Raw genomic sequence first — 50,911 nt, 5'->3', positions numbered from 1 at the left:
GNGNNNNTGATCCAGCGCCGCGAGCCGCCGCGGGAGTTGCGCTCGTCGCCCATGGGGCTGAAGCACTTCGTGGCAAGGACGACGTCGTCGCGGCGGGTCTTGATGGCCCGGCCGACGATCTCCTCGCTCTCACCCTGAGAGTAGATGTCGGCGGNGTCGANNNAGTTGATGCCGGCGTCGAGGGCCCGATGGATGATGCGTTCGCATTCGTCGTGGTCGGTGTTGCCGAACGCGCCGAACATCATGGCGCCGAGACACTGGGTGCTGACCTCGACGCCGGTCCGGGCGAGTTTGCGGTACTTCATGGTATGCGCGGCGTGGAAACCTCCGCGTCCACGCGGAGGAGGAAACGCCGCTCNCCCCCTTTCGCATCAGACCGGATAGAAGACGAGCCGTACTCGCCGGTGAAGATCCTGTGGAGATGGAGGGAGACCGAACCGACGGTAGTCGGTGACGCATCCGTCGGGACCTCCCGTCGGGAAAAGAAGCAGGAACCCGGCCCGCGAGGTCCGGGAATCCCCCACCTGCGGACGAGGGAGGAAGCCAGCCTCGCGCCGACCATAGCGGTGGGAGCGCACTCGAAGTCAACCGGTCGGCCGGCATGGCCCGACATCAGCGGATGAGANCGGTGGCTATTTGGTCGGCGCGGGTGAGGTGATCCTCCACGGCGGTCAGCCAGGCGATCGGGCGGCTCGCGTGTGGATTGTGGTCGGCACCGGCGATCACCGCGAGATGGGCGTCCGGCACGGATCGGGCGAGCGTCTCGGCGGCGTCACGAAGACTGAAGTCCCGTTCACCGACGATGACGGTGGTCGGGGCGCGGATCTCGCCCAACCGGTCCGTGAGGGACGGATAGCTGCTCAGGTCCCGCCAGAGCGCGACGATCGCGTTCGGATCCATCCGGCCGAGCCCCGCCACCGCGCGGTTCCGGCCGGCGTGGACGGCCGTCGCGATCGCCGCCGCCCCTGCCAGCAGGACGGACACGACCCGCTTCGTGATCCCGCCCGTGCCCGTGGCGGGAGCGGCCGCGGNGTCAGCGAGAANCAGGGACCGCACCCGTCCCGGATGGTTGAGCGTGTAGCGCAGCGCCACCACCCCGCCCATCGAGTGGCCGATCAGGTGGACGGCGGGCAGCCCGAGCACGTCGACCACCGTCGCGAGGTCCGCCACCAGCTGATCAAAGCTGTAACCCGCTCGGCCCGTCGTGGCCCAGCCACTCGCGCCATGCCCTCGCTGGTCGTAGGCGATCACACGGCGGGACGTGGCGAGCTCCGGAACCACCGCGGCCCAGTCCGCCGTGCTGCCGGCGATCCCGTGGAGCAGCAGGACCGGGATGTCGCCACCCCCGCCGCGGATCGTCGCCGGCCTGTCGTCCGACGTCATGGTCCGTGTCTCGTCCGCGATCTGTGTCCTGTCCGCGATCTGTGTCCTGTCCGTGATCCGCGTCTCGTTCGGGGCCCGTGCCTCGTTCGGGGGACGGCCGTCCGCCCGAAGGTGGCCCGGGGGCGGGGGAGCCGGTGACCAGGGAATCTCCGGCGGGGGATCGTCGAGTGGGAAACCCTCTGGCCGTAGCTCTTCGACGTGCAGTTCCAGATGTTCCGGACCCGCCGCCACCGCTACCCGCCGCTCCACCGAGATCACCATATCTCCATGGTCGCGTCTCGCGGGGTCGGCGAGCCCCCGATCGGGTGATCGGGGGCTCGCCGAGCAGGAGACAAATCTTCGGCTCATGCGATGCGCCCGGGAAATCTTGACAACGCCGAGTGGAGCCGAGGCGTCCGACGAGGAATATCCGGATCGGTAGTGACGAGTCATACGGGCGCGTCGATCGGCGGAGCACGTGGATCGGGAGAAAGCGCGGACGGGAAGAACACCGGCGTAGAGGCGCAGGCGTAGAGAGTTAGGACGCGGGCGAGGGGGAACGACCCGGCGGGGTGCGCGTTCGTCCGGCGCCGTCCCCGGGTCCGTCTGGCTCGGGTCTGTCTGACTCGGGTTCGCTCGATCGGCCAGCCGCCGTTCGATGATCGGGACGGTTAGCCGATTCCCGCGTGCATCTCGAAGTCCAGCGCACCGATGCCGACGAGCCAGTACACCCAGTCGGCGTCGCGGGTCGGGGCGACCTGCCCGCCCGGTGGTTGGTAGCCGACCCGTCTCGCCTTCTCCAGCGCGCCCGCCAACCGGTCGTTGAGCGAGGTCTGCTTGATCCCCAGCCGGTCGGCGGCGGATTTCTTGGGACGTGGATCCGGGTTACGCAGGGGCGGCCACCGTAGATGCTGTTCGAAGACCACGCGGATCGCCTCGGTCTCCTTCTCGGAGAGGCGATCGACCTCGTTGCTCTCCGTCACTCGACGATCGCGGGCAATCCGGCGGACGCCGGTCGGCTCCGGCTCGCATAACAGCAGGTAGCTGCGCTGCGGAGTGCCGCGCAGCCAGACCGCGGTCGGCCGGTCGGTCACCGACACCAGCCCGCCCTGCTCGACGGGATACGTCGGCTGTCCCCAGTTCCGGACATCGGCCTGGTTCAGGTTCGCGATTTCCACATTCCAGCCGCCGCCCGGCGCGGCGGACAGGCGGGCGGCCCGGCGGGAGAGTTTCCGGTCCGGCGGGCTGGCGGACAGATGCCGGTGCGACGCGGCATCGTCGCAGACGTCGTCCGGGGCGGCACCGACGCACAGCTGGTCGGAACGGCGCAGCCGCTGGTCGAATTCGACCCGATCGTCGACGAGGAACCGCAGCCGCATGGCGAGCGAGTGTAACGGTATCCTTCCGCAGGGTCGTTCCGGCCCCTCCGGTCGTTGCTTCCCCGGCGATCTCGTCCGTGCCCGGATACCGGCGTGGGTCAGGCGTCGCTGCCGTCGACCCCGCGCACCGCCCGTGCGTGAATCTGAAACTCTTCGAGGTCGGAGCCGATGAGACGACCGAGAACCCGGATCACATCGGAGCGTTCGATTGCCACCGGGCGCCACAGGATCGCGGATTGGGCTTCGCGCAGACCGGCCTCCCGTGGGAAGGCGAGCAGGCGTCCGCAAACCCAGCTGAGCCGACGTACCTGAGTGGTAATCGGGAAGGCCAGGATGACGCCGTTCTCCGCCCGCACCGCGACCACCGGGCGCCGCTTGTAGCCGGCACAGTCCGAGAAGTCGACGCGGGCATCGAGGACCGTCGCGGGTCCCAGCGACGTCCACGGAACCGGCCGCAGGTGCTTGAGGGAATTCCCGCTCGGTCGCGGCTTGCCCATCGTAGTCGATGCCGATCGGGGATGTCCGTCCGGTCCGGACGCGTAGCGGGCGAGGTAATCCGGCAGCGGCTGATCGCGCCGAGTGCGTCGGCGGGCCTGCCGGGCCCGGTCACGGGCAAGTTTCTGCAGTGGGTTGCTCCGCCTGGCCGGGACCTGACGCTGAGCGCGGCGGGAGTTGAACTCGGACACGGTGCCTCCGGAAGGTAGTGGGCCGTTGCCACCGACCGTCGCAGATGCCGCCGATGACGACCAGACCGATAGATGTCGGTTATGGCTGTCCTTTACCTGACGAGGCCGAGCGATACCGTCATATCGCGCGGACAGGCATACTGCAGATCTTTCGCGATCTTGCGGGAGGAAGGGGGGACCGTCGTGCACGTCGCCGTTGCCACGACCATGGACGCTGATCATCTGGATGATTCGGACGGTAGCGTCGGGATGTCCGCATCCCACGCCCCGGCAGATGTGATCGGGAAGCACCGTTGACCGGCCCGGACGGACCTGTGGTTTCGCCAGGCGACCCGGTTCCGGCGGTGATCACAGGGGTCGTGGGCGGGGACTCCTCCGATGTCCCGGGCGGTGTCCTGGACGGCCCGCGCGCCAGCGATGGTGGCGTCGCCGGGATCGATCCTTTCGGGGCGGTGACCGGTTCACCCGGAGCGCAGGAGGCGAACGAGCTCGGAGGCCCGGACGCGCCGGCGGCCGGGCAGGACGACAGCGACGAGCTGGAAGACCCCACCGGACCCGACGACCCGGGCGGATCCGGTGGTCTGGCCGGGTCGTCGGGTCCGGATGCACTTGAGGGTGCCGAGCTGCTCGGCGAAGCCGAAGAGTTGGACGTGCCAGACGTGCCAGACGTGCCAGACGCGCCAGACGCGCTGGACGCGCTGGACGCGCTGGACGAGGCGGAGGACCCGGGTCCGTTCGACGTGACCGCCGAGTCGGTGGAGCCCGGTGACTCGGATCAGCCGTTCCCGTTCGACGACGCACGTCCTGACGACGCCGTTCCTGACGACGCCGTTCCTGACGACGCGGTTCCCGAGGACGTCGGTCTCGACGACCCTGCCGGTCTTGACGACCCTGCCGGTCTCGACGACACACGTCCTGAAGACGCCGTTCCCGACCCTGCCGGTCTTGACGACCCTGCCGGTCTCGACGAGGTCGACTTCGACGAGTTCGACGCCGCCGCGGACGCGGGGGCCGGCGCGGTCTCCTTACGCCATGCCCCACCCCGCGTCGCCCTGCCCACGGCGAGCGCCGGACTGATCATGCCGGTGCGGGTCGAGCTGAGCTGGCCGGAACTTCCGGGACTGCCGCTGGTTGATCTGCTCGACAGCCATTCCGCCGATGCTCCCGCGATCTCCGCGGCCGCACTGCTGCGCGCCTTCGTCGAGATCGGCCGCAGCCTCGAACCGTTCCATCNGCAGGGCGTGGGGCTTCTCGCGCCGTGGAGCTTCAGGTGGACCGGGCAGAGCCTCACTCTGGCCGTCTGCGATCTGCTGGACGCGGGCAGGCACGACCCCGTCGACCCCTGGTTCGTCACTCCGGCGGGGGAGCGTGGTCCCGCCCGTGACCTTCGCCTGTTCGCCGTGGTGCTGTTCAAGGCGCTGACCGGCGAGTGGAGCAACCGGGACGCCTCGATGCTGGCGATGGCCGGGCTTGCCGCCGGCGAGTGGCCGCCCGGCGCCGACGCCGCGCTGCGGGCCTGCCTACATCCCGAGCATGGTCGCCGGGCGACCGGAGCCGGTGCGCTGGCGTCGAGGATCGCACCCTTCGTCTTCCCCGCGCGCAACGAGCGGCTGACGACCGTCGTCGCGTGCGAGAGCGTGACGGGCTGGCGCAAGGCGGGCGGCAACCCGGAAGGCGACAACGAGGACGCGGTCGGCTGGGCGAAGGTCGAGGACCCGTCGGACGGCACGACCACCGCCTGCGCGGTGCTCGACGGCATTACCGGTCCCGGTGACGGTTCGGGACGGTGGGCGGCGCGGGCGCTGCTCGCGGCATTCCGTCGGCGGTGGAAGGACGGCGAGACCGAACCGGAGCGGCTGCTGCTGGACGTCGCGCTGCCGCCGCCGCCCGCGCCGCTGAGCCGCCGGGCCGCCGCGGTGGCGGTGCTCGCCTCGATCTCCCGCGGTCGCGCCGACATCGCGACCGTCGGGGACTGCCGTGCCTACCTGCTGCGCCGCTGCGGCGACGGCTTCGTGGCCACCCGGCTGTCCAGCGAGCACAGCGTGGTCGCCGAGGCGATCGTCGCCGGCCAGGCTCCCACACCCGAGGAGCGCGGCATCGTGACCGAGAGCGTCCGGACGGCGCAGCGCGGCGCGACCGCGGTGGCGACCAGAAGGGTGCAGCTCGCCGACGGCGACCTGCTGATCCTCGCCACCGACGGGGCGTGCGAGGCGGGCGTCGACACCGCCGAGGACATTCCGGGCGTGGCCGACTGGAGGTTCTGCGACGTGCTGGAGGACCTCGCCTCGGTCGCCCGCACCCCCGCCGAACTGGCCTCGTTGCTCTGCCGTCGGGCGGAGGACCTCGGTGGGCACGACAACGCCACCGTCGCGGTGATCGCGATCCGCTCCGCCCGGGAGAAGGTGGTCGCCACCCGGACCAGACCGCGCCAGCGGGCGATGCTCACCGGCGTCGGCGAGTCCCGCGGCACCGGCACGCGCATTCACGGGGAGCCGCGCATTCACGGGGAGCCGCGCATTCACGGGGAGCCGCGCATTCACGGGGAGAAAGGAAACTGATGAACGACAGGGACCGGCTCGGCGTCGAGGGCCGGATGGACCGGGGTGTCACGAAGCCGGGTGGGGTGCTCCGGCTGACGATCAGCGTGGCCGATCCGCCGCGGGGCCGGCGGGAGGTGGCGGTCGCCGTCGCGGTCGACGCATCCCTGTCGATGCTGCATCCGGCGGCGCCGGACGCGGTCAGCAAGTGGGAGCTCGCGCAGCGGGTTCTGGAACGCGTGCACGGCCTGCTGCCCGACGGCTGCCCGCTCGTGCTGGTGCGCTTCGCCCGCGAGGCGCGAGTGATCAGCGCCGGACGTCGGCCCGACCGCCTGCCGGCCGTTGACGGCCCCACGAACAGCGACGCGGACTCCTACACCAACATCGGCGACGCGCTCGCCGTCGCCGGGCGGGAGCTGCTCGCGCAGGCGCCGGACGCGGACGTCTACCGGGTCCTGCTCATCACCGACGGTGAGGCCAACATCGGCCGCTGGCAGCCCGAGCAGCTCGCCCACATCGTCGCCGGGCTCGGCGACCAGGGCATCGGGACGGACGCGCTGGGCATCGGCGTCGACGCCCGGGACGAGGTGCTCGCCGAGATGGTCGGGGTGTGCGGCCAGACGCAGCACGTCTGGGCGGCGGCCGAGGACGTCGACCGGATCGACGCGATCGTCTCGTCGCTGATCGAACCGGTGGTCGGCGCGGCCGCGGGGCGCGGTGAGCTGCGGGTCCTGATCCGACCCGGCTGGACGGTGGAGGCGCTGCGGCGGATCAAACCGCAGCGTCACCTCATGAAGGTGCCGCCACCGACCTCGCGCGGCACCGAGCTGCGGCTGCCGCTACCCGCCGTGAGCACCGGCGAGGACCGTCCGGTCTTCCTGCTCCGGTTGCGCGCTCCGGACACACCGCTCGGCGCGCACACGATTCTTCAGGCCCGCGGCGGGGTGGTCGCCGGTGGACGGCGGCTGGCTGTGGACAGCCGGGCCGACCCGCACGCCGCGCAGCGCTTCCGGGCCACCGTCGAGGCGGATGTCTTCCCGGACGCGGAATCCTCCCTCGAACACGAGGAGAGCATCGCGGAGTTCGACGAGGAGATTGCGAAGCGGGCCAGCTTCGCCCATTCCCGGGAGAGCGTCACCGAGCTGTTCCGGAACGCGGCGCTGTGGGCGGCGGACCGCGGATTCGACGATCTGGCCGACCACTACAACGCGACGCTACGGGCCCTCGGCCAGGGTGTCGCGCCGGCCGACGCGGTGTCGGGAGCCCGGGTCCGGGCGACCCGCACCAGGACCCGGACCCGTGATCTCGTCGAGGCGGACCCCGTGTCCGGCCGGCAACACGGCGGGGCGGCGTCCCGTCGGCGTCTCGACGACGTCCTCGGCAACAGCTGACAATCGGTAGGAGTCCCATGTCCTCGACGACGGTGCTGTTCGACGTCAGTAACATCACCCGGGACGGTTCGCCGGGCAGCTTCGCGCAGATCGGTCTCGGCTGCGCGCACGGCGCACGCTGCCCGCGCCGGTGCGGCGTGNCCGCGCGGNTGTTCGCCGNGGAGGCCGCCGCCCGCCGTGCCTTCGGCGCCGACGCGACCTTTCGCTATGTGGCCGACAACAGCCTGCGCGGCCTGCTTGACGACCTCGCTCCGCTGCAGCGGTACTACCGTGACGGCGCTCTGGCCTGGGCGGCCGAGGCCGACGACATCCTGCTGGAGGAGGCGAGGGCCGTCGGGGGGAAGGTCGTCAGCAAGGACAACTTCTACGGCAAACGCAACATCGACGCCCACGCGTGGATCCAGGGCGACGCCTCGACCTTCTTCGGATGGAAGGTGCTACCCGCCGCCCCGGCGGGCGAGAACGTGAAACTGGTCCGCCGGGCGATGAACCGGATCGACACCGTCACCTGGGAGCGGGCCGCGCGGCAGGACGAGGTGAAGGCGTCGGGCCTGCGGGGGCGACCGGAGGTCGTCGCCGCTGCCCGCGCCAACGCCTATCGCTGCGTGACCCCCGACTGCGTGAACGCCCGGCTGGGGCCGCTCGTGTCGCCACCGATGCGCGTGGCGGGGCGCGGCCAGGGCGCCCGGCTGGTCTGTCCGCTGTGTCGACGCCCGGTCCAGGAGATCGAGACGGATACTGGGCAGGCGGTCGGGGACGCCTCGGGCGCGGCGTCGCCTGTGCCCTCGGCGTCGCCCATGCCCCCCGCGCCGCGGGACGCGCCGGCCCCCCGGGGAGCGACCGAGCCCCTGGACCTGGATGCCCCGGACCGGCAGGCGGGCCATGGCGAACCCGGGGAGGGAAGTCGCAGGACCCTGGCGGACGCGCTCGGGGACGCGCTCGCGGACGACGCCACGATCTTCGANGCTCCCGCCTACATCCCGCCCTCGGGCACCGTGGGGGCGCCGACCATCGTCGGCCTGCCCGTGCCGTCCGGCGCCGGGTGGGATGCCAGGGTGGTGGCGGGTCCGGTCGTGCTGAGGATCGAGGGNGGCGGCACCCATCGTCTCGTGACGTTGGAGGTGGGCACCACGGTCGTCCTTGGGCGCCATCCCGACCACAACCTCGGCTCGGAGCAGCTCGTCGACGTCACGGCCGGGCTCGGTAGCAGTTACGACTACATCAGCACCCGGCACGTGGAGATCACCCTCACGGCTGCCGGCACGGCGATGGTGGTCGACCGCTCCCACAACGGCACCAGTCTGGGCGACGACCGGCTGGTGCGTGACCTGCCCCGGGAGTGGCGTTTCGACGTCCCGCTCCACCTGGCCGGGTCGCTCGTGCGGGTCGGCCGGGTCAACGCGGCTGGGACGGCTGGGGCGGCCGAGGCAACCAGGGCGGCCGAGGCAACCAGGGCGGCCGGGCGGCCGGGCGGAACAGGCTGGCGGCTGACCGTCCGGCGCGGCGACGGCTCGTCGTTCGACACCCCGAACGTGGGACCCGGTGAACGCATTGTGCTGGGACGGCAACCGAACGCCGTGCAGCGGACGGCGGACGACCTGATCGTCGTCGACGTCTGCGACCGGCTGCAGATCGACGCCGCCGGCCGGGTCTCGCGGCGCCATCTGATGGTCGGCAACGAGCGCGACGGGACGGTGACGCTCACCGACCTGTCGACGAACGGCTCGTGGGTGGGTGCCCGGCGGCTGACGCCGGGCGTCGCCGAGAGGTGGGACGGCGAGGAGCCGGTCTGGCTGGTCCGCGACGTCGTGGGTCTGGAAGTGCATGTGACGGGACCCTGGCCGGCCGGCGGGGTGCTCGGGAACGGCGGACCTGGCGGCGGTGGGGTACCCGGAGGNGGCCGGTGAGTACGGTCGCCTCTGATTTGGAGATCGTCGAACGGTTGCGTTACGGGGCGTCCTTCGCGTCGGTGCCGCGCACCTGGGGCCGTGGCCGGTACCGCTGCGTGCGTCATCTCGCCGAGGGCGGCCAAGGTTACGTCGAGCTCGCCCGGGACGAGTGGAGCAACGCCCTGGTCGTCGTCAAGGGCGCATGGTGGGGCGGCCGCGACCACGACATCAATCCCGAGTACGCCAGGACCCAGTACGAGAAGCGCTCGATCGACGTCGAGGACGCGGTCGCCGTGCAGGCGGCGCTCGGCGAGATCACCCACGGGGTGCCGGCCCTGGTGGACGTCGTCTACGGGCCCTCGCCGACCCGGCACGACCATAACGCGCTCGTGACCGGGGGCAACGAGCGGGAGGTCGAGCGGTACAACCGTGAGGCGTTCATCGTCATGCAGTTCATCGGTGACATCGGGCAGATGGTGCCCACCACGCTTGACTCCCGGGTCACCGAGTCCGGCCCGCTCAGCGCCCGCCAGGTCGTTGAGCTGGCCGACCAGATCAGCGCCACGCTGGAGGCGATGCACACGATCCGACCGCAGCGGCTCTACCAGCACGAGGAACGGATCAGGGGGTACTGGGTCCACGGCGACGTCAAGCCGGAGAACATCCTCGTCGCTGGTGACCCACCCCGGTACTCGCTCGTCGACCTGTCGACGGCGGCGATCGTCGAGCCGTCGGCCAAGGTCATGCCCACCACCGCGACCCCGGGCTACGCCCNGCCGGGAGCCGAGCCGCTCAGCCCGCAGTACGACCTGCACTGCCTGGCGGCCACCCTGCTGTTCGCGCTGACCGGTGACCGCCCGGATGACTGGCTCGGCGGGGCGACCGAGGCCAGGTCGGCCGCGGACGCCGCCGGTTCCCGGGCTGATGCCGAGGCGCGGGACGAGAAGCTGCGGCAGCTGCGGGGTGAGCTCGCGGCCCGTCGCGTGCACCCCATGCTGATCCGCTTGATCNCCGACTGCCTGCCCGCCGATCCGCGTTTCCGGCTCGGCACCGCCACCGTGCTACGCGCGGAGATCGCCGCGGTGCGTACCGCGCTGGTCGCCCGCGAGGTCCTGTCGGATGAGGAGCCGCAACCGTGAGCTGGTGGAACCGGAGCGCGTGGGGGAGCCAGCCCGACGGCGAATCGAAGTCGAACCCGGGGGCGGCCCCGGACCGCGGAGCGGGCTCGAACGGCAGGGCCTTCCAGGGCGGTCGGACGGGATCGACCGGCGCGGCGTCTTCGGGTGGTGGCGGGTATTCGGGGAGCGCGGCGTCTTCGGGTGGTGGCGGGTACCCGGGCGGCACCGCGGGCCCCGCCGGCGCGGACGACTTCGACGACTTCGACGACTTCGCGGACCCCGAGCCGCTCCCCGCCGGACCCGCCGGCGCGGACGACTTCGACGACTTCGACGACTTCGCGGACCCCGAGCCGCTCCCCGCCGGACCCGCCGACGGTGCCGCGCAGGCGCAGCGGGGACACCGCCCGGCGCGGACCGCAGGCGCGCGGTCCGCGCCGGGCGCGCCGCCGGCGGAAGTGGCGGAAGTGGCGGAAGTGGCGGACCAGCGTCCGGCGGTCGTGGGCCGCAGCGGCCGGACCTGGCGGGAGATGCCCCGGCGGATCCGCGGCGCCGGGGCCGACTGCCGGGTACGCCTGGTCAGCCTCGCCGGGCTGGGCTTCGGCGCCCTGCGTACGGCCGGCGCGGGCGGCCCGTCGACGCTACGGGTCGGCATGGAGCTGCTCTCGCTCGGCAACCCGCTGACCCCCCTGCTGCTCGACATCGTCGACGGCCCCGACGGGGTGCCCACGGGCTACGAGGCGCCCACGGGTTACATCACGAGCTGGGCGGCCGGCCCGCTCACCGACCCGCTCGAGCGGCAACGCGGCGACGACAGCATGGCCGCGCAGCTCGCGAACGGCGAGTTCGTTGCCCCCGCGGACGTCATGGACATGCTCGCCCCGCTCGGCGCGCTGCTCGACGACGCCGCGACCCAGCTCGGCGTCGTTCCCGTCGAACTCAGCCCGGATCATCTCGTGCACTGCCGGGGATCGCTGCGGCTGGTCGGGTATGGCCGCCACGGGTACGCGCCGGCCCGGGGGGTGATCCCGCCCGCGTCCGAACGTAGCCAGGACACGGTGGAACTGCTCGGCGACGACGTCCCGGCACCGGACGCCCCGCTGGAGGAGTGGCGGGCGGCGCAGGCCCGATCGCTGGCCCGGCTGATCGGGTGGTTGTCCACCGGCCGCCGACCGACCGCCTACGGCGCGGTGACGGGCGGGTCGCGGGCGACGCGCGAGCAGGCGGTGGACCGGTACCTGCGGGGCTGCGGGATCGACGCCCGGGTTGCCGACCTGCAGCCCGGCCGGCTCCGGGAGGAGCTCACGACGCTGGCCGCCGCGGCGCGGCGCGCGAAGATCACCGAAGATCTCGCCGCCTCCGACGTCATCATCGCCTACCATCACGACACCGCGGCCCGTGGCGGGTTCGGCGACCGCAACCCCCNCTTCGAGCGGGGCCTGGTCGGCGGGACGTACCTGGGCACGGTCGACCGGGTCGACCCCCGGTTCGTCGTGATGAAGCTCAGGTACGGCGTCCGGGTGTTCGTGCCGCGCTCCGGCACCGGGTTCGACGTCGATCTCACCACCGTCCTGCAGGCCGGTGAGCAGCGCCCGGTGACGGTGCGCCGTTTCGACGAGACGCTCACCCCGCGTGGCGATCCCAAGGGCCTGCGGGGAGTGTTCGCGCCGACGGGGACGGAGGTCATGACAGCCGAGCGCCGGGTCAACCCGGAGCCGGTGCGCCTCGCGGCGAGCCTACAGTCCGGGCGGGCGGCGGTCGGCGTGGCCGCCTTCGAGGCCGCGGACCTGTCCAGCCCGCTGGCCGGCCTGCTCGGCGGTTCCGGCTGGCTGCTCTGCCCGCCCGACGACCTCGCCCGGACCCTGGTTGCGCTGCGACGCCTGCGGTCCGCGCATCGGGCACCGGACGGCGCGGTGCCCGATCCGGCCCGGATCATCGCCTTCGGTGTCGACCCGGCGGCTCTGACCGAACCGAAGGTTCTGGCGAGCGCCGGCCAGCCGGTGGAGTTCGCGCTGCCGCTGCTCGACGAGGACGGCCAAGCCCACGCTCCGCGCGCCTGGCGGGACCTGCCGCTGGTCGATGACGTCTCGTTGCAGGGGCTGCGCAGGCGCATCGGAGCGACGGCGGGGCAGAGCGCGGCCCGGCGGCTGTTCGCCGCGGCCTTCGCGCACCTGCTGGTGAACCCGGACGAGAGTGCCCTCGCGGCCGACACCGGCAGCCCGCAACGCGGTGGGCGTAGCGCAGTCATGACGATGCTGCAGGAGATCGGTCGGGCGTTCGCCGGGCGGCCGGACCTGATTGTCACGGTCACCGCGGAGCTCGCCGAGCAGCAGAGCGTCCTGGCGGCCCGGGACAGCGCGAAGATGCTCGACGAGCTCGCGGCGGTCCTGCGGCCGCTGCCGGCCGAGCGCCGGATCGTCATCGACGTGATGCGGCTGGTCAGGCGGGAGCGGATCCGGCCGGAGACCCGCCGGATGCTGCTCGCCGAGACGCTGCCCGCGATCGGTGTCCTCACCGGTTGCTGGGGTGACGTCTGGCAGATCACCGCGGTCGGCCTGACCGAGCTGACCGAGGCCCTCGAACGGGTGGCCGCGACCGGGCAGGTGCTGGCCCGGGCACCCCGACTTGACCGCGACGCGGTCGTCTCGCTCGCGGTCGCCGGCGCGGCGCCGGCGGTGGTGCGGTGCGCGCCGCTGCTGCCCGTCGATCTGATCCGGGAACTCACGGAACGTGCCCGGGTGACGCCCGAGGTGCTGCGGGGGGGAACCAGCCCGGTGAGTGGGCGGCCCGGCAGCGGCATCGTCCACCGGATCGAGCTGCTCGCGCGGGCCGGCGCCGATGCGGTGCCCGGACTCACCGAGGACGAGGTCCGCCGGTTCGTGCTCGACGGCGGTGTGGACGGCGGTGTGGACGGCGGCGTGGACGGCGGCGTGGACGGCGGCGTGGAGGGCGGCGTGGAGGAGGGCGCGACTGCCTCCGCCGAGGACGTGTCGGCCCCGGTCGCGGACCCGCGGGCCGCATTCGCCGACACCCTGGTCGTCGCCCGTGACCCGGACTGGATACCGGACTGGTGCGCGGCCCTCGCGGCCGCCGGCGGGCTGGCTGCCGACGAGGTGCGGGACCGGGCGATCGAGGAGAACCTCCTGGCCGGACCGGGTCCGGTGCCGCCGTCGCGGTGGGACCCCGACATCGCCAGGTGCCTTGCCGAACGGTGGGAGACGACGAGCCTGGCCGAGCTGATCGAGCTCGGGCGGGTGCTGGCCGCGGGTGACCTGCTCTGGATCCGCTCGGTGGCCGTCACGGTCGGGGTGTCCGTGTCGGAGGTGGTCGACGCGGCACTCGCCCAGCGCCTGCTCGGCCAGGCGCGGCCACCGTCACCATCCGACTGGTCCCATGCGGACGTCGCCTCCTACCTCACCGAACGGTGGACCGCGGTGCCGTTGGTGGCGTTGCTCGACGTGGCCCGGGACCTGACGCGGTCGAGTGTCGGCTGGCTGCGCGCGGTGGCCGACGCCGCCGCGGTCCCGGTTTCCAGCGCGATCGACCGGGCCGTCGCGGAGGGCGTCCTTGGCGAGGCCTCGCCGACGGACGCGGCGCTGCCGCCGCTGATCGCCGGTTACGTCGCCGCACGCTGGGACGAACGGTCGCTGCGGGACATCATGGCGACGGTCCGGGTCCTGGTGGACGGCGACCTGGAGTGGCTGCGCTCCTTCGGCGCCGCGCTCGGCGCGAATCCGGGCGACCTCGTCGACGAGGCCGTCACGGCGGGCCTGCACCAGGCCGACCCNCCNCCCGATCCCGTCTGGTGGGCCGATCCGCGCGTCGTCGCGTTCGCGCGATCCCGGTGGGGCGTCCTGCCGCTCGACACCCTGCTGAAGATCGTCCGATGCCTCGCCGTCGAGGACATCGTCTGGACCACGCAGTTCGCCGAGCTTGTCGCGGCGGACCCGTCGACGGTGATTGAGACCGCCTTCCAGGAGAACCTGCTCGGCAGGCCGGGCATGTCGGCGTGGGCGGTGGCCCTGTTAGACGACGACGTCGTCGGGCTGTACCTGTCCCGGCGTTGGGGCATCCATCCGCTCGCCGAGACCCTGAACAGGGCCAGCCTGATCGGGGCGGCGCGCGACTGGCTGGTCCGGCTCGCCCGGATGTCCGGACAGGACGTGGCCGACGTGCTCGACACCGCGATCGCGGAGGGCGTCCTGCGCCGCGGGGCGCCCTCCGCGCCCCCCTCGCTGGAGGGTGTCTCCGCGCCCTATCTGGCCGCCCACTGGGGCACGATGCCGCTGCCCCGGCTGCTCGTCGAAGCGGCGCGCGCGGCCCGGGGCGAGTCGGACCCCACGGGACCCCTCACCACCGGTCCGGCGGGGCCGGCCACCACGGGTTCATCCGGTTCATCCGGTTCGTCCGGTCGGGTTGCCGGTTCGTCCGCGTCCTTCGCGGCGGAGGTCGCGTCGCTGGTCGCGCTCGACCCGGCTACCGTCGCCGCGACCTGCGGTGCCCGCCTGGTGCGGGTGGCCGCCGCGCTGCACGGGGCGCCGCGCCTGGTGTCGGCGCTGGGCGCGTTGGACCCGCCCGCCCGGGCCTGGTTGTTGGCGGTCGCCGACCTGCTGCCCGCGGGCGCGGCCGAGGTGGATCTGGCCGTCGCCGCCACCACGGACGACCCGGTCGCCGTGGTCGGCCTGGCTCTGGAGCACGGCATATCGGTGACCGAGGCCGCTGCCGCGGCCGCGTGTCTCGGCCGGGTACCCGAGGCCGACCGGCCGGTGCTCGCGCCGCTCGGGGGGCTGCTCGCCCGGATACCCGTGGCCGTGCTGGCGACACTCGCCTCGCTCGACCTGGAACCCGCGGTGCGCCGGGCCCTGGCCGACGTCGAACAGGCACATCCGGGCGCCGTGGACGTGGTCGCGCGGCACGGGGCGTCGGCGGCGACCATTGTCACCGGGCCCCGGTCGCAGGCGATGATCTCGCTGCTGCAGCGGATCGAGCCGACACCGGGACTCGTGCCGTGGATCCTGACCGCGGGTCCCGAGGCGGCGGTCGCGGTCGCCACGGCCGGTCCCGGTGTCATCGACGTCGCCGCCCGGGCCGCCGACGCCTGGCGGCGCGGCGACGTCACCGGCCCACTCGCCGCAATCAAGGCCGCCTGGGAGGCGACCGGCCCGACGGACCGGGTCTGGCCCGTCCCGGCCGCGGGCGTCAGCCGCCGGGGTGACAACCTCATCCGGCTGGCCATCACCGTCTATCCCCTCGCGGCGCGGGGACGTTCGGCCAGTGAGATCCTGAGCATCCTCGCGCGCTGACCCGCGGCCACCCCGCCCGCTACCCGCCCGCCCACCCCGCTGTCACGCATGCCGCCGTCACGCACGCCGCCGTCACCGCTGTCGTCATTGTCACCGCGGCGGGGGCGGCACTGCTAACCTGGACGACATGCAGCGCGCTGGCCTGACGACGACGCCGGAGAGTGTCCCGGCGCGCTGACAGCCGTTCTTCTGTCGAAGCCCCGGGGTGGATGCCCCGGGGCTTCGCCTTGTGGTCACCCGCCCTACCTGCCGCGAGGTGAGGAGACCACGGTGTACGACCACCGCAAGCTCGGTCGCGAGCTGGAACTTTTCGATACCGACCCGCTGATCGGGTCGGGTCTGCCGTACTGGCTGCCCGCCGGTGCCGTCGTACGGCACACCCTGGAGGAGTACATCCGTGGCGTGGAGCGTCGGGCCGGTTACCGGCACGTGTACTCGCCCGTGCTGGGCAAGCGGGAGCTGTACGAGATCTCCGGCCACTGGTCCCATTACCGGGACGACATGTTTCCGCCGATGGATCTCAGCGGGGAGCGGCTTGGCGGGGAGCGGCTTGGCGGGGAGCGGCTTGGCGGGGAGCGGCTTGGCGGGGAGCGGCTTGGCGGGGAGCGGCTTGGCGGGGAGCAGATGGTGCTGCGGCCGAGCCTCTGCCCGCACCACGCGTTGATCTACCGCTCCCGCGCGCACAGCTACCGCGATCTCCCACTCCGGATGGCCGAACTGGGTGGCATGTACCGCTCCGAACTGTCGGGGGTACTGGGCGGGCTGACCCGGGTGCGGGCGATCCAGCTGAACGACGCGCACATCTTCTGCGCTCCGGAGCAGGTCGCCGACGAGGCGCGCGCGGCGCTGGAGCTGATCCGCGAGGCCTACGGCGCGTTGGGTGTCAGCCCGGCCCGCTACCGGCTCTCCCTGCCGGGGCCGGGCGGGAAGTACGTCGGCGACCCCGGCATGTGGCGGCGGTCCGCCGCCCTGCTGACCGAGGTCCTCGACGCCGCGGGGGTGGCCTACGAGGCCGTGGAGGGGGAGGCGGCCTTCTACGGCCCGAAGATCGACGTTCAGATCGTCGACAGTGCCGGCCGTGAAGCCACCCTGTCCACCGTGCAGATCGACTTCCATCAGCCAGAACGGTTCGATCTGCGCTACGCGGGCCCGGACGGCGCGATGCGCCGGCCGGTCATGGTCCACCGCAGCGTTATCGGCAGCGTGGAGCGGGCCGTGGCCCACCTCATCGAGTCGCACGGCGGTGCCTTTCCACCATGGCTTGCGCCCGTGCAGCTGGTGGCCCTTCCGATCTCCGACGCCGAGGTACCCCACGCCCTCGCGCTGGTCCGGCAGGCGGCCGACCGGGGACTGCGGGCCGAGGCCGCCGGTCCGCAGCGCGGCACCCTGGGCGCGCGGGTCCGGGCCGCTCGTCTGGTGCCCTACCAGGCGATCATCGGTGCCCGGGAGGCAGCCGACGAGCGGGTCTCCCTGCGGTTGCGGGACGGGCGCCGCCTAGAGGCCCGGCCCGCCGCGGAAGTCCTGGCCGGCATCGACCTCCTGACAAGCGCGCACAGCACTGATCTATGGACCGATCCCCGGGGACAGGCCGGGGGCAGGTAGGGAATTCGGCGTTTGCCGACGATGTTTGCCGACGATGTTTGCCGACGATGCCGATCATTGAGGCCGGCGAAGAGTCGAACTCGAGCCGATTCGGACCGTCAGCAGCAATATATACCGGCCGCGCCCGGATGAAGTCCTGGCGGGTGGCCGACGGTCCGTCGCGCCGATGATGGGTATGGCTGGGAGCAACCGAAGAGGCCGGACCGAAGAGCCGGTCGGTGCCCATCCTGGACCCTGGAGGATCGGCTCGCCGACCGGCGGGAGCGGNGAACAGGAGGNCGCGGNGCCGTGATCCCAGATGAGGAGATCAACGAGTTGTTCGCCGTCCCGAGCCCGTGCGCGACGCTGTACCTGGGCCTGTCCGATCAGATGGACGGGATTGCGGCGGATCGGGCGGTCCGGTGGCGGCGCCTGCGCGACAGCCTGGCCGCCGACGGGGCGGATGGCGCGACGCTGGGCGCGTTGGACGAGGTTGTGGCGTCCCTCGGCCCGCAGAACGCCGCTCTCGCGGCGTGCGCCGCGGATGGCAGGGTGGTCTGGTGTCATCGGCTGCGACGGAAGGTGGCGGACCGGGCCGTCTGGGGCTCGCTGCCCTGCACGTTGCCGATGCTTGCCTACCGGCAGAGCAGCGTGCCCTGTGTGGTCGTGCTCACCGACCGGACGGGCGCCGACCTGCGGGTGGCCGGGGACGGACTGCGGTTCGCCGGTGAGGTCGTCGGCTCCGACGACGAGATCGAGCGCAATGCCCCCGGCGGCTGGTCGCAGCGCCGCTACCAGGATCGTGCCGAGGACTCGTGGGATCACAACGCCGCGCAGGTCGCCGAGGCGGTGACCGAGCTGACCGAGCGGGTGGACGCCGCGCTGGTGGTTCTCGCGGGAGACGTCCGGGCCGTGCAGCTGCTGCGCAAGCATCTGCCGCCCCGGGTGACCCCGCTGGTCCACCAGCTCGAACACGGGGGACGTCACCCCGGGCGGAGCGACCGGTTCCATTCCCAGGAGGTGCGGGAGCTGGTCGAGGCCGAGGTTCGCGACCGGACCCGCGCCGTGCTCGACCGCTTCGCCGAGGACCGCGCACACGGCCGGGCGGTCGACGGGGTGCCCGCGACGTTCGCCGCGCTCGTCCGCGCTCAGGTGGGCACGCTGCTCGTCGTCGACGACCCCGGCGACGACCGGGCCGCCTGGTACGGGCCGGAGCCCGGGGACGTCGCCACCGAGCCGGGCGCGCTGGCCCGGCTGGCCCGCCGGGCCGGGTCACCACCGACCACCGGCCGGTTGGCGGATCTGGCCGTGCGGGCCGCTTGGGGCACCGGCGCGGCCGTGCGGGTCCTGCCCGCCGATCTGCCCGGCGCACCGACCGACGGTCTCGGTGCCCTGCTGCGCTACCCGTCCCCGTGACCTGTGTCGAGCGCGTCGATGAACTGCAAAGACGACGGGGTGGCGACCACCCGCACGTCCCAGCCGGCGGACCGCACCTGCCTGACGAAGGCGGGAAGGTCCCCGGCGGGGTACCCGCCACCGCAGGCGACTACGTAGAGATTGCGATTTCCGTCGGTCATGGCGAAACCTCATTGTGGTTGGGTTGGAAGATCGCTGCGGTTTTCGTTTCGTCGAGAACTCTCCCGTGTCGCGCCTCGTCATCGGGGCAGGAAATACTTTTCTATATCGAAAAATCAAAAGTTATCAACACCCGGATCCGGGTGCGAGGCGGATCCGGGTGCGGGTCGTCCCTGCAGGGGCGGGGCAGGTCAGATCCGGGTGAAGGCCTCCGCGTCACGACGGAAGCGGTCCAGCTCGGTAAGACTGATCGTCGGCCGGGCCAGCCGGGCGGCGTCCAGCAGGTCCTGTGTGCTCAACGGGGTCNCCGTCGGGCCGTGGCCGCCCCCGCCGCTTTCCGCTCCCGCCCCGGTGCCGACCTTCACCCCGTCGGCGGCCCGGTGGAAGGCGGCGGCAGCGGAGCGCTGCACGACCGCCGAGAGATCGGCCGGCGTGAACAGGTCGGTGGCCGCGACGACGGCGTCCAGATCGATGTCCTCCTTGTTTGCGACCCGGTCGAGCAGCCCATCGAGCAGCACCCGGCGCCCCTTGGCGTCCGGCGGTCCGACGGGGAGGACGAGATCGAACCGGCCGGGCCGGATGAACGCGGGATCCAGCGCCGAGACCGCGTTGGTCGCGCAGATCAGCAGCCGGCCCTGCACCCCGCGGAACTGCGGGATCGCCTTGAGCAGTTCGTTGACGACGGACTGGTTCTCCGGTCGGGTCTCCCGCGACTGGGCGATCTCGTCGACCTCGTCGATGAACACGACGACCCGCTCGACCCCCATGAGGTCGTTGATCGCTGACCGCAGCTCGGCGGCGAGCCCACTGCCGCCGGAGGCCAGCCGTGAGGGCAGCAGCTCGACGAACGGCCATNCCAGCCGGGCGGCGACCGCCCGGGCGAAGGACGTCTTACCGGTGCCGGGCGGCCCGAACAGCAGCATCGCCGTCGGGATGACGACTCCGTACGCCTCGGCGAGCTCCCGTTCCCGAACCGGCAGCAGCAGCCGCTTCTCGATGAGCGCGCGCTCCTCCTCCATCCCGGCGAGGTTGGACCACTCGGAGGCGCTCAGCAGCGCGCCGCCCCACCGCTCGACGGTGGAGACGTCCGCCGGGCGCAGGGGAATCTGCTTGTCATAGAGTACCTGCCCGGTAGCGGTGAAGCCGCGGTTGAGGAACGCCTCCTCACCCGGCTGCCCGGGGGTGATCAGCGTGGTGATCCGCCGGCAGCCGGCGTGCAGGAGCAGGTTTTCCACGCTCTGCAACAGGCTGGAACCAATGCCGTGGTGACGCCAGGCGGGCGCGATGGCGACCGTGAGCACCCGGCCTTGGCCGCCCTCCTTGCGCCCGACCGCGGCACCGACGAGATGCTCGCCCGCGACGGCGACCACCGCGGGGGACTCGGTCTCCGGGAGTTCGTGCCGCAGCGCCAGCACGGTGTCGGTGAGGTTGATGGGCGGGCCGCCCGGGGTGCTCCTCACTTCCTCCAGCAGGCGTACTGTCGCCGCGTAGTCGACGGTCTCGTAGGGACGGATGTGCCAGATGGGCACGCTGGCTCCTTCAAGTCGGTCACCGACGGATCGTCGACTCGACAATGCCCTTCTGCTCCGCCCCGATCAGCAGGGACTGACGAAGCTTTCTGACGGGACCTTGGGACCGCCACCCCCGGCCGAAGGCAATCTCCGTGCCTGTATGTGCCCTCCCTGGGCGGGGCAGCCCCTACTCCTCCAGCCTTGCCGGCAGCTGTTCGACGAGTGACGCGAAATCACCGGCGCTGAGAATCAGGTTGAGCATAAGGCGGGTTCCCCCGCCGGGAATACAGGGTGGCAGGGGCCGATGCGGTGTCGGTCGAGGCGCGGTCGCGGCCGGTGGACCGTTCGCTCATCACAAGGCCACGATGCGGCCGTGACACGTTGGCCTCTCCGTAAAGGGGCGGTAACATCACGTTCCTAGGGTTGCGCGTCATGAGCGAGTTGACACGACGTAATCTGTTCCGGCACGGCACGGCGGCGGGGGCCGTGGTGGTCCTGTCCGCCGAAGCGTTCAACCTGCTGGCGGCGAGCCCGGTGGGCGCGGCGACGGGAGGCTACGGGCCGCTGGTGGCCGACCCGGCCGGCAAGCTCGATCTTCCCGCCGGCTTCCATTACAAGGTGATCGCGAAGGCCGGTACCTGGGGTCAGGCGCCCTACAACGAGCCGTTTGACCGGCTCGACGATCCGGGTAGCCCGCCGTACCCGACCAAGTTCGACGGCACCGGCTCGTTTCCTGGGACGCAGGGCGGGACGATTCTGGTGCAGAACCACGAGCAGGACGCGGTGAACCCGGGCGCGCAGTTCACGCCGGTGGTGCCCAAGACCACCGGGGCCGCGGTGTACGACGGGTCGGCCACGAACGCGTTCGGTGGCACCACGAACATCGTGCTGGACGTCAACGCGAACGTGCAGCGTCGCTACGTGAGCCTGGCCGGCACGATCCGCAACTGCGCCGGCGGGGTCACCCCCTGGGGTGCGTGGCTGACGTGCGAGGAAACAGAGTCGATCATCAGTGGTGGCAAGCGGCACGGCTATGTCTTCGAGGTCGACTCGCTGGGCCGCCGCACCACCGGGGCGCCGTTGACGGCGCTGGGCCGCTTCGCGCATGAGGCGGTCGCGGTCGATCCCAAGACCAACTTCGCCTACCTCACCGAGGACGCGAGCGGCCCGAACGGCCTGCTCTACCGGTTCCGCCCGACCCGGGCGACGGGCCAGTTCGGTGACTACGCGGCGGGCGGCTGCCTGGAGGCGCTGCAGGCCTGGACCGCGGCCGGCAACCCGATCGACGACCTTTCCCAGATCACCAAGGTCGGCACCAGCCTGACAGTGAAGTGGGTGCCGGTGCCTGCTCCCGACCCGGACGGGACCGACGCCTCGCCCTCGATCCGCAAGCAGTTCGCCTACCCGGGCCGCCCCGCCACCCTGGCGGCGGCCAGCCCCGACCGGGTGACCCGGTCGAAGAAGTTCGAGGGCGCCTTCTGGGCCCGGGACGCGGCCTGGATCAACGCCAGCTATGCCAAGAAGGCCGACCTGCCCGCCTCCGTCAGCTACCCCGCGCTGCCCCCCACCGTCCACGATGGCCAGGTGTGGAAGTACCAGCCCGCCGCCGAAACCCTGACTCTCGTCGCGCTGCTGCCGTCCCACGAGGCCGCGGACGACTACGACACGCCCGGAGTCTTCGACGGGCCCGACAACCTGTGCATCACCCCGCATGGTGGGGCGTTGTTGTGTGAGGACGGCGACGGGCTCAACTACGTGGTCGGCCTCGACCGCCAGGGCAGCCCCTTCGCCTTCGCCCAGAACAAGATCCTGTTCCAGGATGGTGCCGACAAGATCTACCGGGAGTTCGTCGGCTCCTGCTTCTCCACCAACGGCCGTTACCTGTTCGTCGCCACCCAGGACCCGGGCATCGCCTACGCCGTCACCGGCCCCTGGCACACCGTCTGATCTCACCCGAGGCCTGATCTCACCCGCGGCGGCCCGGCCGTCCGTCCCCAGGCGCGGTCGGCCAGGTCTCGCGGTCGGCCAGGTCTCGCGGTCGGCCAGGTCTCGCGGTCGGCCAGGTCTCGCGGTCGGCCAGGTCTCGCGGTCGGCCAGGTCTCGCGGTCGGCCAGGTCTCGCGGTCGGCCAGGTCTCGCGGTCGGCCAGGTCTCGCGGTCAATGGCCCGGGCAGGCGGGGGCCGGGCAAGGGGCAAGGCGGTGCCAATCGAGGTGATCACGCACCGCCGGGCCGCGGCCCATAGCAGCGACGGCGCTCAGGCCAGCAGCGACCGGCCCAGGTGGTCGCTCGCGTCCCGGACACCGGGGAGCACGAAGAAGTAGCCGCCACCGGTCGGGCTGATGTAGTCGACGAGCGGCTCGTCGATGAGCCGGGTCTGCGTCGCCTCGAACTGCCGGATGATGTCCTGCTGGTAGCAGCAGAAGACCAGGCCCATGTCGAGGTTGCCGTTGCTGTCTGTTCCCCGGTCGTAGTTGAAGCCGCGGCGCAGGATGCGGGAGTTGTCGGTGGCCGCGGTGCGCGGGTTGGCGAGCCGGATGTGCGCGGTGAGCGGGATGGCCGTGCCCTTGGGGTCGCGGGCGTAGTTGGGAATGTCGGTCTCCGCGGTGCCGTCCAGCGGTGCCCCGGTGTCCCGTCGCCGGCCGATCATCGTTTCCTGCTCGTTGAGGGAAACCCGGTCCCAGAATTCCACCAGCATCCGGATGATGCGGACGACCTGGTAGGAGCCGCCGGTGGTCCAGCGCGGCTCGCCCGCACCGTCCACCCAGACCAGCCGGTCCATGTCGGCGGCGCTGGTCACATCGGGGTTGACGATGCCGTCCTTGAAACCGAGCAGGTTTCGCTGCGCGCCGGCTGGCCGGGGCTGGCTGTGGAAGCCGTCGATCCGCCACCGCAGTTGCATGCCGCCGCGGGTGTGCCGGGCGATGTCGCGCAGCGCGTGCAACACCGTGTCCCGGCTGTTCGCACACAGCTGCAGGCTGAGATCGCCGTGGCAGTCGGCGGGGTTCAGGTTGTCGTTCGGGAAGGTACGCATCGGCGCCAGCCGCCGGGGACGCCGGTCGGCCAGGCCGAACCGGCCGTCGAACAGGGAGGCGCCGACCCCGACCGTGACGGTGAGCGCGTCCGGGGGCACGGTCGGCCCGAGGACCCCGCTGTCCGACGGTGGGGCGACGGTGCCCAGGTCGGCCGGAGCACCGCCGGCGGTGAGGAACCGGGCCCGGGCGGTGATCGTCTTGAACAGGTCGGTGAGCGCGGCCCGGTCGTCGGCGATGACGTCGAAGGACGCGAACATGGCCGCGGCCGGCTGCGGGGTGAGGATCCCGGCCTGATGCACGCCGTGGAAGGGAACCACCTCGTCGGAGCTTCCGCTGGCGGCCGCGGCGGCCGGCGCGGCGGNNNNGAGCACCGCAGCGCCGGTTCCGGCCGCGACGGTGGTGGCGCTGCCCGCGGCCGCGGCGCCCGCGGCGAAGGCTCCGGCGAGGAAGGAGCGGCGTCCCATCCGCCCGCCGTCGGACCCGGGGCTCATCCGGTACTCCTGATCTCGAGGATGTCGGGGATCGGCGCGAGGGTCTCCAGCAGCGCGCCCAGGCTGCCGTTCAGCTTCTGCCGGTCGGCGAGTGGCAGCCGTCCCGGCGGGATCCAGGTGCCGTGTGGGTTGCCGNCCCGCCGCACCAGCGCGCCGAAGGCGCCCAACTGCTGGCGGGCCGCGGTCAGCGCGGCGGGCGACCGGGTCTGCAGCACCGGCGCGATCACGGTGAGCAGTTCCCGGGTGCCGTCCACGTTTGCGCTCGCGGTCGCCAGAGCCGTGCCGCTGCCCTGATCGGCGGCGCCGGTGAGCTGGAACTGCAGCGTGTTCTCCAGCACTTCGTGGGTGCGCAGGGCCAGGTCGTTCGGATCGAATTCCTGGGTGGGGAATGCCGCCCGCAGCCCCGCTACGTCGCTGGACAACCCGACCGCCGACGCGGCCAGCGAGGCGGCCGACTCACCGTGCCACAGCCCGTACTCGATCCGGTAGAAGCCGGTGAAGTCTGGGTCGTGCACTCCGCCGGGCAGCCCGGCAGGCAGTCCGTTGATCTTGGAGTCGAAGTCCCCGAAGGTGCCGTAGGCGGCGCCCAGGCGCTCGTAGTCGAGGTGGGCGGGCAGCCAGTCCCGGCGGGCCGCGTCCAGGTCGCCGTGTTCCACGTCCGCGCGCAGCGTGTCGACGCTGCCCTGCAACGTCACCAGGCCGACGGTGACGAAGGCGCGGTAGCCGCGCAGCGGGCCGCTCATGGTCTCTGCCGTCACGGGGAGGATGGAGGCGGCCCCGCTGGCCGCGCCCGCCACCCGTTGACTCGCGGACAGCAGCCGCTTACCGCCGTCCGGCAGGCATTCCCAGGCATAGGTNCCCCCGCCGATGGTGGCCGACAGGGTTCGGGTGGTTCCGGGCGCCAGCAGTTCGATCTCCGCATGGATGGCACCGGTCGCCGGGTCGATGAGGCGGACCTCCGCCGTTTGGGCGCTGCTGTTGTGGACGGTGAACGTCTGCCTGCCCGACCGGGGCGCCGCCCAGCCTGCCGCGCAGGAGCCGCCGGTCACCTCGATCGTCCCGCCGCTGCCGCCGCTGGACGACGGGCCGAGCGCGAGGATCGTGGCGCCGGCGGCGAGGGCCGGCACCGCGACGATGGCGGCCGGCAGCGCCCACCGCGGCAGCCGGTGGCCAGCCGACGCCCCTGTCGGGGCCGGCGGGGGCGTCAGGGGCGTCGGGGCCGGCGTGCGATCGGAACTCTTGGCGGCGGGGACGGCGGCCGGTTCTCCTGGCTGTGCTGGCTGTGCTGGTTGGGGGGCGCGGGTGCCGCGGACGAACAGGGCCAGTACCACCACCAGGTAGGCCAGGTAGCCGGTGACCTGCAGCGCCGTCATCCGCGGAGTGATGTTGAAGACGCCCTCGACGAGCCTGGCGTACCAGGAACTCGGGTCGAAGGTGGTCCGCAGGTCGAACAGGACCGTGTCGAAGCCGGGGAGGGCACCGGCCTCCTGGAGGTCGCGCAGACCGTACCCGGCGACACCCGACGCGACGACGATGAGCCCGATGCCGGTGAACGTGAAGAACTTGGTCAGGTTGATCTTCACGGCGCGGTAGTACATCCCCACGCACAGCCCGGCGGCGATGAGGAGCCCGGCCGCGGCGCCGATCAACGGACCGGCCGACTCGCTGGCGCCGCGGGTGGTCGTCCAGATGAACAGGGAGGTCTCCACNCCCTCCCGGGCCACCGCCAGGAAAGCGGTCAGGATCAGCACGCCGGGCCCGAGTGCCAGCGCGGCGGTGACCTTGCCCTTGANCTCGCCGGACAGGGCGCGGGCCGACCGCCGCATCCAGAAGATCATAACGGTGACGAAACCGACCGCTACGAGGCTGAGGCTCCCGCTGAACACCTCCTGCGCCGCCGTGGACATGGACGCGGCGGCAAATGTCAGCACGGCGCCGAAGCTCGCCGACAGGGCGATGGCGGCGAGCACGCCCGTCCACACCAGCGGCAGGCGGGAGCGTTCGTCGGCGCGGACGAGCGTCGCGACCAGGATCGAGACGATCAAGCCTGCCTCGAGGCCCTCGCGCAGCCCGATGAGCAGGTTCGGGAGCACATCACCCCACACGTCCGATTCCTTTCGGTCCGCCGCGTAGCCGGCTTCACGGAACGTACCAGAGACGGAGGTTAGCCTAACCNGCTTTAGGTGAACCTTACTTAGGATTATGGATCAGTAACTGGCAACCGGCGGGGTGGGCATGATCGTCGGGATCGGTTGTGCTCGCCTGGGTAGAAGCTCACTGCGGGTGGCTCTGTCCGCACCTCGCAAACAGTCGTGGCGCGGAGAGCCCAGGAGAGCCCAGGGCACGCTGAGCCCAGCTGGAAAGGGGTTCACCGGCATGGTCAAGATCTCGGCCCCCTTCGCGGCAGAGATCGATCTCGGTCAGCTCCGGTACCCATCCTTCGCCGGTGGTCCGGAGGTCCGGTGGTCCGGAGGTCCGGTGGTCCGGAGATCCGGTGGTCCGGAGGTCCGGCGGTCTACGAAGGAGTGCCGAGTGCGACGGGCCGGGGCGCTGGCTCCTGGCCGCCCAGGGCGTCAGGCGGCGATGGGCGCGACGGTCGGCCGGGCCAGCACCAGGTAGTCCGAGACGGACAGGGCGACGGACAGGTCGAGCCGTCCGGCGTTGAAGTAGATCTCGTCGTGGATAAGCAGGCCTTCGTCGACGATGAGGTCCAGCTCGGGGGAGAAGACGAACGGGGTGATGGATCCGCTGACGCTGCCCGCCAGACGTTCGGCGACCTCACGGGCGGCGAACGAGGCCTCTCGGCCGCCATACCGGTCGGCCAGCGCGTTCAGGTCGACCCGACGGTCACCGGGGACCACGGCGAGCACGTAGCGCCGGGAACGCCTGCCCGTTGCCACCCGCACCACGAGGGACTTGGCGGCCTGCTGGAGGGGGTGGCCACGCAGCCGGCTGGCGACGTCGGTGTGACCCTCGGGCGGATGCGGGATCATCCGGTAGGACACCGAGCCGGACTCGAACAGATCGGTCAACCGCCGGAAGACGTCTCGGTCGTCACGCATCCGCCCCACTCCAAGGGCGAGTGACGGCAGGTTGGGGGTGGCTCGGACGACAAAGCATTGCGCCTCCGCGGTCAGAGATGGTGAACGGACAGCCGACAGTTACCCGACGGCGCGCATGGCATGGCGCCAGGTCGACCGGGTACACGATTGCGCACGGCCCTTTCAACGCACAACGTTCTGCCTCGATCACCTCGTTGATGGACGCCCGGCTGCCGGCGTGCGGTGGAACGCACTCTTCGCCTTCCGGCCAATCCTCGGCGTTGAGCAGCAGTGGATGGGGTATTCCCGGGGAGCCCGGCCAGGCAGAGCACCGCTTGGCCGGGGCTAATCCGCGGTTTTCAAGCTTACGCCGGGGCCGGTGCGGCGCGAACACCCGACTCCGGCGACAACACGCGTGTTCAACTGCGCCACCGCTGCAGTCGAACATCCTGGTGTTTACCTGGGAACCTTGACGAGACACGACTCGAAAGTCCCACTCGTGATGGGCGGTGCCCGGCTCGCCGTACTCTCCGAGAGGCACTATGAGGTATGAGCCGTTTGTGAAGGCACCAATAGTGACACCCGGCGGTCCCTGCCGGAGCGGCCTTCGTGTCCTCGGTGCCATCTACAGTACAGTCGGCTGGGTTGACCGGCTGGGAGGTGGCCTGAGGTCCGCGCCCTCGCTGTCAGGCGAGGAGGTCGAGGAGTTCGGTGAGTGAGTCGATGATGTGGTCGGGCCCTGCTGTGTGCAGGGTGCGGGTGTAGCCGTTGGTGATGGCGACGGTCTGGTAGCCGGTCGGCGGGGTTGCTGCGGGTGTGGCGGCTGTTGTCGACGACGTAGTGGGTGCGGACCGGCCGCTGATCCGGGACTGGCTGAACCCCTCGATGGAGGAGGCTAGGCGGTCCTGGCTGACATGGTCCCATTTGCGCATGAGCAGGAACGCGGCGTCGAAGTCCCGGCCGCGCAGGGCGTCGGCCGTGTCGTCGCGGTACAGAAGCTCGGCGGAGACGGTGTAACGCTGCCAGGCGGATTCGGGATCAGCGGTCATTCATCGCTCTTCGGCAGGCGGCAGATCGGGACAAGCCGCGTGAGCGGATCAGCACGGTGAGCATAGCCGGGGGATGTCGTCTCGGCATCACAAGTCCGGATCGAGCGGTCAAGCGGCGCCGGACAGGCGCTGACCTGGGCATGTCGCCGGGACGGCGGCGGCGCCGGAATGCCGTCGACCCGGGACGCCGTCGATCCGTGCCGCCGTCGATCCGTGCCGCCTCGGCATTCCGTGGTCGTCCACTTCCGGTGAGTCTTGTTCTTGGGCTCCTCTCCGCGGCCAGACGAGCGGACGCATGCCACCCNGCGGTAGCCGTTAGGCTGTACGTCGTCGATGTCCTCCACGCTGTGAGACGTCCTCCACGCTGTGAGACGCTGGGGGGGATCGATCCAGGGGGCGGTAGCTCAGCCGGTTAGAGCAGCGGACTCATAATCCGTCGGTCGTGGGTTCGAGCCCCACCCGCCCCACCAGAACCCTTGCAGCACAGGCGATTCTCGCGCAGCAGTCGATTTTCCTGCAAGGTCATCCCGTACTTATCCCGTACTTTGAGTGGATCAGTCGACGTCTTTCGATCTTTGTCGTTGCTGGTTTCCGGCCGTCTTCCACTCGGTCTCCGGACGCCGGCCGGACGGGTCGACCTGACGGGGAACATGATGCACGTCATGTTCCCCGTCAGGTCGCCCGGTACGAGGGACGCTGGCCGGGCGGCGTGGGGCGCACAGGTTTACTCGTGAGTCTGGTTACCGCAGGTAGTCAGCCAGGTCGTGACGTCCTGTTCGCGGTAGCGGACGTGCCGCCCGACCTTGAGGGACGGCGGTCCGTCGCCGGTGGTGCGCCATTTGTAGATGGTGTTGACGGGGACACCGAGGTAACGGGCAAGGTCGTGCACGGTCCACAGGGGTGCACGCGCGGGTGTCTGCTCAGGCATCGTCGTCTCCGCCGCGGGTGGTCGGGGTTAGGGTCGCGCGGTGGGATGGGGGTCCGTGTCCGCTCCGGCTGTGTGCATCGATGTCGGGGGTTGTGCCCCGTCCGGCGTAGCGCCAGGTGCTGAGGATGGTGGTGCGGGGGTCGTTGTCGGGGCGGCTGAAGGCGTCGCCGACCGGACGGCCTGCCAGGACGGCGCCGATGGTGCGTGCCCAGGTGCGGCGTGCGGCGCGCAGTGTGCCGAAGGTGGTGGAGTACCGGCGGCTCTTGGAAATCCAGTGTCCGCCCCAGCCGAACGCGTGGGACCAGCGGATCAGAGCGGGGAGACGGCCGGGTTGCCGTCCGGTGGCTTCGTCGAGTGCCGCGGTGAAGTCCTCGTCCTGGCCGAGCTGCCAGCAGGTTTCCACCATCCGCCGGGCGTGGGGGTTGAGGGGGATGCGGGCGAGATGCCCGAGGCTACGTACGGGCCGGTCGAGCAGGCCGCCGGCGGTGACACTCTTGGTGAGGTACTTGGCGAGGTAGTTTGCGATCTTCCCGCTTGTGGCGGGTCCGTCCAGGGTGATGGGGCGTAGGTCATGCTGGTCACCCCAGCGCACGAGGGTCACGCCGCCGGGATGGTTCGGGTCGGGAGCAGGTATGGCCACTTCCCCGAGGACTGTGCGCAGGCAGTGGGCGACAAGCTTTGTTGTCGCCCACGCGGGTGGTGCCACGAGGTCATTCGGGTTCTCGCCGCGCCCGTCGATCCGGATGACGGCGTGTAGGTGGACCAGGCCGCGGGCCTGCATTTCCGCTGCCTTCACGCAGGTGATCCGTATGACGNGGCGCAGNCCGNCCNCCGTCANCCCCGCCGCCGCCGCGACCGCCGATTCCATTCGATCCCGGGTGACCTTCCATAGCATCGGCGCGAGACTGTTCCACGTAACCGCGCCCGGATAGTCGAAGCAGTCCGGGCACAGCGGTGTTCCGAGCAACCGATCCCCGTCCCGGTGCCGGGCGTGGCAGCCCGCCGGCCGTCCATGCGGGCATTCGCCCCGCCGAGGCCGGCACGCCCGCGCCTCGCCCCGCTTCCCTTTGCTGCGGCGGGAGTGCACCGCGCCGAAACTCGGGGCGGTCAACGTCACGAACAGCGCCGGATGACCGCTGACCGTGTCGGGCACGCTCGTGCCACCGGCCAGCCCGGACAGCACGATCCGCCGGGCGTCTCGCTGGTAGAGCTTGGAGCAGGAGGGGCAGACGGAAGCGCGCCGGTTGTTGCACCGCACGTGTACCACCCCGCCCGGCTGTCCGGCTGAGGAGAACGCCCGACGTACCTCCCCGGTCGTGATGTCCACATGATCGGTGTGGCCAGCGAGGCGGATGGGGTGTGTGCAGCCCCCGGCCACCGTCCCTTCACCCGGTTTGGTCACGGTATCGATAGGGCGTGTCACTGTGGGTGGCTCCTTGTGGGCAGGGTCGAGCCGCCCGACGCCGGCAGCGGTGTCCGGGGGGGCACGACGAAGGAGAAAAAGGGGAAGGGTGCCGGGCGGCCGGGGTCCTGGCCGGTGGGTGATTTAGCCGGGTTCGCCGGGGAAGTGGGCTTCCCAGGCCCGCCAGGCGGCTTCGGCTTCGGGACTGCCGTCGTCCGCGTCGATCGACGGGGGTGCGGGGGGTAGAGCGGGGGGTGGAGGTGACCGCCAGCCGCGGAGCGGGATCGTCGGATCGTCTTCCTCCCCGGCTTTCCCGCCGCCTTGGACGCTGCCGGGTGCCCCCGGTCGGGTGCGGCCTACCGGGGGCGGGGGGAAAGCGGTCAGGTCGGGGGTCCAGCCCTGCCCGGCGGTGGTGGGCGGTAGCGCGGCCGGTCGGACGGGCGGGGTTGCCGGGCGGTGCGTCGGGGGCTGCGCGGCGGGTTGGGTGTGGTGCGCGGCCATGGTGCGGATGTCGTCGTCAGCCAGCCAGCCGGCCCGTACCCGGACGGGGGTGGGGTCGCCGTCGACGAGGACGTAGCCGACACCGGGCAGGGCGCGGGGGATGCGTTCGCACCGTGCGCCGCGGTCATGCGCGCCGTTGCCGAGGACCATGTCGGCTTGGTCGGCTTCGGTCATCCGCAGCGCGATGCGCACGGGGAACAGGTCTCGTAGCGGCAGTACCTCTTTCCGGGGGTCTTGGACCGCGCCGACCACGACGACCCCGGGGGCGCGTCCCTGGGCGAGCAGCAGGGACAGGGATGCCGCGATCTGCTTTTTCAGCTTCGGGTNCGCGACATATGCGGTGAGGCTGGCGATGACGTCGGGGCGCTTGTGTCATAAATAGAGCCCACACCCCCCGATCCGGGCTGGTGTGGGCCGAAGACGTCGGTCGGGCGCTCGTGTCACTCCCGACGGGCCTGCCGGCATCGTGCGCGTGCGCCAGGCGTCGCCTCGTGGTCGCACGTGGAGTGATCGAAATAAGGTCGCATGCCCTCCACACCCCCCGACGGNTGGGGAGGGGATGCGGCCGGATCGGGACCACAGAGCCACGTGATCGTGAGGGCCTCCCCCAGGCGGGCGCCCTGCGGGATGTACTGCTCCACCACGCGGAGCAGCTCGTCGGCGGTCGTGCCGCCGTCCAACTGGAGATCCATGGTGTCGGCGGTCTTGTCGACGCGCACCCGCACGCCCACGTGGTCGTTCGTTCGGCTCGCGGTCATAGCGGACACGGTAGCGCGTCGGGAGCGAGCAGGACAGTCGAGGTCGTGCATCGACCCATCTGCACACAGGGTTGGCGGGTGTGGAGCGCAGCACCGGGCCGCAGCCGGCCACCCCGGACGAGCTGATCGGCATAGCCGAGCTCCGGACCCTCCTCGGGGTAGGCAAGGCCCGCGCCTACACGATCACCAGAGNCCGCGCGTNCCCCGCGCCNTGGTACGNGGGCGCGGANGGTCAGACCCGCCTGTGGCTGCGCGCGGACGTAGAGGCTTGGCTCGACACCCACCGCCCCGGTTGGCGCGGCGAGGGCTAATTACCACACCGCCCGAGACGCGCGATGTCCGGGCGGTGTGGGCGTAGAACGGCTCAGGCCAGTCGGGCGCTGATGACCGCGAGGTCTTCGTCTCGTCGTCGCTTGAGCCGCCCGCGACCGTCGCTGGCCAGGTCAGCGGGGCGGAGGATGACCAGGCGGAGACCCTGGGTTGGTATCAGCTCCTCTCTGCGACGGTCGTACAGGGCTCGCTGCTCGCCCCGGTGAACGCCGCTGACCGTCAGCCGGTCGGGTTTGTCGAAGTGGGGTGTCGGCTGGTCGTGCTGGCGCTCGCGGTACTCGACGACCAGGCGGCGGGTGGGCCAATAGGCGTCGACGGGCAGACGGACGCGGCGGCCTGAGGCGGGGCTCGGATCGCCGAGAAGCCAGTCGAAGCGGTGTTGCCGCAGGCCGGTCTCGCCGACCGCCTCGTCGCAGAGGTCGAGCACGTACCACTCGTCGGATTTGGTGCGGGCGCCTGCGCCGTCGGGTGGTGGAGTTGCGCCATCGGGTGACATGGCGGCAGGATCCACCGCACGTCCGACAAACTCGGATCAGCCGTTCCGCCATGTGGCGAGGGTCACTCACCCCTGTGTCATGACTGAGCCGGTCCGTCCGCTCCGCACCCCCCGTCGGTCGGCCTCGGTAGCGAGGTCGGCGGGGGGTGTGGACGGGCTAACGGGGCGGGATGCTGGATGGGGCGATGAACAGAAGAACGGCGGCGATGTTCCCGAACGGTTCGACAAAAACCGCGTCCTCGGGAAGGGCCGCGAGGGCGGCCACGACGTGTTCCCGGTTAGCTCCGGGCCTGATGGTGAGCTGCCATATCCCGTCCGAGCCCGTTGGTTGAATCTGGACAAATGTATGCCTCAGAATCACGTCATCTCCTCGCGTGCGCGCGTGTGATCGCTCAGCACGCTAACGAGGTGGACGCGCGATTCTCGCCACAATCGGGCTATTCGAGGAAGCGAACGCCTGGCCGGGACCGGAGATCCAGCTGAGCGACGACATACCGCATAGCGTCGGCAGCGTGGTCGTTCTCCTTCAGCGGCTCGTCCTTGCGCTCGCCATCCTCAGCGCGACGGGACTTGGACGCCCACACGTATTGCGGGATCTCCTCCGCGAGCCGTCCGGGTTTCTCGCGCTTCGCCAACTCGTGGTCCCGCTCCACGAGGCTGTCTCGGAACACGCGGATGCGGTTGGTCGCGAGCCGCTCCTTCACGGCCTGGATCCCGCGGGACACGTTCTTGGTCGCGGGGCAGGTCGAGTATCCCAACTCCCGCTCCAGCGTCGCCCGATCCTCCGCGTCGTGGTCGCACACCACCTCCAGAGGATCGGCGAATCCGCGAGCCGCCTCCCGGATGGTCTGGCAATGGTCGGCGACGGTTCGGCCGGTTCGGTAGATCTCCCTCACGAGCCACAGCCCGCCGTCCGGATCTTCGGCCCACAACTGCCAGGTGAACGGGTTGACGAATCCGAAGTCGACAGCCCACCGGATGGTCCAATCCCGAGGGATCTTGAACGGATCCACGACGTGGATCGAGTCGTCCCACTCCTCGTAGATCACCCCCTCGGCGGCGGCCCAGATCCCATCCAGATACCGCAGCTTGCGGACGCCGGTCAGCTTGCCGAGCTTCCCGACGATGTAATCCCGCCCGGCCTCGGTCAGGCTCCCGTCCTCGCGGACGTAGACCGGGTTGTCCCGGTGGCGGGACACGATCATCCGCATCCCCTCCTGGTCGCACCGCAGCTTGATCCAGTGCTTCGGGTGGCTCGGGTTACACGCGAGGATGATCTGTTTGTCCGCGAGGGCCGTTCCCCGCAGACGCGAGAACACGGTCTCGTAGGCGGTCTTGGATATCTCCGTGGCCTCGTCCACGAAGATGATGTCCAGCTCCGAAGACAGGAACTTGGTGGGCTGGTCCAATCCGCCCACGATGATGGTCGATCCGTTCTGGTAGCGGTATTTCGCGGCCTCCCGGGGCGAGCCGCCGAACCACGCGACGATCCCCGCGTCCAGGGCCGACCGCACCACGAACCGCTCGAACAGGTTCAACGTGGTGCCGGCCAACGAGATGTTGGTCTGACGCAGAATCAGAGCCTGCGTCCCCGGCACGGCCATGCACGTGAGGTGCACCTTCCAGAGGGCGGCGAGGCTCTTCCCTGTCCCCGCAGGACCGGAGAAGCAGATCTCCGCATCCCTCGCGGTCAGAAGGACGGCGGCCCCTCCGCGCGGGCGGTAGGCGATCGTCCGCGTTTCGGGACGCCCGATGGTCGCGCTCATCCCACACCCCCCGGATGAGCCGGACCCTCCGAGGAGGGGACCGGAGGCGACGCCGTGATGGGCGGGATCGGGCGGCTGAACGCGCGGGACGGCGAGGCCCCCTCGGCGAAAAACTGGAACAGGATGGCGTCGCCGTCCAGCGAGGTCCGCACGGTCATGCCGGTCCGCTTGGCGTGGGCGTACAGGTTGGTTCGCATGTTGGCGGCCGCGACGTCGAAGTTCCTCCCCCGGCGGATGATCCGGACCCGGCCGTCGGTCCACCGACCCCAGGGGTATTTCGTCGCGTGCGTCGCGACGTCGCGCGCGTCGTCTAGGCGGCTCGCGACGGCGCCTGACGGCGACGCCGACAGCCCGTCGCATCGCTCGCGCGTCGTCGCTCGGGGGGCGCCGGGCCGCGCGTCAGCGGCGCGCGGGGCCTTCCCCCGCTCCTGCGGCATCGGCGTCCGCCCGTTCATGGTCTCGCGCTCGGCCTGGCATCGGATGCACCAGACCACCTCGCCCGCGATCGGCGCCCACGACACCTGGTCGAACCACAGGTCGTGCCCGCACGCGAGACCCACCCGGAACTCTCTCACGACGCGCCCCCGTGCTGCGGGCAGCCGGGCGCGTGCGTCCAGGCCAGACCGTCCGGCACGGCCTGAGCGCGGCACTCGGGGCCGTACGCCCCCTCGGCGGCGCACGCGGGGCACCAGTCGCCGAACGTCGGCGTGCCCGGGTGGGTCGGGCATTCATCCGGGGGCGCGGCCTCGCGGGCCGCGCAGTCTTGGCATTGCATGAGGTCTCCTCGGGTTCATGGTTGGCTCCTAACCGGGTGGGCGGTGTGGATCAGGCGCGCGAGAAGTCGAGAACCTTCGGTTCGGCTTTTCTCGGCGGAGGAACAGCGAACTCGAATCGGCCGTCGACTGTGCGGCGGTACTTCTGCTTCTTCGGCGAGGGCGGGGTGGGATTGCCGTACCAGACGGAGGCGACTCGGCTAGGGTTGTAAACCACGAAGTCGTTCCCGTCCTTCACCTCAATCCCACCGAGGATGAGGGGGGATCGAAGGCGGTACGTCTCGTCTCCGAAGGAGGTACGCCAGCCGACAACCTGCTCGATTCGCCAATCGTCGCCGTCGTCGGACACCATCGCCCACCAGCCGGGCTCGGCGGGCTCGTCCCGCGTGGCGTCCTTCGGGTCCTGGATGAAGTTGATGTCCTTCGCCTCGGCGAGGCACAGGCCGTCGGAATGGTGGACGTACCAAAGTCCCTTGCTTTCGGGAGCCCAGGCCACGACCGGGTAGTAGTCGGAGTAGCGGCGAACCTTCTCCCCGCTCCAATCCTCGTGCTGAATCTCGGCGGTCCACCCCGACTGGGCGGGCACGAAATTGTCGGACATGACTAGTTCTCCTTCTCGGGCTTCATTCCGTCGATCCAGCGGAGGCCGGGGATGACGCGGCGCTGCATCCCCGTCTCAGGGTCCTTCAGACGCTTGGTCTTGGGGTTGATCCCCTTGCTCTCCAACATCCCGTTGAGCTTCTCGGTGGAGAGCTTCCGATCGGACCCGGTGTATGCGAGCCAGGCCGCCTTGAGGTCCTCCGTCCCGACGTTCGAGTTGGCCTCGGACGTGCGGACGGTGTACGCCTCCAGGAACTTGCCCACCGCGTCCTTATCGGCGCGGTACTCCTTTACCGCCTGCTCGATCTCGGGTGGTGCGGCGAGGCCCCGCNTACCTCCGCCCCTGGCCTGCCAGTCGAGGCAGCCGGCCAACGCCCACTGAAAGATCCCGGCGGCCTCATCCTCGAAGATCTTTTCCTCAAGCTTGTAAACCTGCTCAGACTGAGGAACGGTGCCGCGGGTGTGGATGATGAGCACACGATTCCAGAGCGCGTCGTCCCCATACCTCAAATCGGGCTCGTTGTTGGTGTCCATCCATAGGGTGAACACGGTCTGGATGTCGACCGCCTTCTCGTACTTCCGGGAAACGGACTTCTTCGAGCCCACACCGTCCATGACGTCTTTGACCAAGGATTCCTGGACCCTGAGGCCCTTCTCGGTCTCAGACCACCTCGCGTACCGCTTGTTGTGCAGGTCCGCCAGGCCGTCATTGTTCTTTCCCTCGCCGCCGCGCTGCCATTGGAACGCATCCCGCTTGACGTTCTTGGCATAGTCCCCGAAGACCCGAACCATGATTTCCTGGAACACGCTCTTCCCAGAATCAGTCGGTCCCTGGAGGATGAAGAACCACTTAACGGCCTCGCCGACGAGCGTGGAGCCTGCGGCCCGCTGGATGAAGCTCGTGGCCTCGCCGGGCCTTGGAACGGCCACCCCCTCACCGGGGAATGTGTCGGCGAGGAACTTGAGCCACTGCGGGCACGTCGGGGTGGGGTCCCACACCGCCCGGCTGCTCATCGTCAGCAGGTCGGCGGGGTCCGACGGACGAGCCAGGCCCGTTCGCAGTTCGACGGTGATGCCATCGGCCAGGACCCAGAGCCAAGGCTTGTTGTCGAGTTCCTCGGCGTGGATCGTCACGCCCCGAATTGACTGGGCCGCCAGGAGGCTCGCCTTGAGTGAGAGGGTGTTGAGGCTCTGCTGTCCCCAGGCGAGGTGCTTCTTGCGCCTGTCGCCCTCCTCAAGGCTCGCGGCCTGGCGGATGAAGTCGCGGCCGAGTTCCTTCATCCACTCAACGACGCTCCCGACGCCATCGCGTCGCCACACCCTGCGTCCGTGGTCGTAGGTGATCCACGTCTTCCACTGGTCGACCCAGCGCACCTCGTGGCCGTGGCGCTCGATGAACCGCGCGGCGTTGCCGGTGTGGGTCAGCTCCTCGAAATCGGCCCACCATGCGCGGTTGCCGCTAACCTCGTCGGCCGCGACGGCGCNAGCCGCGTTCTCTATCTCCCGCGCGAGCTGGCCGTCCGGGTCGCTGCGACCGCCGAACTTCTCGTGGAACGCCGCGCAGTGGTCGCGCAGCACGGCGCCGGCCAGAGGGAGGGCGAGGCCCGCCTTGAGAAGCTCCTTGGCGGCCCTGTGGCAGTCCTCCGAACGGTCGCCCGTGTCGGCCGCGAGAAGCGCCCTCACGGACGCGCTGAGGCCCGCGCGGGCGGCCTCGGCGTCATCGGGCGAGGCCCACTCGAAGGCGGCCCCCTCGGCGGGTGTGGCCTCGGCCGTGTCATCGGTGGGCAGGGNCGAGGGATCGAGCGTCGGGCCGTCGTCCCACAGGAACCGCCCGAGCGCGCCCCGGGGGCCGTTCTCGCCCTTGCGGTTCCGCCGTCCGGGCGGGCGGACGAACGCCGACGGCGCGCGGTAGTCGCCCCCGTTGACGGCCTGGTGAAGCCGCCGCTGTGCGGTTCGGTGCTCGTCGGGCGTGAGCGCCGGGCCGTCCAGCAGCCACGCGGCCTGGTACGAGCCGGGCGACGTCTCCCAGGCGATCGTGGGACGCAGGCTCTCGGGAAGGCTGCGCGGGTCGACCTCGTCCAAGTCGTGGAACAGAACGCGGCTCGGCAGCGTGTCGGCGTCGGTCCAGCCCCGAGTGTCGAGGCGGAACAGAGTCGGGTGCAGGAACACGTCCAGGCCCCACACCCCGCGCAGCCGGAACGCGAGGGACTCGACCGAAGAGGGGTCGTCGGGGTCCCACTCGAATGGCTCCCGGGTCAGCCGGCCGCGCGAATCGGCCGTTCCCGCGACACCGGGCGGCATGGTGGGCAGCGAGGCCCGGCCTCGGACGCCGTGCCAGGCAAAGATCCGGGCGACGACGTGAGCCAGGCTCAGCGGACCGAGTGGGCCTTCCTCCTGCTCGGAGAGACGGCCGATTTCATCCGCCGAGTCGAATTCCAGCGTGGGAATGGTTGACTTTCTCATCAGGGTTGTCTTACCCTCATCTTGTTGGACGTCGCTGCGCGACGTGTGCGGGAATCTCCTTCGGTTGGCTCCTGGCGAATTCCCTTGAAAGACCCTCGGGTTGGTCCCCCGGGGGTCTTTCGCTTTTACGCGGCGGGCGTGTAGAACTGGAACTTCACCACATCGCCGTCGACGCGGACCCTCACTCGCCGCCCCTTGCGGCTGGCTCGCACGGCGAGGGTCACGCGAAACTGGCCCGGGTCGATGTAGAAGTCTTCACCTCGGCGCACGGCCCACACCGCCCCGTCGGTCCATTCGTGCCAGGGGTAGCGGATGGGCGGATGCGTCACCTCTTCGAGGCTTTCGGCGATTCTCTGGGCCATTATTTCCTCCGGGTTTGTGGCGCGCCAAAGGGGGCGCGAGATGCGCGTTCGTTGTGATATACCCATATTATCCGATCCTGATCATGGACTCAACGATTCCTCGCGACGAGTTTCGAAGAGGTTTCTGACGCAGCGTGCTCGGAGGGTAACTGCGCTCGTGACAATCGAGTGTCACCAGGTGTAAACCCCATGAAGGGGGGGTCCCTTAGATGGGTTTACATCCGTTGACACTCGAGTGTCACAGGTAAAGTGACCAGGTGGACACGATGTGTCACTGGCCTCGCGAGAGGGCGGAGGCGAGCCCGACGTCTTTCCGAGCGGCCCGTCAGATGGGGCGGCTCACGACGACCTTACCTCACCGCCCGGAGCTTCCCTTCTCATCCCGAATCCGCTGGCGCCCCCTCACCATCCGGCCGCCTCGCGCGCGTAGGTCGGATCCGGCCTCATCTCCGAGGGCACCGAGGGGCTCGCGTCGTGCGTCGATCGGGGGGNGTGGGGTGGCCTCGCCGGGCAGGCCAGCGGCGACGCTGACGACCGCGTACGCGCGTGACGTGTGATGACAGGGGCGAGCCAGGGACAAGCCCGAGGAACGAGGGCGGGCAGGCCAGCGGACGCGCTCCGACGACGCGCCCGAGGCACGAGGGCAGGCGCTGGTGGGGGGTGTGGGCCTAACAGCCAGGGGCCTCAGCGGTCCACCGCTCATGCCCGAGGGGATGACGCTGCGTGAGCCACTCGCCGTGACGCTGAGTCACTGTGACGCTGCGCGAGGACCGACCCGAGGAACGAGGGCGACGCCAGGCCGGCGTTACCTGTGGTCGACGCTGCGTGCCGATGGTGGGCGATATGGGCGATTCTGACGCGCGATAAGTCTTCTTATGCTGAGTCAGAAACGGCGGTGGCACGGCCGGCGTTGCCGCGCGGCCTCGCCGCTCACGTCGGGCGGNGNGGATCGAACCGGTTGTTTGTCGGTTATCACCGGATGTGCGACAATGAATTGAGGGATCGTCAAGGCTTTTCCCGCACAATCTTTCCAGGAGTTTCGCCGTGTCCGACGAACGCCCCCACGAAGCGGGCGACGAATCCGCCGCTGTCGCGGAGAGGCGTCGGCGGGTTCAGGAGATCGCCGACCTGTTTCGCGCCGAGGGGCGCATACTCGCCGCCGACCGAAGAAAGCTCGCGGAGAAGTGGGGAATGAGCGACGAGAAGTGGGTGGCGTCGTTCATCGGCCGCAACTTCTCGGACATCTTCTATGCCATCTCCGACGATCGGCCCGAGGGTCTCTGGTTCGTGGACGCGCAGTCGCGCATGGCCTCGCGCCAGGCCGACGCCGAGCTTCTGAGCCGCGCCGTTCGGGAGGCGTGGGTCAGGGGGCAGAAGCTGCCCAGCCGGCTCGTGGATGCGGTCGAGAACATGCGAGCCAACGCCGCCAAGGAGCTTGGCCAGTACCTTCCGCCCGAGCCTCCGCGCCCGGCCCCGGTCGAGTTCCACATCGAGGTGGACGGCGCGAGCCTCGCGGACATCGCCCGGCCAGCCCTTCCCGCGGGCGACGCTCCCGCGCTTCCGCCAGGCCCGTCTGTCGGCGTCGGTCATCCGCCGGCTGGCGAGCCCTCCGAGGCCACACCGCCCGACCAAGCTCCGAGTGGCGCGGGGCCGACGTCGGGCGGTGTGGCCGCCCCTCACGAGGAGCCAACTCCCGAACTCGCCCCGGCTGAGGAGCCGTGGGTCAACGTCTTCGACCGGGAGGAATTGTGATTCCGATTCGGGCGGCTTCGCCGCCCTTCGACCTGCGCGGCACGGGGGCTCAGATCGGGGCGCCCGTCCCCGGCTGGTTCCAGGCTTTCAAGGAGCATTGGATCGATGGCGATCCGGGCGGAATGACCCAAGAGCGGATCGACGAGCTGAACGCCATTCTCCGCCGCGCGCAGGAGAACCCGAGCGGAGCCGAAGCCCGGCAGATGCGCGCCGTGGCCCGGCGCCGCGAGATCGAAGCCGCCGCGCGGAGCGCCTTCCTGCGCTTGTTCAGCGACGGCAGCGCCCGGCTGACGGAAGACCACCTCCGCGACGCCGAGGCAGAGGCCGCGACGCTCGACCCCGACATCGACGGCCTGGACCGCGCGGTGGCGCTGTACCTCGTGGATCTGGTGCGCGAGCGGCTCGCGAGTCAGGCTGAGACCGACGCGCGCCGGACCGAGTTCGCTTCTCGGCTCGGCGAGATCGACGCCAAGTTCGACCGCTTGGACGCCGAGGCCGCGAAGGCGGTCGCCGCCGCACGCGAGGCTCTGGCCGAGGCGGGCCGTCGACTGGAGGCCCGGCGCGACCACCTCGCCGACGTGCGCCGCAGCATGGTCGAGAAGGGCATCCCGGCCGAGGATCTCGGCCGCGCCGACGTCGATCCGCGCGCGGTGCTCTCGGCCCTGGCCGGTGGCCGGCGGCCCACAACGCTGCCCGCACGGATCGCCGACGCGCTCGGCCCCGTCACCTGGGTTCGGGGCCGCGCCCGTCACGACCCCTTGGCGCCGCTGCCCCGCGCACGACGCGCCGACCCCGACGCGCCCGTCGAGCGTGGGGTGCGGATCTGATGCGACCCCGCGGATCGGCCGACGACCCGCCCGACAACGCGACGCCACCGGGGGGTGTGGACCAGACCGAGCGACCCGATCCCCTCGCCGAGCTGACCCGCTGGGTTCAGCGGGAGCAGGCCCGCACTCCGAGCGCGGCGAGGGGGACACCCCGCCGACGCCGGCCGGGCCGACGCGGACGGGGGCGGGCCACGGGGACCCGGGGGCGGCGCTGTGCCTAGCGGCCTGCTCAGCGTCGCCGGCCTGGCCTGGATCGCCGGTCTCGTCACGGCCGCCGTCTGGGTTCTCGCGGGCCTCGGCTGGGGTCTTCTCGCGCTGGGCCTGGTGGGCGGGCTCGCGCTGCTGTGCGTCGACAGCCTGTTGGACGAGGACGACGACCCGGAGACGCGCGAGCGCGTGCGGATGGTCTCGCGAGCTTTGAGGAGAACCCCCGATGGGGACTGACCGGTTCGACACCGAGTTCCGCCGCGTGTTGCGCGAGGCGTTCGCGGATGGGGCACGGGAATCCGCCGAGCGGCCTGGTGACGTGCTGCGCCAGGCGTTCGCCGAGGCCAGCCGCGACGCGGCCCGCCACGCGGTCTCGGGCGGGGTGCGCGCGTCCGCCGCGCTGGCGCTGGCTCCGGCCCGGGAGGGTCTCCGCGTGGTGAACCGCGCGAGCCTCACCGCCGACGTCTGGCTGATGGACGAGATCGGATGGGGCGGTGTGGACGCCGCGACGTTCGCCCGCGAGCTGTCCCAGATCACAGCCCCGGCGGTGACGCTGCACCTCAACTCGCCGGGCGGGGATCTGTTCGACGGCTGGGCGATCCGCAACGCGCTGCGGAGCCACCCGGCCCGGGTGACGGCCGTCGTGGAGGGCCTCGCCGCGTCCGCCGCGTCGGTCGTCGCCACCGGGGCGGACCGCGTCGTCATGCGGCCGGGCAGCCAGCAGATGATCCACGACGCGCGGTCGGGATGGGGCGGGGGTAACCCCGAAGAGCTGCGGCGCACGGCCGACCAGCTCGACCGGCTGAGCGACGACATCGCCGCCGCCTACGCCGCCCGCGCGGGGGGCGACGCCTCCGCCTGGCGCGATCTCATGCGGCGCGAGACGTGGTTCTCGGCCACCGAAGCCGTCGCCGCGGGCCTCGCCGACGAGGAGTCGGAATGNCCNCNCCCGCCGATCGTGTCGTCGCGGAGGCCGAGCGGATCGCGCGGCGCGAAGCCTGGGCGGTGTGGGCCGAGACGCGCAAAGCCCGCCCGCTGCGCGGCTCGTTTCTGGGCCTGGCCTGGCGCAGCCTCCACACCGCCCTGACGACGCCGCCCGCGACTACCACCGGCAAGGAGAATCCCTGATGGCTAGCTTTCCCGTCGACCAGCTCACCCCGCTGAGCGCGACAGACCGACGTCGGGTCGCCGACCTCGCGACGCGACACCTGACGCTCCGCCAGGAGATCGCCTCGCCGCTCGGCCAAGCCCGCCAAGCCCTCGCCGATGCCGCGCGCAACGGGACCGAGGCGGCGACGGTCGACCTGGCTGTCCTGCGGCGCGACGCGCTGGCGGGCCTCGGCGTCGCGCTGCACAATCTGGCACGGGATGCCGGCGAGTTCTGGCCGTGGTTCGACGTCGTCCGCGACGAGTGCGACGCCCGGGCCTCAAGCAGCGGCGTCGGAGGCCCGACGTTCGCCGAGACGACCGGGGTTGGCCGGTGAGCGAGGCCCCGCCCAGCCGAGAGGATCGGCCCGACCTGTACGACGACCGGGGCCGGCTCGCGAACGACTGGGCGCGCCGGCTGCGCAACGGGCGGACCGAGGAGGCTCGAACCCACGACGCGCGATGGATGAGCTTGGAGCCCTGACGCGACGTCAGACGATGGCTGATCTGTGGTCAGATCATGGCTTGCTTGTGGTAGCCCTCGACCCTCACCGGGCGGGGGCTGCTCAGCGCTACAGCCCGTGAGCGCCCGAGACGCTCTGTGACGATGCGCCCGCGTTGCCCCAACGAACGACACGCGCGCGATGCTTTGGCTCGTCAGCGTCGACCTGAGGCGTCCTTAAGGAGCTGCCTCGCGTCGTACGTCGCGACGTCGCGCAGCGAGGCCACCGAAAAGCCCCCGCACTCGGCGGGGGCCTCGGTAATTGGGCGGTGTGGGCTACACGGTCTTGGCCCTCTCCCGGCGGCACGCGGCGCGGGCGGCCTTGGTCTTCGGGTGCGCGCAGTGCTCGTGCGAGGTGTTGACGCGCTTCGGCTTGGCCTCGGTCGTGGGGGCCTCGGTCGCGGTTGGCTCCACACCCGCCGGGGCTTCATCGACCGGCGCGGGGGTCGGCTCCTCGGCCGGCGCAGCCTCAACGGCCTTGGCCTTGGTGGTGGGCTTCGCGGCGGCGCGACGACGCGCGGCGGGCTTGGCGGTGGGCTCGGTCATTTCAGGCTCCCTCGGTCGCTGTGGGCGGTGCGAGAGCAACGTAGGAGACATCGACGCCCGTCTAAAGGACGACTTCTGTGACGATCCGTGGAGACTTGACCGACGGGTCGTGACGGGACCGACCAAAGTGCGGATGACCTCGGCCTCGCTCGGCGTGAGCGGCACCGAGGCCAGCTCACGCGCGCGCTGCGCGGCCGCACATGCGATGTCGGGGGGTGTGGAGCTAAGAAGGGGACGGACGGGCACCGTGGCTCCGGGCAGGCCGACAGATCACCCCTGCTGAGTGATCCGCCCTGTTCGCTGCCCGGGCTAGGGTTCCCCGCTCTTGAGGCCGGGGGAGGGCCTGCCTACGACGTTACGCGCCGCGCGCGGGGATCGTCAGCGGCGGTCGATCACCACGTGATCGGTCGTCCCCCGCTTGCCTCGGCCGATGGGCAACAGGGNGATCCGCACCAGCGCGGATATCGTCGCGCGCCGCTGCGACAGCGTCATCACGTGCTCCCAGTGGTGCGCGATGTCCTCCACGTCCAACAGGCCCTCGGCGACCGTCGACCGGGCGAGGGCCGTCTGCCGCTGGCGGTGGCGCGTCAGGTCGTCGCGGATCTGGTCAAGCGCCGCCCGCCTGGCGATGGCCGTCACCTCGTCCATCGGGTCGTCCTTCGCCATCAGGACGCCTACGGCCGCCGCGCGGGCCTGGCAAGCCTCGATCTCGGTCGCGACCTTCAGCACCTCTTCGGCGTCGGGCGCCTCGGCCGCCACAAGGTTGTCGATCACACCGGGCTCGCCGAGCAGCCTCACCACGGTCTCCTCCACGTAGGCGTCGACCGGGTCGGCCGCGTGACGCAGGCCCCGGCATCCGCCGCGCTGCTTGTCCGGGCAGATGTAGCCCCGGGACTTCGGCCACGGCTGGTAGCCGCTGGGCGTCGGCTTCGCCCCGGGCCGACATGTCACCGTGATCTCGCGGCCCTGGGCCAGGCACTTGCCGCACAGGGCGATCCCGGACAGCAGGTGGACGTGACGGTTCGTCCAACCCTCGGGCGCCGTGCGTCCGGAGAACATACCGACAAGCTTGAGATGGTCGGCGTAGCTGATGATCGGCTCCCACTCGGCCTCGCCGTAATCCACACCCAACAGCACGCTGCGGCCGGCGATCGCCGGGTTGGTGAGGATGTCGCGCAGAACGGACACGGACCACAGGCCGCCCGTCCGCGACCGGCCCGGGTGGAGCGTCGGCACGCCTCGCTCGTTGAAGTCCTGGACGATCGAGTACAGGGTCTCGCCCCTGAGCGCCCGGGCGGCCATCTCGCGGATCACCGCGGCCTCTTCCGAGACGATCAACCTCCGCTTGTGGTGCTTCGGCGCGGTCGGGTCCGGGCGGTAGCCGTAACAGCGTCCGCCGATCGGACGCCCCTCCTTCGCCGCCTGCAGGTGGGAGTCAGACACCCGCGTGGCGAGCTGCTCGACCTCGTGAGCGTCGACCTCGCCCATGATGCCCGCGACCATCCGGCCGGCGGGTGTGGAGAAGTCGAGATCGGGACCTTTGGTGCACACCAGCCGGACGCCGTGCTTCGCCAGCAGCTCGTATGTCTCCATGCGCTCGCGTCGGGTGCGGACGAACCGGCCGGTCATGTAGATCACGATGACCTTGACCTCGTCTCGCCGCACGGCGGCCATGAGCCGCTCGAACTCGGGCCGCTCTCGGCCCTTGGTGGCGCTCAGGTCGTTGTCGACGAACGACCCGACGTGACGCCACGAGGGCTCCCGTCCGATGCGGGCCTGGCTGTCCTCNGTCTGCCTGGCGACGCCCTTGGCGTCGTTACCCGGGTCGCTGCTGATGCGGGCGTAATCCGCCGCGCCGATGAGTTGATGTCGCACTGTCCCTGATTGTGACACAGCGGGGCAGACGTCATTTCGTCGACCAGGACGATGATCAGCGGATCATCGGTGGACGGTTTGTGCAGCCGGGAGACCCCGCGTAGCCGGCCGGTGCGCCGGTTCATCACCCGGACCGCGTCCGCGAGTAGATCCGCGATCGATGGGGTGTCGACCGCGAAGCGGTGAAACAGCGGCTCGCCGAACGCTAACTCCATGCCACCTTTGGGATCACAGGCCCAGATTTCAACCAGGCCGCCACGGATCGCCGGGGCCAACGCCCGGATCGTCGACCACAACACCGATCCTTTGCCCGCGCCGGTCGCACCGGCGACGAGGACATGCGAGCCGCGCAGGGGCAGCAGCCAGGCCGTGCCGTCTTCCCGGGCGCCGATGGGCAGCCGGTCGAGATCACCAGGATCGCCGGGGGGAAGCAGGTCCGCGCGGATCGGTCGGCCCAGGACTTCCCGGTGCACCAGGACCGCGCCGACCCGGTCGGCGCGGGCAAGGTTCGGGGAGATCCGCAGTTCCCGGAGTTTTAACGTGGCGGTCAGCCGGGGTGCGGCCTGCTGGAGGTCGTCCACGGACTGTCCGGGGGCGAGGGTGATCCGCAGATGCCAGCCGGCCGCACCGCGCCAGGCCCGGCGAATCCGTGGTGTTCGCAGCACGGTGTGCCTCGTGGTTTCCAGGCCGCAGGCCCGGCAGGCCGCCGCCCACCGTCGGCGTAGCCGCCCGCCGAGCAGCCAGCCGAGAACGGCAGCGCGCAGCCGCGGCACTCCGGCGACGACGAGCACCAGGCCGACGAGCAGCCCCCGCCCGCCGACCGGCCCGAGGGCATCGACCGCCCGCCGGTAGATCAGCAGCGCGAGGACAACGGCGAGCGCTTCCCGCCACCACGAGGCGACGTAGCGCAGCCCGTAGCGCAGCAGCAGTTCAGGGACGGACGGCCGTAACGCCAACCGAAATTGATCTTTTCTGATTCGGCCCTGCCGGACCCGCAGCACTGCCATGACAACCGTCCCTCACTGAACCGGCGCAAGGAGCAGCCCCGGGGACGGCGGCACCGGGTCAGGGATGCCGCCCCCGGCAGACCGTCAGCTCTTCGACGCCGGGGNCGGGTTCGGGGTGGGAAGCGGACGGATCGCCTGTGCGCTCCAGGAGATCCCGTGCCGCTCGCCGATCGCCCACTGCGTACCGATCAGGCCGACCAGGGTGACCGGCATCCCGACCTGCACCCGCGGTGCCTCACCCGCCACCTTCACCTTGATCACAGATGCGGTGCCGTCGTAGGTGACCGCGACCTGCACCCCGTAGACCGGCAGGCCGTCACGGTTCGCCTTCTGCTTGCCGTCCAGATCCGTTTCCGGCATCGCGCCGCTGACCGCGACGACGTTTTCCAACAGCGATTCGTTCACCGGGATAGCGCGCATGACATCTCCTTATGCAACGGGGAATAGCCGAAGGACAGGGAATAGGACGCTTGCATGGTCGTGGTGCACGGGTCAGCCGCGGTCACCAACACCGGCGTGGGAGTAGACGCGGACCGGTCCATCAATGCGATAGCTAGGGACGTGGCGAGGGACAGGAAGAACAGTCCCGCCGTCCAGAGCACCAGCGCGGCGACAAGCAGCCGCCCATGCCGCCGGTCGACCGCGCCAGGACGTGCCATCAGCGGATCACCCGGGAAGCCAGCCAGAACACCGCGGCAACGATCATCCCGACCAGGACGACAGGCACCAGGGCAGACACGTTGGAGAACAGAAACAGGCCCAGGTACAGCACCCAGAAGAAGACCACTATCCGCCAAAACCCGTAGGATGTGCGGACGTAGTAGCGGGGCATAGTAAATCAGCCTCCACACAGAGAAGATCAGGCGAGGGGCGGGAAACGCGGACCGCGTTCCGTGTTCCTCNCTCTGCCCGCCGCAGCGGCCACGCGAAAGGCACTGAACCCGGTATTTCCACGGAATCTGCACGGACTATCCCCGGCAGCGGACACGGAGCCGGCCCGGAGCGGAACCGGAGTCCACACGGATCATCCACGGTGCCCGGGATGCGCTGTGCACGGATCAGCCCCGGAGGTGCGATCACAAGCCCGGCCAAACACCCACGCAAACCAGCAGCGTGACCGGCCTGTCACGGGCCATCATCGGGACGGGCTCAGCCCGGAGCAAACACGGACACAACCCGGAGTATCCGCGGAGCCGACCCGGAGTCGGCATCGACAGGAAGGAACGAACGCCGATGACGGCCCCCCACGAACCGGATCGCGTTGACCTGCTTCGCACCCTGCTCGATGGCTGCTTCAAGGTCGGTGTCCGCCATCCCGCCGACCTTGCCAGCTATCCCGAGGCACGGCCCATGCTGGACATGCTCAGCCCCCCGCACCCCGGCCTCAGCGAGCACCGGCGTGCCCTCGCCGCACACCGGATGATCCTCACGGCCGTGCAGGCACTCGGCAGCCCCCGCGGTGACGCCGCCGCCGCCCTACTCGGTCTTGTTCCCGGCCGGTCCGGTACCGCCGCCACACGCACCGCCCGCCGCGACGAGGCCGCCGCCCACTACGGCGGCATCTCGGCCGACTGGTTCCAACGCCGCCACGAAGCAGGCGTCACGCTCGCCCTGGCGATGGAGCTAGACCAGCAGCTACGCGGCCAGGAGGGCACGACCCGCACCGACCCGCAGCGCCGCAGCCGCGCCATGACCCCACCCCCACCCGCCGCCAGCTTCCAGCCTCGCCCGACACCGACGAAGACCCCGACCGGCCAGCCCTGACCATGCCCCAGCCTGCCACGGCGCTTCGTATCGACGACCCCACCCACATCGGGGTCTACCGTCTGCGCGGCCGGTTAGGGGTCGGGGGGATGGGCGTGGTCTACCTCGCCGAGGACCCGCACCATCATCCGGTCGCCGTGAAGGTGATCCGCGTAGAGTTCGCCGCCGACCCGGAGTTTCGCGCCCGGTTCCGCCACGAAGCGGAAGCCGCCCGGCGGGTGCCGCGGTTCTGCACCGCCGCCTTCCTCGACGCCGACCCCAACGCCGAACGGCCCTACCTGGTCACCGACTACGTGCCCGGCCCGACCCTCGCCCAGGCCGCCCGCCGCCCGTTACGCGGCGCCGAGCTGGAACAGGTTGCGGTCCACATCGCAGTGGCGTTGACGGTCATCCACGGCGCCGGAGTCGTCCACCGCGACCTCAAACCGTCGAACGTCATACTCTCGCCCACGGGCGCTCGCGTCATCGACTTCGGCATCGCCCGCGCCCACGGCATGACCATGTTCCACATCGACGAGCAGATCGGCACCCCCGCCTACACGGCCCCCGAAAACATCGACGGCGCCCCACCCGATCCGGCCGCCGACATCTTCGCCTGGGGCGGTGTCGTCCTCTACGCCGCGACCGGCCAACCCCCCTTCGGGGACCGATCATCCGAACTACTCCTGCACCGCATCCGGTACGACCATCCCACCCACCTAAACCAGCTTCACGGCCGACTACACGACACCGTCACCGCCGCCATGGCCAAAGCCCCCGAGCAGCGGCCGACCGCCGAGCAGCTATACCGGATGCTCACCAGCACCCANCCCCCAACNCCNCCCCCCGCCGCACCCACCCGGCACGGCAGGCAGGGACCGCAGCCCGCCCCACCACCACCGGCAATCCCCCCGCACTACGCCCGGCCCATACCGCCGGCTCGCCGAACCCGGATCACGATCCTCGCCACCGCGACCGCCGTGGTCCTCGCCGCCGCTGTCCTGCTCATCACGGACCGCCCCCGGCACNCCCCGACCACGGCGAACCGCCCCGACCGGCACGGCGCCGCCGCGATCCTCGCCGACCAGGCCACCACCGATGATCCGGATCTCGCGGTCCGTCTCGCCGTCGCCGCCTACCGGCTCAACCCCGACCCGGCCGCGCGCATCGCCCTGCTGGCCGCCGCCGCCCGAGGTCTGCCCCCGCTGGCAACGTTCCGCCACAGCGGCAAAATCCTGTCCGTCGCCATCAGCCCGGACGGGCACACCCTCGCCACCGGCAGCGCCGACCACACCGCACGCCTGTGGAACCCCACCCACCCCGACCAGCCGGTAGCCACCCTGGGCCACGACGACGGGGTGAACCACGTGGCGTTCAACCCCGCCGGCACCCTGCTCGCCACCACCAGCGACGACACCACCATCCGCCTGTGGAACATCACCGACCCCCACCACCCCGACCAGGTCAACACCCTCACCCTGCACACGGGCGGAACCCCCTACGGCGCCGCGTTCAACCCCGCCGGCACCCTGCTCGCGATCAGCACCTCCACCGGCGCCGTGCTCCTAATCGACATCACCGACCCCCGCGCCACCTCCACCCTCGCCACATTCACCCCCCACAGCTACATCGCCGGAAACGTGGCGTTCAGCCCCGACGGCCACACCCTTGCGACGGCCAGCCTTGACGGCACCGCCCGCCTATGGGACGTCACCGACCCGCGCACCCCCCGACCATTGGCCACCCTCGCCCCCGGCCCCACCTTCGACGCCACCTTCAGCCCCGACGGCACGATGCTCGCCACCGCCCAGCAGGACGGCACCACCCTCCTGTGGACCCTCACCACCCCCACCCAGCCGCAGCCCGCCGCCACCATCCCCGAAACCGGCATGACCACCACCGCCGTCTTCGCCCCCGACGGCACGACGCTGGCCACCGCCAGCACCGACGGCACCGCCCACCTGTGGGATCTCACCAACCCGCGCACCCCCCGCCCGCTGGCCACCCTCACCGGCCACACCGGACCCGTGGAAACCCTCGCCTTCGACGGGACGATGCTCGCCACCGCCGGTGACGACACCACCGCCCGCCTGTGGGATCTCAACCCCACCAGCCTCACCCGCCGCGCCTGCACCACCCCCACCGGCCGACTCAGCGAAGACGAATGGCACCGCTACCTCCCCACCTTCCCCTACCAACCCCCCTGCCCCTAACCCCACCAACCCGCCCGGAACAGGCCGCCTACCCCACCCGGCAGGGAAAGACCCCGGGACCGGCGGCAGTCGGGGACGACAGCGCGCGGCCCGGGGTCGCTCGAAGGATGGGAGGACCCCGCCCGGTGTTGGGGGGCAGGGCAGGGTCCTCCCCGCAGTGACAGGCAGGCGGACCTCTACCCGTCACAGATCTGTGGGTCACCGGGACCAGCACGCCCGCGGCAGGTCGACCACGCCGAGAAGCAGGCGGACAGCCACAGCAGGCCTACGAGGATCAAGACCGGCGGGGAACCCGCAACGGGCCGGTACTACCCGCCCGGGCCGCCTGGCTCCCTTGGGGNGGTGGCCGCAGAGCCATCGTCACCCCTGCCGCCCGGGGCGCGATGCCGTTCATGCAGCCTGTCGAGAAGCGCGACTNCCCGGTTGAAAGCATCCACGTCACGGGTGAGACCCGGCAGGTCCAACCGGGTATCCGCCAGCACCTGATGGTACCGCCCGTCCCGCAAACCGTGCGCGAGTAGATACACTACGGCGTCCGCGAGGGGATGCCGCATGTTATGCGCGGCGGACCCGGCGAGAAGTTCCACCGTCCGGCCGACCACCAGCCCGATCAGGTCCGCGTTCCGCCCGGGATGCTCCGCTCGGATACGGGCGGTCAACGCCAACTCCAGCCGGGCCACGAAGGACTCATCAAGCCCGGACCCCNTGTCGGACTCAGGCCGGTCGGTGCCGTTCACAGCCGGTCCCCCGCTGTCAAGGCCGCGTACCGGG

The 50,911-nt window shown here is 71.0% G+C and carries 39 protein-coding genes, 1 tRNA gene and 2 pseudogenes (1 of these 42 only partly in view); 15 read left to right on the top strand and 27 right to left on the bottom strand.

The window, feature by feature from the left end:
• The 4 genes and pseudogenes from CED_RS07880 to CED_RS07865 form a co-directional block, all read right to left on the bottom strand.
• A pseudogene (locus tag CED_RS07880) lies at positions 1–305 on the bottom strand (aldo/keto reductase) (it extends 742 nt beyond the left edge of the window).
• Positions 306–612: 307 nt separating this feature from the next.
• A complete protein-coding gene (locus CED_RS07875; protein ID WP_084680736.1) occupies positions 613–1,644 on the bottom strand; it encodes an alpha/beta fold hydrolase in 1,032 nt (343 codons plus the stop codon).
• A gap of 389 nt (positions 1,645–2,033) precedes the next feature.
• Positions 2,034–2,741, bottom strand: coding sequence for a hypothetical protein (locus CED_RS07870; protein WP_023841518.1), 708 nt, complete (start codon positions 2,739–2,741; stop codon positions 2,034–2,036).
• A 98-nt stretch (positions 2,742–2,839) separates the two neighbouring features.
• Positions 2,840–3,427 carry a hypothetical protein gene (locus tag CED_RS07865; RefSeq protein WP_035909547.1) on the bottom strand — a complete coding sequence of 196 codons (588 nt, stop codon included), beginning with the start codon at positions 3,425–3,427 and terminating at the stop codon, positions 2,840–2,842.
• A gap of 2,557 nt (positions 3,428–5,984) precedes the next feature.
• Between CED_RS07865 and CED_RS07850 the strand changes: the two genes are divergently transcribed.
• The 5 genes from CED_RS07850 to CED_RS07825 all read left to right on the top strand — a co-directional run bounded on the left by CED_RS07850 (position 5,985) and on the right by CED_RS07825 (position 18,659).
• Positions 5,985–7,355, top strand: coding sequence for a vWA domain-containing protein (locus tag CED_RS07850; RefSeq protein WP_011437791.1), 1,371 nt, complete (start codon positions 5,985–5,987; stop codon positions 7,353–7,355).
• A gap of 17 nt (positions 7,356–7,372) precedes the next feature.
• Positions 7,373–9,262: an FHA domain-containing protein gene (locus tag CED_RS07845; protein WP_035909543.1), complete on the top strand. Its 1,890-nt coding sequence runs from the start codon at positions 7,373–7,375 to the stop codon at positions 9,260–9,262.
• Positions 9,259–10,383, top strand: a complete 1,125-nt coding sequence (locus CED_RS07840) for a hypothetical protein (RefSeq protein WP_152569724.1) — start codon at positions 9,259–9,261, stop codon at positions 10,381–10,383. The genes CED_RS07845 and CED_RS07840 overlap by 4 nt, the downstream gene beginning before the upstream one ends.
• A gap of 5,525 nt (positions 10,384–15,908) precedes the next feature.
• Entirely contained in the window at positions 15,909–17,264 is a 1,356-nt protein-coding gene (thrS, locus tag CED_RS07830) for a threonine--tRNA ligase (RefSeq protein WP_084680735.1), read from the top strand.
• Positions 17,265–17,552: 288 nt separating this feature from the next.
• Positions 17,553–18,659: a Vms1/Ankzf1 family peptidyl-tRNA hydrolase gene (locus CED_RS07825; protein WP_035909536.1), complete on the top strand. Its 1,107-nt coding sequence runs from the start codon at positions 17,553–17,555 to the stop codon at positions 18,657–18,659.
• Here the strand turns inward: CED_RS07825 and CED_RS22320 are convergent.
• Complete coding sequence (locus CED_RS22320; RefSeq protein ID WP_235186951.1) at positions 18,644–18,820, bottom strand: hypothetical protein; 177 nt, start codon at positions 18,818–18,820, stop codon at positions 18,644–18,646. The genes CED_RS07825 and CED_RS22320 overlap by 16 nt on opposite strands.
• A 189-nt stretch (positions 18,821–19,009) precedes the next feature.
• A complete protein-coding gene (locus CED_RS07820) occupies positions 19,010–20,347 on the bottom strand; it encodes an ATP-binding protein (RefSeq protein ID WP_035909535.1) in 1,338 nt (445 codons plus the stop codon).
• Positions 20,348–20,761: 414 nt separating this feature from the next.
• Between CED_RS07820 and CED_RS07815 the strand changes: the two genes are divergently transcribed.
• Complete coding sequence (locus CED_RS07815) at positions 20,762–22,276, top strand: alkaline phosphatase PhoX (protein WP_035909533.1); 1,515 nt, start codon at positions 20,762–20,764, stop codon at positions 22,274–22,276.
• Between the two features lie 308 nt (positions 22,277–22,584).
• Here the strand turns inward: CED_RS07815 and efeB are convergent, their stop codons facing one another.
• From efeB to CED_RS07795, 4 genes are all read right to left on the bottom strand, one after another.
• Complete coding sequence (gene efeB / locus CED_RS07810; RefSeq protein ID WP_035909532.1) at positions 22,585–23,853, bottom strand: iron uptake transporter deferrochelatase/peroxidase subunit; 1,269 nt, start codon at positions 23,851–23,853, stop codon at positions 22,585–22,587.
• Positions 23,850–25,958 carry an iron uptake transporter permease EfeU gene (efeU, locus tag CED_RS07805; RefSeq protein ID WP_035909530.1) on the bottom strand — a complete coding sequence of 703 codons (2,109 nt, stop codon included), beginning with the start codon at positions 25,956–25,958 and terminating at the stop codon, positions 23,850–23,852. Before efeU ends, efeB begins: the two co-directional genes overlap by 4 nt.
• A 468-nt stretch (positions 25,959–26,426) precedes the next feature.
• Positions 26,427–26,915: a YbaK/prolyl-tRNA synthetase associated domain-containing protein gene (locus CED_RS07800; RefSeq protein ID WP_011437781.1), complete on the bottom strand. Its 489-nt coding sequence runs from the start codon at positions 26,913–26,915 to the stop codon at positions 26,427–26,429.
• A 665-nt stretch (positions 26,916–27,580) separates the two neighbouring features.
• Positions 27,581–27,943: a hypothetical protein gene (locus CED_RS07795; RefSeq protein WP_011437780.1), complete on the bottom strand. Its 363-nt coding sequence runs from the start codon at positions 27,941–27,943 to the stop codon at positions 27,581–27,583.
• A gap of 393 nt (positions 27,944–28,336) precedes the next feature.
• On the opposite strand from CED_RS07795, the gene CED_RS07790 reads away from it, so the two are divergent.
• Positions 28,337–28,413, top strand: a tRNA-Ile gene (locus CED_RS07790).
• 254 nt (positions 28,414–28,667) lie between these two features.
• Here CED_RS07790 and CED_RS07785 read toward each other — a convergent pair.
• The 11 genes from CED_RS07785 to CED_RS07730 form a co-directional block, all read right to left on the bottom strand.
• Complete coding sequence (locus CED_RS07785) at positions 28,668–28,871, bottom strand: AlpA family transcriptional regulator (RefSeq protein WP_011437779.1); 204 nt, start codon at positions 28,869–28,871, stop codon at positions 28,668–28,670.
• A complete protein-coding gene (locus CED_RS23520) occupies positions 28,864–30,273 on the bottom strand; it encodes a replication initiator (protein WP_235186950.1) in 1,410 nt (469 codons plus the stop codon). The genes CED_RS07785 and CED_RS23520 overlap by 8 nt, the downstream gene beginning before the upstream one ends.
• 144 nt (positions 30,274–30,417) lie before the next feature.
• Positions 30,418–30,966 carry a hypothetical protein gene (locus tag CED_RS07775; RefSeq protein WP_369807800.1) on the bottom strand — a complete coding sequence of 183 codons (549 nt, stop codon included), beginning with the start codon at positions 30,964–30,966 and terminating at the stop codon, positions 30,418–30,420.
• 930 nt (positions 30,967–31,896) lie between these two features.
• On the bottom strand, positions 31,897–32,358 hold the full coding sequence (locus tag CED_RS07760; protein ID WP_051868721.1) for a hypothetical protein: 462 nt from the start codon (positions 32,356–32,358) through the stop codon (positions 31,897–31,899).
• Positions 32,359–32,515: 157 nt separating this feature from the next.
• Positions 32,516–32,719, bottom strand: coding sequence for a hypothetical protein (locus CED_RS25765; protein ID WP_108913229.1), 204 nt, complete (start codon positions 32,717–32,719; stop codon positions 32,516–32,518).
• Between the two features lie 76 nt (positions 32,720–32,795).
• Positions 32,796–34,124, bottom strand: a complete 1,329-nt coding sequence (locus tag CED_RS07755) for a phage terminase large subunit (protein ID WP_051868716.1) — start codon at positions 34,122–34,124, stop codon at positions 32,796–32,798.
• Positions 34,121–34,699, bottom strand: a complete 579-nt coding sequence (locus tag CED_RS07750; protein WP_152569722.1) for a hypothetical protein — start codon at positions 34,697–34,699, stop codon at positions 34,121–34,123. Before CED_RS07750 ends, CED_RS07755 begins: the two co-directional genes overlap by 4 nt.
• Positions 34,696–34,899 (bottom strand): hypothetical protein, encoded by a 204-nt coding sequence (locus CED_RS07745; RefSeq protein WP_023841823.1) that lies wholly within the window; start codon positions 34,897–34,899, stop codon positions 34,696–34,698. Before CED_RS07745 ends, CED_RS07750 begins: the two co-directional genes overlap by 4 nt.
• A gap of 50 nt (positions 34,900–34,949) precedes the next feature.
• Positions 34,950–35,498 carry a hypothetical protein gene (locus CED_RS07740; RefSeq protein WP_035909523.1) on the bottom strand — a complete coding sequence of 183 codons (549 nt, stop codon included), beginning with the start codon at positions 35,496–35,498 and terminating at the stop codon, positions 34,950–34,952.
• 2 nt (positions 35,499–35,500) lie between these two features.
• Positions 35,501–37,960 carry a phage/plasmid primase, P4 family gene (locus CED_RS07735; RefSeq protein WP_035909520.1) on the bottom strand — a complete coding sequence of 820 codons (2,460 nt, stop codon included), beginning with the start codon at positions 37,958–37,960 and terminating at the stop codon, positions 35,501–35,503.
• 125 nt (positions 37,961–38,085) lie between these two features.
• Positions 38,086–38,322 (bottom strand): hypothetical protein, encoded by a 237-nt coding sequence (locus tag CED_RS07730; RefSeq protein WP_023841827.1) that lies wholly within the window; start codon positions 38,320–38,322, stop codon positions 38,086–38,088.
• 1,044 nt (positions 38,323–39,366) lie between these two features.
• On the opposite strand from CED_RS07730, the gene CED_RS07725 reads away from it, so the two are divergent.
• From CED_RS07725 to CED_RS24240, 6 genes are all read left to right on the top strand, one after another.
• Positions 39,367–40,074 (top strand): hypothetical protein, encoded by a 708-nt coding sequence (locus CED_RS07725; protein WP_035909517.1) that lies wholly within the window; start codon positions 39,367–39,369, stop codon positions 40,072–40,074.
• A complete protein-coding gene (locus tag CED_RS07720; RefSeq protein WP_035909514.1) occupies positions 40,071–40,901 on the top strand; it encodes a hypothetical protein in 831 nt (276 codons plus the stop codon). The genes CED_RS07725 and CED_RS07720 overlap by 4 nt, the downstream gene beginning before the upstream one ends.
• A 213-nt stretch (positions 40,902–41,114) precedes the next feature.
• Positions 41,115–41,345, top strand: coding sequence for a hypothetical protein (locus CED_RS07715; RefSeq protein ID WP_035909510.1), 231 nt, complete (start codon positions 41,115–41,117; stop codon positions 41,343–41,345).
• A complete protein-coding gene (locus CED_RS21435) occupies positions 41,335–42,195 on the top strand; it encodes a head maturation protease, ClpP-related (RefSeq protein WP_051868715.1) in 861 nt (286 codons plus the stop codon). The genes CED_RS07715 and CED_RS21435 overlap by 11 nt, the downstream gene beginning before the upstream one ends.
• Positions 42,196–42,235: 40 nt before the next feature.
• Positions 42,236–42,592 carry a hypothetical protein gene (locus tag CED_RS07705; RefSeq protein WP_035909508.1) on the top strand — a complete coding sequence of 119 codons (357 nt, stop codon included), beginning with the start codon at positions 42,236–42,238 and terminating at the stop codon, positions 42,590–42,592.
• On the top strand, positions 42,589–42,738 hold the full coding sequence (locus CED_RS24240; protein ID WP_160172374.1) for a hypothetical protein: 150 nt from the start codon (positions 42,589–42,591) through the stop codon (positions 42,736–42,738). Before CED_RS07705 ends, CED_RS24240 begins: the two co-directional genes overlap by 4 nt.
• Before the next feature lie 294 nt (positions 42,739–43,032).
• Here the strand turns inward: CED_RS24240 and CED_RS07700 are convergent, their stop codons facing one another.
• The 6 genes and pseudogenes from CED_RS07700 to CED_RS24645 all read right to left on the bottom strand — a co-directional run bounded on the left by CED_RS07700 (position 43,033) and on the right by CED_RS24645 (position 47,016).
• Positions 43,033–43,302, bottom strand: a complete 270-nt coding sequence (locus tag CED_RS07700) for a hypothetical protein (RefSeq protein WP_035909506.1) — start codon at positions 43,300–43,302, stop codon at positions 43,033–43,035.
• A 378-nt stretch (positions 43,303–43,680) separates the two neighbouring features.
• Positions 43,681–45,177, bottom strand: a complete 1,497-nt coding sequence (locus CED_RS07695) for a recombinase family protein (protein WP_035909503.1) — start codon at positions 45,175–45,177, stop codon at positions 43,681–43,683.
• Positions 45,178–45,305: 128 nt separating this feature from the next.
• Positions 45,306–46,184: pseudogene (locus CED_RS07690) on the bottom strand (FtsK/SpoIIIE domain-containing protein); the annotation flags it as partial.
• An 84-nt stretch (positions 46,185–46,268) separates the two neighbouring features.
• On the bottom strand, positions 46,269–46,604 hold the full coding sequence (locus CED_RS07685) for a hypothetical protein (protein WP_035909501.1): 336 nt from the start codon (positions 46,602–46,604) through the stop codon (positions 46,269–46,271).
• Positions 46,586–46,843 (bottom strand): hypothetical protein, encoded by a 258-nt coding sequence (locus tag CED_RS07680; RefSeq protein ID WP_023841511.1) that lies wholly within the window; start codon positions 46,841–46,843, stop codon positions 46,586–46,588. The genes CED_RS07685 and CED_RS07680 overlap by 19 nt, the downstream gene beginning before the upstream one ends.
• On the bottom strand, positions 46,843–47,016 hold the full coding sequence (locus tag CED_RS24645) for a hypothetical protein (protein WP_023841510.1): 174 nt from the start codon (positions 47,014–47,016) through the stop codon (positions 46,843–46,845). The genes CED_RS07680 and CED_RS24645 overlap by 1 nt, the downstream gene beginning before the upstream one ends.
• Positions 47,017–47,417: 401 nt before the next feature.
• Between CED_RS24645 and CED_RS07675 the strand changes: the two genes are divergently transcribed.
• Positions 47,418–47,948, top strand: coding sequence for a hypothetical protein (locus CED_RS07675; protein ID WP_011437775.1), 531 nt, complete (start codon positions 47,418–47,420; stop codon positions 47,946–47,948).
• 2 nt (positions 47,949–47,950) lie between these two features.
• The gene (locus CED_RS07670) at positions 47,951–50,140 is read left to right on the top strand and encodes a WD40 repeat domain-containing serine/threonine protein kinase (RefSeq protein ID WP_200875386.1); all 2,190 of its coding nucleotides are present in this window, start codon (positions 47,951–47,953) and stop codon (positions 50,138–50,140) included.
• Positions 50,141–50,911: the final 771 nt, after the last annotated feature.

The sequence above is a fragment of the Frankia sp. CeD genome (genome assembly GCF_000732115.1).
Classification (GTDB): Bacteria; Actinomycetota; Actinomycetes; order Frankiales; family Frankiaceae; genus Frankia; species Frankia casuarinae.
Note: the sequence above shows the minus strand (reverse complement) of the source record. Positions and strands in the feature narration are given on the sequence as shown.

Excerpts from the sequence above, each read along its gene's own strand:
- CED_RS07760 (WP_051868721.1), bottom strand. The coding sequence starts at position 32,358 with ATGTCACCCGATGGCGCAACTCCACCACCCGACGGCGCAGGCGCCCGC.
- CED_RS07675 (WP_011437775.1), top strand. The coding sequence starts at position 47,418 with ATGACGGCCCCCCACGAACCGGATCGCGTTGACCTGCTTCGCACCCTG.
- CED_RS07740 (WP_035909523.1), bottom strand. The coding sequence starts at position 35,498 with ATGTCCGACAATTTCGTGCCCGCCCAGTCGGGGTGGACCGCCGAGATT.
- CED_RS07730 (WP_023841827.1), bottom strand. The coding sequence starts at position 38,322 with ATGGCCCAGAGAATCGCCGAAAGCCTCGAAGAGGTGACGCATCCGCCC.
- CED_RS07850 (WP_011437791.1), top strand. The coding sequence starts at position 5,985 with ATGAACGACAGGGACCGGCTCGGCGTCGAGGGCCGGATGGACCGGGGT.
- CED_RS24645 (WP_023841510.1), bottom strand. The coding sequence starts at position 47,016 with ATGCCCCGCTACTACGTCCGCACATCCTACGGGTTTTGGCGGATAGTG.
- CED_RS07800 (WP_011437781.1), bottom strand. The coding sequence starts at position 26,915 with ATGCGTGACGACCGAGACGTCTTCCGGCGGTTGACCGATCTGTTCGAG.
- CED_RS07785 (WP_011437779.1), bottom strand. The coding sequence starts at position 28,871 with ATGCCTGAGCAGACACCCGCGCGTGCACCCCTGTGGACCGTGCACGAC.
- CED_RS07705 (WP_035909508.1), top strand. The coding sequence starts at position 42,236 with ATGGCTAGCTTTCCCGTCGACCAGCTCACCCCGCTGAGCGCGACAGAC.
- CED_RS07870 (WP_023841518.1), bottom strand. The coding sequence starts at position 2,741 with ATGCGGCTGCGGTTCCTCGTCGACGATCGGGTCGAATTCGACCAGCGG.
- CED_RS07815 (WP_035909533.1), top strand. The coding sequence starts at position 20,762 with ATGAGCGAGTTGACACGACGTAATCTGTTCCGGCACGGCACGGCGGCG.
- CED_RS22320 (WP_235186951.1), bottom strand. The coding sequence starts at position 18,820 with ATGACCGACGGAAATCGCAATCTCTACGTAGTCGCCTGCGGTGGCGGG.
- CED_RS07745 (WP_023841823.1), bottom strand. The coding sequence starts at position 34,899 with ATGCAATGCCAAGACTGCGCGGCCCGCGAGGCCGCGCCCCCGGATGAA.
- CED_RS07755 (WP_051868716.1), bottom strand. The coding sequence starts at position 34,124 with ATGAGCGCGACCATCGGGCGTCCCGAAACGCGGACGATCGCCTACCGC.
- CED_RS07795 (WP_011437780.1), bottom strand. The coding sequence starts at position 27,943 with ATGACCGCTGATCCCGAATCCGCCTGGCAGCGTTACACCGTCTCCGCC.
- CED_RS07680 (WP_023841511.1), bottom strand. The coding sequence starts at position 46,843 with ATGGCACGTCCTGGCGCGGTCGACCGGCGGCATGGGCGGCTGCTTGTC.
- CED_RS07700 (WP_035909506.1), bottom strand. The coding sequence starts at position 43,302 with ATGACCGAGCCCACCGCCAAGCCCGCCGCGCGTCGTCGCGCCGCCGCG.